Genomic DNA, 55,744 nt, shown 5'->3' on the forward strand with positions numbered 1-55,744 from the left:
ACCTGAGGTTGTGTCGGAGGCAGTATGTCGGAAGTCACGAATGACTTGATGTTCGAGCTGCTGAAACGCGTGCATCACGAAATTGGTGAGCTTCGTCAGGATGTTTCCGAGACGAAAGGGGAATTGAATGTTATTCGGGGTCATGTGGTGGCAACGCAAAGTGACATTCATAACATCTATGGCATTCTCGCCCGCTAGGATGATCGATTTGAACGCATAGAACGCCGTCTCGACCCGCGCGAACTTGCCGAAGCTCAGAGGCCTTACGAACCAAAATGAAATCAGCTGTCGTCCTCCTGCCTGGCCTCAATCGCGACCGCGACATGATTGCGGCGCTGACCAAGATTTCCGGACAGGCGCCGGCAACCGTCTGGCAGACCGAGACAGAAATCCCCGATGTCGACTTGATCGCCATCCCCGGCGGCTTCTCCTTCGGCGACTATCTGCGCTGCGGCGCCATCGCCGCGCGCATGCCGGTGATGCGGGCGGTCGCCGAAAAGGCCGCCAAGGGCGTCATGGTCATCGGCGTCTGCAACGGTTTCCAGATCCTGGTCGAGGCGGGACTGCTGCCCGGTGCGCTCATGCGCAACACCTCGCTGAAATTCGTCTGCCGGCAGGTCAAGCTCGAGATCGCCAACGCCAACACCATGTTCACCCGCCGCTACCAGCCGGGCCAGATCATCCGCTCGCCGGTGGCGCATCATGACGGCAATTACTTTGCCGACGCCGACACGCTTGCCCGTCTCGAAGGCGAAGGCCAGGTGGTGTTCCGCTATGCCGAGGGCACCAATCCGAACGGCTCGATCAACGACATCGCCGGCATCGTCAATGAACAAGGCAATGTGCTTGGCCTGATGCCGCATCCCGAGAACCTGATAGAGGCAGCGCATGGCGGCAATGACGGAAGGGCGCTGTTCGAAGGTGCCCTGGGCATTGCCGCTTGAAGTTTACAACCGCAACCTTAAGAATTGCGGTAATTCAAAATCATAGCGTGAGGGAGAGACGGTCATGAAACTCTATTCGCGGCCGTTGTCGCCCTACTCTTCGATTGTGCGGGCACTGGCCTATATCAAGGACGTGCCGCTCAAGATCATCGCGCCGCCACCGGGTTTTCCGATCCCCGAAGAGTTTCGCGCCATCTCGCCGATGAACCGGATTCCGGTTCTGATCACCGGCTCGGGCGAAACGATCGTCGAATCGGTGGTCATCGCCGAATATTTTGAGGAGCGGTTTCCCGAACCGGCGCTGTTGCCGCCCGATTCGAAGGACCGCGCGCTGGTGCGCATGTTCGCCCGCATCACCGATCTCGATGTGCTGACGCCGACGATGAAGCTTTTCGAGCTGCATTTCGTGCCGAAGCGCAACACTGCCGAGATCGACGCTCAATTCGCCCGTCTCCACCATGGGCTGGCGGCCATCGAGGCACGCATGGCGCAGGGCCCCTTCGCGCTCGGTAGCGACATCAGTTTCGCCGATGCCTGGCTGACACCGACGCGGTTCATCCTCAACAATTTCCGCGCCATGACAGGCCGCCATGACCTGCTCGACGCCTATCCCAAATTCGATGCCTATGAGCAGATCGCCTCGCAGCACCCCGCATTGTCCAGGGTGTGGGGCGAGATGACCGACGGCCTCAAGATCTTTCTGTCCGAACTTGAAATGGGTGCCGCTTGATCAAGACGAGGACGATTGCCATCGTCGCCGCGGCGGGGTTTGCGCTGGCATCGTGCCAGTCGAGCCCCAAGAGCACGCCCGTGCCGTCGGGCAAAAGTGCCGCGCTGCTCGCCATGGAACAGGTGGCGATATCGGCCCACAAATGCTGGATCGCCAGCAAGGACCCAGCCTTCAAGCAGTATCAGATGGCCAATGAGCTGAACTCGTTCAGCGGCCAGCCGCGCTTCCTTCTGGTGCCGGCCAAGCACTATGGCGGCAAACCGTTGCTGGTCGTGCAGGCGCAGGGGAATTCAAGCCATGTCGACGTCTTCGGACCGTTGATGAACGACCCGCTTGGCGCACGCATCAGCTCGGATGTCGCGCGCTGGCAGGCGGGCAATCCGGCCTGCGCAGCCACCGCCTGAGCCAGCCATGGGCCGGTTCCTGCAGACCGCAGGGTTGGTTGTTGGTCTGATTGCGCTTGCCCTGCAGTTCTCGATCACCATTCCAGCGTCGATGGAAGCGGGCCGCGGCCTGTTTGGCTCGATCGTGTTCTATTTCAGCTTCTTCACCATCCTGACCAACATTGGCGCCGTGCTGGTTCACAGCTCGCTGTTGTCATCCAACGGCCATGCGTGGCTGCCGGCCTTTGCCGGGCCACGGATGCGCGCGGGCGTCGCGGCTTCGATCACCCTGGTCTTCATTGTCTATGCCACCGTGCTGGCGCGGCTCTGGCAGCCACAGGGCCTGTTCCTGCTTTGCGACGTCCTGCTGCACTACGTGACGCCGGTGCTGTTCGTGCTGTGGTGGCTGACGTCAGGCGCCGAGGGCAAAACGAGATGGAGCGATATTTCCTGGTGGGTTGTCTATCCCATCGCCTATCTGGCCTATGCGCTGGCGCGGGCGCCGCTGGCGGGCGAGGTGCCCTACCCCTTCCTCGATATCGCCAGGAATGGCGTTGAGAGCGTCACTATAGCGGCGCTCGCCATCACCGCGCTGTTCGTGGCGATATGCGTCGTCGCCGTTTTCGTCGATCACGGTATTGGGCGCCTCAGGAGCAAAGGCACCCGATAGACCGGTCCCTATTCCCAGAGCGGCTTGATGCCCTCGCGGTGAGCGTCGCAACGCGAGATGCCGATATCCTTGAGTTGATCGTCGGTCATCTCAAGCAGCGCCAGCCGGCCGCGCAGGCGCTCCAGCAGATGGTCGATCCAGTTCGCCAGCGACCTGACCACTTGCACAAGTCGGCCGGCGAAGCCGCGCTGCCCGGACGGGGGAGCAGGCCGGCAGAGCAATTCGGTTCTGGAGTGGCGGAATGTTCCGATTGTATCCATTTTTCTTTCTGCCATAATATCAATTGCACCCTTTTTAGCGCGCTATTGATATGTATTGACTCCCGAAACGGTGCAATATAGAAAATTGTCACCATGACAAATTGGGTGCCAGATCTCACGGGTTCAGGTCCGCTGTATCAGCGCCTCGCAGACGCCATTGAAGCGGATATCGACCGGGGTGTGATCGGTGCGGGGGCAAAGCTGCCGCCACAGCGCGACCTCGCCTACGACATCGGCGCCACGGTCGGCACAGTCGGCCGGGCCTACCAATTGCTGCGTGAGCGCGGTCTTGTCAGTGGCGAGGTCGGACGGGGGACCTATGTGCTGGGAGAGAACATTGGCGTTACAAAGCCAGAGGAGCCCGACATCAGCGTCGAAGGCACGCGTTATGCCGATGCCCCCAAGGACAAGCTGCGTTTCGACAGCACGGCAGCCCCTGACATCGGCCAGGGCGCCATTGTTGCTGACGTCCTGTCACGCGCCGCGCAAGACCATCCGCATGAGATTTCGAGCTACACGCGCGATTTCCCGGATCGCTGGTACGAAGCCGGCGCCCGGTGGCTGTCACGGAACGCCTTCCGGCCAGCGGTCGATACAATCGTCCCCACTCTCGGCACTCATGCCGCGGTGATGGCCGCGATCGCGGCCCTCACCACGCCCGGCGACTATGTCGCCTTCGAGCACCTCACCTACTCGCAGATTTCCCGCAGCGCCGGCCTGATAGGCCGGCGCACCGCGCTGGTGGCCTCGGATGATGAAGGCCTTGATCCAGCGGATTTCGAACGTGTCTGCGCGCAAAAGCATCCCAAGATGATATTTCTGATGCCAACGGCGCAGAATCCGACCTTGGTGACCTTGTCGTCGGCGCGCCGTGAGGCGATCGCGCGTGTCGCCCGTGAATACAATGTCATCCTGATCGAGGATGACCTCTACGGCCATCTGACCGACGACCCGACACCACTGCTTGCCGAATTTGCGCCTGAACGCACCATCATTGCCGGTGGCCTGTCGAAATCGGTCGCGGCCGGCCTGCGTGGCGGCTGGCTCTCCTGCCCGCCTGCCTATCGCCACCGCATCCGGGTCGCCCACAAGATGATGACCGGCGGCATGCCATTCCTGTTGGCGGAGGTGAATTCCCGGCTGGTGCTTTCCGGTCAGGCCAGCGAAATCCGCAGGCGCAGCATCGCGGAGATCAGCGCCCGCATGGCCATAGTGCGCGAACGCTTGACAGGCTTCTCATTCAAATCGCACGACAAAGTGCCGTTCGTCTGGCTCACCCTGCCCGATCCCTGGCTTTCCGGCACGTTCAAGAATGCCTGCCTGGAGCATGGCGTACTGATCGACGATGAGGATGAGTTCAAGGCGGGGCGCTCGGAGCGGGTTTTCCATGGGGTGCGCTTTGGCGTTTCGCAGCCAAGGCGGCGCGAGGATATTGCCGGCGGCGTCGCGGTGATCAGGCGGCTGCTGGACGAGGGCCGCGCAGGCTACGACAGTTTTTCCTGAGCCATGCGCGGCCACCCGCCCTGCTTGCCTCGAGACGCCGCCTTCGCGAAACCGAGACTTGTCAGAACCGGACCGGATCAGCCTTCGGCCTTGAAGTTCTTGGCTTCCTTCTCGGCCTTGTCCTTGCCGTGCTTCTCAGCCAATTCCTTGGCTTGCCGGGGCGAAACGTCGGTGGTCTCCGCGATATGGAGAGCCTCCTTGTCCGAGAGGCGATTGTCGTTCTTGCCTTGCTTGGTAGCCATCGTGCTGTCTCCTGAGTGATAGGACCTAACGGCTGGGACATCATGGCGTTCCCCATTTGGCTTTTGGGGGAGCTTCAATCGCTGGTCGGGGTGCCTTTCGTGGCTCAAGGGAGGGCCTGCCACGATTTATCGCGCGCATCACCCTGTTGCTTTCTGCCTTTTTCCTTCTCCGACGGGTGTATCGGCCGCAAAGCTTGCGATAAGAGGAGACTCAAAAATCCCTGCTCCATGGACATAAATCGCCGCCCATGACCATTTCCAATTCCGTGCCGATCACCCAGGACCTCATCGCCGCGCATGGGCTGAAGCCCGATGAATATCAGCGCATTCTCGACCTCGTCGGACGTGAACCGAGCTTTACCGAACTCGGCATCTTCTCGGCGATGTGGAACGAGCACTGCTCCTACAAATCCTCGAAGAAATGGCTGCGCACCTTGCCGACCACCGGTCCGCAGGTCATCCAGGGCCCGGGCGAGAATGCCGGCGTGGTCGACATCGGTGACGGCGACTGCGTCGTCTTCAAGATGGAAAGCCACAACCACCCGTCCTTCATCGAGCCTTATCAGGGTGCGGCGACCGGCGTCGGCGGCATCTTGCGCGACGTCTTCACCATGGGCGCGCGGCCGATCGCGGCCATGAACGCGCTGCGCTTCGGTGCTCCCGACCATCCCAAGACCAGGCATCTCGTCGCCGGAGTGGTTTCCGGCGTCGGCGGCTACGGCAATGCCTTCGGCGTGCCGACGGTCGGCGGCGAGGTCAATTTCGACGCCCGCTACAACGGCAATATCCTGGTCAATGCCTTTGCCGCGGGCCTTGCCAAGACGGACGCGATCTTCCTGTCAGAGGCAAAGGGGGTCGGCCTTCCGGTCGTCTATCTCGGCGCCAAGACCGGCCGCGACGGCGTCGGCGGCGCCACCATGGCCTCGGCCGAGTTCGACGACAAGATCGACGAGAAGCGCCCGACCGTGCAGGTCGGCGATCCCTTCACCGAAAAATGCCTGCTCGAGGCCTCTCTCGAACTGATGGCCTCGGGCGCGGTCATCGCCATCCAGGACATGGGTGCGGCCGGCCTCACCTGTTCGGCGGTTGAGATGGGCGCCAAGGGCGACCTCGGCATCGAGCTCGACCTCGACAAGGTGCCGGTGCGCGAAGAGCGTATGAGCGCCTACGAGATGATGCTGTCGGAAAGCCAGGAGCGCATGCTGATGGTGCTGCGCCCCGAAAAGGAAAAGGAAGCCGAGGCGATCTTCCACAAATGGGGTCTCGACTTTGCCATCGTCGGCAAGACCACCGACGATCTGCGCTTCCGCGTGCGGCACCAGGGCGACGAGGTCGCCGACCTGCCGATCAAGGACCTTGGCGACAAGGCACCGGAATACGATCGCCCGTGGGTCGAGCCGAAGAAGCCGGCGCCGCTTGCCGCCAACGATATCCCGCAAGCCGACCTCGCCGATGCGTTGCTGAAGCTGCTTGGCGGACCGGACCTGTCTTCGCGTCGCTGGGTGTGGGAACAATACGACACGCTGATCCAGGGCAATTCGCTGCAGCTTCCGGGCGGCGATGCCGGCGTGGTGCGCGTCGACGGACATCCGACCAAGGCGCTGGCCTTCTCCTCCGACGTGACGCCGCGCTACTGCGAAGCCGATCCCTATGAGGGCGGCAAGCAGGCCGTGGCCGAATGCTGGCGCAACCTGACCGCCACCGGGGCGCTGCCGCTCGCCGCCACCGACAATCTCAATTTCGGCAATCCCGAACGGCCAGAAATCATGGGCCAGCTGGTCGGCGCGGTGAAAGGCATTGGCGACGCCTGCCGGGCGCTCGGTTTCCCGATCGTGTCGGGCAACGTCTCGCTCTACAACGAGACCAACGGCCAGGGCATCCTGCCGACACCGACCATCGGCGGCGTCGGCCTGATATCGGACTGGTCGAAGATGGCGCGGATCGGTTTCGCCGCGGAAGGCCAGATGATCCTGCTGGTGGGCGCGCCGGCTTCCTGGGGAACGCATCTTGGCCAGTCGGCGTATATGCGCGATGTCCACGGCCGCAGCGATGGCCCGCCTCCGCCGGTCGATCTCGGGCACGAGAAGCGCGTCGGCGACCATGTGCGCTCGTTGATCGCGTCCGGTATCGTCACGGCGGCGCATGACGTCTCCGACGGCGGCATCGCGGTGGCGCTGGCCGAAATGGCGATGGCGTCCGGCATCGGCGCGACCGTTCCCGGACTGGTCGGTACCGATCCGATCCCGGTCTGGTTTGGCGAAGACCAGGGCCGCTATCTCCTGACGCTGTCGATCGATCCCCATGGCGATGAATGGGACGCTATTCGCAAGCAGCAGGGCGAACTCGGCATCTTCGCGCCGTGGATCGGCTCGACGGGCGGCAACGCGCTGAAGCTCGGCGATGCCAGGGCAATCCCGGTCAGCGATCTGACCACCGCCCATGAAGGCTGGTTCCCGCGCTTCATGGACCAGGCCAGTTGACGAGAGCATGATCCCGAAAAGTGAAAACCGGTTTTCGGAAAAGATCCTGCTCAATCATAAGAAACTGGCCCTACGGGCGCTGCTTGCGGTCGTCTTTTGGCCGTCGCTGTTCTTTTTCTGGTGCCTCGGGCCGTTCGTCTTCTTCCTGCTGTCGACGACCTCGAGCGAGGTTTGCCCCAGGCTGGAAACACGCGCCGAGTTTCTCGCCGCGGCCAACGATACGCTTCCGATGCTGGTCCTGCAGAACCTCATCTATGCGGTTCCGGTTGTCTGTCTGGTGCTTTGGAACTGGCTCCTGCCGGAACCAACGCGAGCTAGGCATATCATCACCTGCATCAAGCTTTTCGCCGTCTCGGCTGTTTTGGGAGCCTTGTGGGAGTATGGCTCTTCGCTTGTCTGCGATGGCTACGGCCAGCCGTTCTTCTCGCCCGCCTGGCGGGTGACCAGCTATTTGCCGATCGCCAACCTGGCGGTCAACACCCCGCTCTACGTGCTGGTTTTCAGTCTGGGCCGCGTCTTCTCGATGCGCGAGGACGAGCCGGCGCAGGGGCCGGGTGAAACCATCTCCTGAACACCAACAGAACGAACTCCGGACGGAACCGCTTCAATCCGGATTGGAAAGGCTTTAGGCTCGCCCGACTCTTATCGCATGGGCGGCCGCGCCGCCGCCCTCCCGGAACAGGAATTTCTGCAATGGCAATGGACGCCCACGATATCGAAAAACTGATCAAGGACGGCATACCGGACGCCCGCGTGACGATCCGCGATCTCGCCGGCGATGGCGACCACTACGCGGCCGAAGTCGTGGCCGAGAGCTTTCGGGGAAAGAGCCGCGTTCAGCAGCACCAGATGGTCTATGACGCGCTGAAGGGTAATATGGGCGGCGTGCTGCACGCGCTGGCGCTGCAGACCAGCGTTCCCGACTGAGGCATTTCCACCCGACACGCTTGGCCCAAAACAGCCCCTTCTTTGCGCCATTCGGGTGATGGCATGGCTAAAGTCTTGTTTCGGGCAACCTATGGGTTTATTTGAAAGACATGCTTCGAGCCTGACTCCCACAGGCGTGAAAGGATATTCCATGAGCGGTATCAACGACTACATCGACAACGAAGTGAAGGGCAACGACGTCGTCCTTTTCATGAAGGGCACGCCCGGCTTTCCGCAATGCGGGTTTTCCGGCCAGGTCGTCCAGATCCTCGACTATATCGGCGCCGACTACAAAGGCGTGAACGTCCTGGACTCCGCCGAACTGCGCCAGGGCATCAAGGATTATTCCAACTGGCCGACGATCCCGCAGCTCTATGTCAAGGGCGAATTCGTCGGCGGCTGCGATATCATTCGCGAAATGTTCCAGGCCGGCGAGTTGCAGACCTTCCTGGTCGAGAAGGGCGTCAGCGTCAAAGGCGCCGCCTAATTCAGCCAAGGCATGTCGACACCGACATGCCTTGGGCACCGGGGCAGCCCACCTCGGCAATTTTTACATCCCGGCTCCCGGGACTAGGACGAGCCAATGCGCCGGCCCGCCGGCGCGTTTTCGTTTAGAGATCGGACTTGCCGTGGACCAGCAGAAATCAGCGCCGCAAGGGGCAAGCGCCTTGCCCATTCCGCGCTGGGAGTTCATCGCGCTCTGCGCGGCGCTGATGGCGCTCAATTCGCTGGCTATCGACATCATGCTGCCGGCGCTGCAGCAGATTGGCGCCTCGCTCGGCGTCGAGAATGAAAACCACCGGCAATATGTGATCACCGCCTACATACTGGGTTTCGGCGGTGGCCAACTGTTCTTCGGGCCGATCTCGGACCGGTTCGGACGCCGTTCGCCGCTTGTCGCCGGCCTGATCATCTATGTGGCTGCGGCCGCCGCGGCCGCCATCGCGCCCAGCTTTGAAACACTTTTGCTATGTCGTGTCGTGCAAGGCATCGGCGCGGCCGCCACGCGCGTCATCGCGGTCTCGATCGTGCGCGATACATTCGATGGCCGGCGTATGGCCGAAGTGATGTCGCTGATCTTCATGGTGTTCATGGCCATTCCGGTCGTGGCGCCGGGCATCGGCCAGTTCATCATGCTGTTCGCGACCTGGCATTGGATATTCGTCACCATGGCCGTCGGCGCCCTGATCGTGTCGGCATGGTCGCTGCTGCGCCTGCCCGAGACGCTGCATCCCGAATATCGCCGGGCACTGACGGTCTCCTCCATTGTCGGCGGCTTCCGCATCGTGCTCACCAACCGCATCGCGCTCTGCTATGCCTTCGCCAGCACGTTCATCTTCGGCGCCATGTTTGGCTTCATCGCCTCGGCGCAGCAGATCTATGTCAACGTCTTCAACGTCGGCGAGATGTTTCCCGTCATCTTCGCCGGTGTCGCGGGCGTGCTCGCCTTCTCCAATTATCTCAACTCGCGCCTCGTCGGCCGCGTCGGCATGCGCCGCCTGTCGCAAAGCGCGCTGCTGCTGTTTCTGGTGATCAGCCTGGCCTGGCTGGTGGTTTCGTTGGAAACGAAGATGCCGCTCTGGCTGTTCATCACCTTCTTTGCCGGCGCCATGCTTCCGTTTGGCTGCCTCGGCGCCAATTTCAACGCATTGGCCATGGAGCCGCTTGGCCAACTGGCCGGCACGGCGTCATCCATCCTGGGTTTCATGCAGACGTTTCTCGGCGGCATTCTCGGCACGCTGATCGGCCAGGCTTTCAACGGCACGGTGACGCCACTGGCCGCCGGGTTCTGCAGCGTCTCGGTTGCCGCGCTGCTGATGATCCTGATCGCCGAGCGCGGCAAGATGTTCCAGCCGCAGAACACACCCGTCTCAGGGCACGTCACCGACCTGCACTAGATCTGCCGCAGACGCGGCGTAGAACTTAACCTATTGCGCCCACAGCTCCCGGCGCAGCTCCTGCCAGCTGTCCTGGTCCGGCGCGACAAGCAGGCCGCCGTCGACATGCGAGGGCAGATAGGCGCTGCCGTCGATGCGCGCGGCATGGCCGCCGGCTTCCTGATGAATCAGCACGCCGGGCAGGTGATCCCAGGGCATCAGCTTGTTGTAGACGATAAAATGCGCGTGCCCGCTCGCCAGCAGCCGATATTCGTGCGCGGCGCAGCGATAAGCGAACTGCGACAGTGCCTTGGTCTGGTTGCGTGCAAGGCGTGAGCGCTCCGGTTCGTCGAGATATTGCCAGGAGACCGCGCCGGTCATCTGCGAGATCGGCACGGGTGCCGCCACATGCACTTTTTCCAGGGTGCCATGGGCATGCCTGATATGGCTGCCGGCGCCCTTGGCGGCGATGAGCCAATCCTTGCCCACCGGATCATGGATGATGCCCACGACCGTCTCGCCCCTGACCACGACCGCCAGCATGACGCCGAACAGCGGTACGCCGGATGCGAAATTGAAGGTGCCGTCCACCGGATCGATGGTGAATGCCAGTTCGGCATCACCCAAGCCATCGAGCAGCGCCGGATTCTCGGAGCAGGCCTCCTCGCCCACCATCATGGCCGAGGGATAGCGCTCGCGCAGCCTGGCGGTGATCAGCCGCTCGGCGTTGACATCCGCCTCCGTCACCAGGTCGGCTGCGGAAGTCTTCTGGCGGATATCGCCATCGCCCAATCGGCGAAAGCGCGGCATGATTTCGGCTTGGGCTGCCTCGGCCAGAATGCCGGCCAGCCAGTCGATCGCGGTATCGTCAAATGTCATCGGAAATGTCTTGCCTGATCGCGAGGGTTTCATTGAGGGCGGCGAAATCGAACAGTTTTCGGTCGAGCAAATGCGACGGCCTGGTGTTGGACAGAGCGCGGATCATCGTGTCCTTGCGGCCAGGCAAGCGCTTTTCGATGTCTTCGAGCATCGCCTTCATGGCGTTGCGCTGCAGCCCTTCCTGGCTGCCGCAGAGATCGCAAGGGATGATCGGGAACCGCATCGCGGCAGCGAATTTCTCCAGGTCAACCTCGGCGCAGTAGCTCAGCGGCCGCAACACCATGACGTCGCCGTCGTCGTTGAGCAGTTTTGGCGGCATGGCGGCAAGCCGGCCGCCATGGAACAGGTTCATGAAGAAGGTTTCGAGAATATCCTCGCGATGATGGCCGAGGACCAGGGCCGAGCAGCCCTCCTCGCGGGCGATCCTGTAGAGATGGCCGCGCCGCAGCCGCGAGCACAGCGAGCAATAGGTGCTGCCCTCCGGGAGCTTGTCGGTGACGACCGAGTAGGTGTCCCGGTATTCGATCCGGTGGGCTATGCCGTTGGCGTCGAGATAGTCGGGCAGGATGTGCTTGGGGAAATTCGGCTGACCCTGGTCGAGGTTGCAGGCCAGCAACTCGACCGACAGCATCCCGCGCCATTTGAGATCAAGCAGCATGGCAAGCAGACCGTAGGAATCCTTGCCGCCAGATAGCGCGACCAGCCAGCGCTCACCGGGCTTCACCATCGAAAAATCCTCGATCGCCTGGCGGGTCAGCCGCAGCAGCCGCTTGCGCAATTTGTTGAACTCGACCGAGGACGGCACATCAGCGAACAGCGGATGGAAACCACCGTCGGCGATGGGTTCAAGCGTTTCGATGTCTGGCAGCATGTTCATGGCGCGACGGCCCCGGAAATGTGACTTCCGCCCGGATTAACGCATCGGCCGGAAAATCGAAACGGCAAAGCGGATGCCCGAAAACAAAAAAGGCCGCCTCGAAGGCGGCCTTTTCCGATATCGCAGAAAAGCGTTCGCTTAGCGCGAGTAGAATTCGACGACCAGGTTCGGTTCCATCTGCACGGCGAACGGAACGTCGGCGAGGCCCGGGATGCGCGAGAAGGTCGCGACCATCTTATTGTGATCGGCTTCGATGTAGTCCGGCACGTCGCGCTCGGCAAGGCCGACCGACTCCAGGACGATGACCAACTGCTTCGACTTTTCGCGCACTTCGATGACATCGCCCGGCTTGCAGCGGTACGAGCCAATGTTGACGCGCTTGCCGTTGACGTTGACGTGGCCGTGGTTGACGAACTGACGGGCGGCGAAGATGGTCGGTACGAACTTGGAGCGGTAGACGACCGCGTCGAGACGCGATTCGAGCAGGCCGATCAGGTTCTCCGAGGTGTCGCCCTTGCGGCGGTCGGCCTCTTCATAGACCTTGCGGAACTGCTTTTCCGAAACGTCGCCATAGTGACCCTTCAGCTTCTGCTTGGCGCGCAGCTGCAGGCCGAAATCGGAAAGCTTGCCCTTGCGGCGCTGGCCATGCTGGCCGGGGCCGTATTCACGCTTGTTGACCGGGGACTTCGGGCGGCCCCAGATATTTTCGCCGAGACGGCGGTCGATCTTGTATTTCGCGGATTCGCGCTTGCTCATCGCATTCCCTTTTCAAAACAGCACACCCGGCACCTCATGGTCCGGATGAAGGAAACGCGCCCTCCTCTGGCCTCCGTTTTCGAGACCTGACAGGGTTTTCCCACGCAACGCGGCGGAAAACCCACGGGACACGTCAGTTCAAACAAGGCCAGAAACAGAGAGGGTGACTGACTTTGCGTATATAAAAGAAACACCGGACATCGCTGCCCGGCGTTGGCGGCTGGTTAAACCGAGATTTAACCGATGTCAAGCTTGTGAGTAGCGTGGCCAACCACAACCATGTAGCGTTTGCGACGTTGATGCGATGCCGGATGTGGCGGGAGGTTTTGCGCCAGCGGCACAGGAAGGGACTGGAGCTAGAGGAGCCCAACTACATGAAGAAGTTCTTCCTTACCCTGGCAGGCGCCGCGGTGCTTGCAGGCTCGATGGCGGTGGCGCCGGAACCGGCCATGGCGCGCCATTGGCACGGCCACAAACAGGTCTGCCGGGTCATCGTCAAAAAGAGAGTGGTGTGGCGGCATGGTCATCGCAGGGTGATCGTCGAGAGGGTACGGCGCTGCCACCGCTGGTAGGCTGTTCAACGCAACAATCCCAAGGGCCAGCAAACGTCGCTGGCCCTTTTTCATTTCCAAGATAGTCTGGCTCGAAGCGCTCAATCCTGGGATTTTTTCTCCGGCAGTCCCTTGCGCTTCGTCTCGGCGAATTCCTCGAGCTGCTTTTCATTCATCGATTCATACATGCCCTTGGAAGCGCCTTTGAGCTCGCTTTTTTTGGTCTCGCCACGTTTGGCGGAGAGTGCGGCGCCGGCGGCCTTCTGCTGGGCTTTCGAGGTGGCTGGCATAGCGGTTCTCCTTTGCTGTCAGGAGAAACGCCGCGCTTCGGCGGCGGTTCCAGCGCCAGTGGCCCATCCCGGTCCGCTCGGTGCCAGCCGGTGGCCGGCCTTGGCGATTTTCGTTGGTACCTTCCCGTGTCCGGAACCCCAGTGTAGGACGGCTGAATGAAATCCCTGACCGATCCCTCACAGGCTCTCTCCACCGGCCTGGCGAAAATCCGCACCGAATTACACGTGCCGGACGGATTTCCGGCTGACGTAGTTGCCGCGGCGGAGGCGGCGGCCAAACGCGTGCCCGACCAGCATGCCGATCGAAGGGCGATGCCCTTCGTCACGCTCGATCCGGCTGCCTCCACCGATCTCGATCAGGCGTTCTCGATCGAGGCGAGCGGTGGTGATCTTCTGCTGCATTATGCCATTGCCGACGTGGCCTGGTTCGTCGAGGACGGCGACGCGGTGGATCTCGAAGCCTGGACGCGGGGCGAGACATTTTACTTGCCGGACGGCAAGGCCGGACTCTACCCGCCGGTGATTGCCGAGGGTGCGGCAAGCCTGTTGCCGGATGGACCCCGTCCAGCTGTTATCTTCACGGTCCGGATTGCGCAGGACGGTGCAACGAAGTTGGACGGTGCGGAGCGGGCAATCATTCAAAGCCGCGCCAAGCTCGCCTACGACAGCGTGAAGGCTTCCGACGTTCCGGCCGGCTTTGCCGAAATGGCATTGCGCATGGCAATGAACGAACAGCGTCGCGGGGCTTCCCGCGTCGACCCACCCGAGCAGGAGGTGGAAAGGCTTGCCGATGGCACATACCGGCTTTCGTTCAGACCGCTGCTGCAATCCGAGCAGGACAACGCAGCACTTTCGCTGGCCGCCAACATGGCGATTGCCGATGCCATGCTTGCGCACCACACCGGCTTGTTCCGGGTGATGTCAGGGCCGGATGCTTTCAAGGTTCAAAGATTGCGCAACGCGGCACAGGCTCTCGGACTGTCCTGGCCGGCCTCCACCGGTTTGCGAGACTATCAGCGAACCCTCGATCCGACCGATCCGCGACAAGCAGCACTGATGCTGGAAATCCGCCATGCAAGCCCCGGCGCGTCTTATCAACCCTATCACGACGGCGTCGTCCCATGGCATGAGGCTATGGCTGCGACCTATGCTCATGCAACGGCACCACTCCGACGGCTTGCCGATCGCTATGTCGTGCGCTGCGCGCTGGCTATCGCCAACGGCCAGCCCGTGCCCCAGGCTGTCACCGACGCATTCGCCAGATTGCCGAAAGCTATGGGACGTGCGGATAGCCGCGCTTCGCAGATCAACCACGCAGCCATCGACCTTGCCGAGGCAATAATGCTCAGGGGACGCGAGGGGGAGATTTTCAAAGCCGTCGTCACCGACTTCGTCGACCATGGCGTGCGCGTTCAGCTTGCCGACATGCCTGTCGTCGCCACCGTAAAGGCCTCCGGCCTAAGACAGGGCGACGGTCTGACGCTAAGGCTGGTCCTGGCCGATCCGGATCAACGCAGCATCGTCTTCGAACCTGTTTGAGTGGCGGGCATCTCCGCCACTGTCTAAGTGCACGGTCAGCCCAAAGCCCTGCATAAGGCGGCTGACGGCGAAGTCCGCCTTGCCCGAGGTGAAGACCGCGATATCGGGCTCGCCTTGCGGCAGCGCCCCATCGATAGGCGGCAGCAGCGAAAGGACGCGCCGTGCGATCGCCTCGGCCGGATCGATCCAGTCGACCGGCCAGGGCGCGGTCTTGCGCATGCGATTGACCAGAAAGGGATAGTGCGTGCAGGCCAGCACAACGATATCGGTGCGCATGCCGTCACGCTCGATGAAGCATGGCGCGATCTCGGCGCGCACGGCCTCCTCGTCGACGAAGCCCTCGCGCATGTAGGCTTCGGACAGACCCGCCAGCCGGTCGCTGCCGACCAGGCGGACATGGCATTTCTGCGCCCATTTGGCGATCAGGTCGCGCGTGTACTGGCGCTTTACCGTGCCCGGGGTCGCCAACACCGAGACCAGGCCCGAGCGCGTGCGCTCGGCCGCCGGCTTGACCGCAGGCACCGTGCCGACGAAGGGATGGCAAGGAAAGGTATCGCGCAGCGCATCGATCACCAGCGTCGAGGCGGTGTTGCAGGCGATGACCGAAAGGGCCGGCGCAAAGCGGTCGAGCAGTCTGGCGAACAGCTCCAGTATATGGGTCCGCAGCGCCGGCTCTTCCCAGGCGCCAAAGGGAAAAGCGGCATCGTCGGCGACATAGATGAAGCGCCGGTCGGGCATCAGCACGCGCGCCTCGCGCAACACGGTGAGCCCGCCGACGCCGGAATCGAACATCAGGATCGGCTGGTCAGTCATTGTCGGTTCCCTTGCCGCCGAGCGGCGGCGTGTCCGCGTCGTCGCCGTTGGCGTCCGGCACCACCCGGCCAGCAGCCTCCGCCTTGCGGGCGCGCGCGGCGGCCGCGGGCAAACGCCTCGGATCATCGCCCGGCGAGCCATCGCCGCGCGGCATCGCCGGTGAGAACCGGTCTAGTGACGAGATGATGCCGCGCAACACCTTGAGCTCCGGTTCGGCGAAGCCGGCGCGCGTCAGCACGGCGCGCAGATTGTCGACCATTTTCGGCTTCTTCGGCGCCGGCCGGAAATAGCCGCGCGCTTCCAACGCGCCTTCCAGATAGGCGAACAGGCCGTGCAATTCTTCCTTGCTTGCAGGCTTCATCTCAGGCCCCGTAAAGTTGGTGCTGGTCTCGTCCTCCAGGCCCGACTTCATCCACTCATAGGACATCAGCAAGGCCGCCTGGGCGATGTTGAGCGAGGAGAAGTCGGGATCGACCGGGAAAGTGACGATCTCGTCGGCGAGGCCAACCTCGTCATTGTAAAGACCGAAGCGTTCGCGTCCGAACAGGATGCCGGTGCGTTGTCCCATTTCGTAGCGGGCACGCAGCATCCTGCCTGCTTCCACCGGGCCGCGCACGGATTTGAAGCCGTCGCGCTGCCTGGCGGTGGTGGCGAAGACGAAGTTCAGGTCGGCGAGCGCCGAGGCCAGGTCGTCAAAAACCCTGACGGCGTCGATGACGTGGTCAGCACGGCTAGCGGCGGCGCGCGCCTTCTCGCTCGGCCAGCCGTCGCGCGGGTTGACCAGGCGCAGCTCCGAAAGTCCGAAATTGGCCATGGCGCGGGCGACCATGCCGATGTTCTCGCCAAGCTGCGGCTCGACCAGAATGATCGCCGGGCCGGCGGCTGCGGGTTTAGTGGAATCTTTGGTAATGGGCATGATTGTCAATGAACTGCTGTTTGCGGCATTTCAGCGTCCCCTGCCATATTCGACCGGGAAAATGAAGCATTCGCAAATGGCAGGGGTCACGGCCTCGCATTCGTGACCGATCGTCGTTTGCGTGGCCAAAAGCGCTTTGATATACGGGCGGCATCCCCGGCCAACGCCACGCGGGCAAGGCCGTCCCATTCCCAGCAACGAGGCATTCTTTCCATGGCGAAGATCAAGGTGGCGAACCCGGTCGTCGAACTCGACGGCGACGAGATGACCCGCATCATCTGGCAGTTCATCAAGGACAAGCTGATCCACCCTTATCTCGACCTCAAGCTTGAATATTACGACCTCGGCATCGAGCACCGCGACGCCACCAACGACCAGGTGACGATCGATTCGGCCAACGCCATCAAGAAATACGGCGTCGGCGTGAAATGCGCGACCATCACCCCCGACGAGCAGCGCGTCGAGGAATTCAAGCTGAAGAAGATGTGGAAATCGCCCAACGGCACCATCCGCAACATTTTGGGCGGCACCATCTTCCGCGAGCCGATCATCATGAAGAACGTGCCGCGCCTGGTACCCGGCTGGACCAAGCCGATCATCGTCGGCCGTCACGCCTTCGGCGACCAGTATCGCGCCACCGATTTCCGCTTTCCCGGCAAGGGCAAGCTGACGATCAAATTCGTCGGCGAGGATGGCCAAGTGATCGAGCATGACGTGTACGATGCGCCCGGCGCCGGTGTCGCCATGGCCATGTACAATCTAGACGAGTCGATCCGCGAATTTGCCCGCGCGTCGCTGAACTACGGCCTGCTGCGCAATTATCCGGTCTACCTGTCGACCAAGAACACCATCCTCAAGGCCTATGACGGCCGCTTCAAGGACATATTCCAGGAGGTCTACGAGGCTGAATTCGAGGCCGAGTTCAAGTCGAAGAAGCTGTGGTACGAGCACCGCCTGATCGACGACATGGTGGCGTCGAGCCTGAAATGGTCGGGCGGCTATGTCTGGGCCTGCAAGAACTATGACGGCGACGTCCAGTCCGACACGGTGGCTCAAGGCTTTGGGTCGCTCGGCCTGATGACCTCGGTGCTGATGACGCCGGATGGCAAGACCGTCGAAGCCGAAGCCGCGCACGGCACTGTCACCCGCCATTATCGCCAGCATCAGAAGGGCGAGGAAACCTCGACCAATTCGATCGCCTCGATCTTCGCCTGGACACGGGGCCTGGCGCACCGCGCCAAGCTCGACGACAACGCCGAACTGAAGCGTTTTTCCGAGACCCTGGAAAAGGTCTGCATCCAGACCGTCGAGAGCGGTTATATGACCAAGGACCTGTCGCTTTTGATTGGTCCCGACCAGCCTTGGTTGTCGACCACCGGCTTCCTCGACAAGATCGACGAGAATTTGCAGAAGGCGATGGCGTAGGTACCCGCAGTTCCAAATGCCGAAGGTTCCGAAAGAAGCCTTCGGTTTTTAGGGCCGGCGAAAGCAAAGGGCTGACAGCTTGACAAGGCCAATCCTCTACGGCGCGGAGTACAGTGTGTATGTGCGCATCACGCGGATGGCGCTGGCGGAGAAAGGCATCGACTGCGAGCTGGTGCCGCTCGACATCTTCGCCTCCGAGGGGGTCCCGGCTTGGTATCTCGAACACCATCCGTTCGGCCGCATTCCGGCCTTCCAGCACGCCGAGTTCCGCCTGTTCGAGACCAGCGCGATCGCTCGCTATGTCGACGAGGCCTTCGATGGGCCGGCGTTGCAGCCTGCCGATGCGCGCGGCCGCGCCAGGATGGGCCAGATCATCGGCATGCTCGATGCCTATGCCTATCGGGCGATGGTCTGGGACGTCGCTGTCGAGCGGCTGGAAAAAGAAGCGCCCGACGAGGCGCTGATCGCCGACGGGCTGCGGCAAGCCGAAACAGTGCTCGGGGTGCTGACGTCGCTGAGGGCACAAGGGCCATGGCTGCTTGGCGACCAGCTGACGTTGGCCGACCTGCATGCGGCGCCGATGATCGGCTATTTCGTCAAGGTGATCGAGGGGCGCGACTTGCTGGCGCGGTTTGCGGGTATCCGGGACTGGTATGCTCGTGTCTCGCTGCGTGCAAGCTTTGCGCGCACCGACAAGGTTAGTTGACAAGGATTGAGATGGCTGCGGGGCAGCGCCCCTCCCAACCGTCGTAATAAGTCCAATCCGACGCTTACGCCGCCTCGAGAGCCGCCCTTACCGCCGCGATCGCATCGTTGGCTTTCGACGCGTCCGGTCCGCCGGCCTGGGCCATGTCGGGACGGCCGCCGCCGCCCTGCCCGCCCAATGCGGCGGAGGCGACGCGCACCAAGTCGACGGCGCTGAAGCGGTTGACGAGATCATCGGTGACGGCGACCACGACGCTCGCCTTGTTGTCCTCGCCAGCGCCAACGAACACGACGACGCCAGAGCCCAACGAAGTCTTGCCGGCGTCGGCCAGCGGCTTCAAATCCTTCGGCGAGACGCCGGAAACCGCCTTGCCGAGGAAGCCGACGCCAGCGACGATCTCGTTGGCGGCCGGCGCATCGGCAGGCGACCCGCCGCCCAGCGCCAGCTTCTTGCGCGCTTCGGCCAGGTCCTTCTCGAGCTTCTTGCGCTCTTCGAGCAGCGCTTCGACGCGCGCTGGCACATCCGCCGGCGAGATCTTCAGCGTGGCGGCGGCCGCCTTCAGCCGCCTGTCCTGCTCGTCGAGATGTTTTCGCGCGGCTTCGCCTGTCAGCGCCTCGATGCGGCGCACGCCTGCGGCGACCGCGCCGTCCGAAACGATGCGTACCAAGCCGATATCGCCGGTCGCCCTGACATGCGTGCCGCCGCAAAGCTCGACCGAATAAGGCCGGTTGGCCTTGGCGCCATGAACGCCCGTGCCCATCGAGACGACGCGCACCTCGTCACCATACTTCTCGCCGAACAGCGCCATCGCGCCCTCAGCAATGGCGTCGTCGACCGACATCAGGCGCGTGGTCACCGGGCTGTTTTGGACGACGATCTCGTTGGCCATGCGCTCGACCTCCTCGAGCTCCTGCGGAGAGATCGGCTTGTTGTGCGAGATATCGAAACGCAGGCGCTCGGGCGCGACCAGCGAGCCTTTTTGAGCGACATGGGTGCCCAGCACCTCGCGCAGCGCCTCATGGATCAGATGCGTCGCGGAATGGTTGGCGCGCAGCCTGGAACGCCGGGCATGATCAACCTTCAGTTCGACCGCGGCACCCGTCTTGACTGTGCCTGCGATCACCTTGCCGAGATGCACAAACAGACCATCGGCCTTCTTCTGCGTATCGGAAATCTCGATCGAGAACCCCTCACCCGAGATTACGCCGGTGTCGCCCATCTGGCCGCCGGATTCGCCATAGAACGGCGTCTGGTTGACGACCACGGCGATCGCATCGCCCTTGGCGGCGCTGTCAACGGTCTTGCCGTCCTTGACCAGCGCCTGGATGAGGCCCTCAGCCTGCTCGGTTTCGTAGCCGAGGAATTCGGTGGCGCCGGTTTTTTCGCGCACGGAGAACCAAACCGTCTCGGTGGCGGCCTCGCCGGACCCGGCCCAGTGCTTGCGCGCCTCCGCCTTCTGCTGCTCCATCGCATTGGTGAAGCCGGCAAGATCGACCGAAATGCTGCGCTGGCGCAGCGCGTCCTGCGTCAAGTCGAGCGGGAAGCCATAGGTGTCGTAGAGCTTGAATGCCGTCTCGCCATCCAGCATATCGCCGGCGCCGAGCTTCTCCGTCGCCTCGGAGAGCAGCCCGAGGCCGCGCACCAGCGTCTTGCGGAACCGTGTCTCCTCCAGTTTCAAGGTCTCGGTAATCATCGTTTCGCCGCGCACCAGTTCCGGATAGGCCTGGCCCATCTCGCGCACCAGCGCCGGCACCAGCTTCCACATCAACGGATCGCGGGCGCCGAGCAGCTGCGCATGGCGCATGGCGCGGCGCATGATGCGACGCAGTACATAGCCGCGGCCTTCGTTCGACGGCAGCACGCCGTCGGCGACCAGGAAGGAGGACGAGCGCAGGTGATCGGCAATGACGCGGTAGGAGGCAACCGTTTCCGCATCGGGCACGCGCCCAAGCGCGGAGGACGCAGCATCGATCAAATGACGGAACAGGTCGGTCTCGAAGATGCTCTCCACCCCCTGCAGGATGGATGCCATGCGCTCCAGGCCCATGCCGGTATCGATCGACGGGCGCGGCAGGTCGACGCGCTCCTCCTTCGTCACCTGCTCATACTGCATGAACACCAGGTTCCAGAATTCAAGGAACCGGTCGCCATCCTCCTCCGGACTGCCGGGAGGGCCGCCCCAGATGTGCTCACCACGGTCGATGAAGATTTCCGAGCACGGGCCGCAGGGTCCGGTATCGCCCATCGCCCAGAAATTGTCCGAGGTCGGGATGCGGATGATGCGATCGTCGGAGAAACCGGCGATCTTCTTCCAGAAACCGGCCGCCTCATCGTCGGTGTGGTAGACGGTGACCAGCAGCTTGTCCTTCTTCAGCCCGAATTCCTTGGTGATGAGGTTCCAGGCAAGCTCGATGGCGCGCTCCTTGAAATAATCGCCGAAGGAGAAATTGCCGAGCATCTCGAAAAAAGTCAGGTGGCGCGCGGTATAGCCGACATTGTCGAGATCGTTGTGCTTGCCGCCGGCGCGAACGCTTTTCTGGGCCGTGGTGGCACGCGAATAGGGGCGCTTCTCCAAACCGGTGAAGACGTTCTTGAACTGCACCATGCCGGCATTGGTGAACATCAACGTCGGATCGTTGCGCGGCACGAGCGGGCTCGAGGCCACGACCTCGTGGCCCTCCTTGCGGAAATAGTCGAGAAATGTCGACCGGATCTCGTTCACGCCACTCATGGATACTGCCTTTTCAAGAGAGCCGCCGGCCGGACCGGCGGGAGATGGCTCTGTGTTTTCTAGAAGATGGAGTTGGCCTTTTAGCCGTAGCTCTTGACCCTGTCCAGAAACACGGAATTGGGCCAATTCGCGCTTTGCACCGGCACTTGCGCAGGCACGCAAACGAAAACCGCCGGCGCGAAGGCCGGCGGTTTGGAACGCGGTACTACAGAACTCTGTTACTTAAGCATCGGATAATAGGCTGGATTTATGGCCAAACTCTGGCGCTGCCCTACATCGCGCCGGCTTCGTCCTCAAAACCATCGTCGCCATTGCCCTCTGAGCCACCGTTTTCGAGGAATTTTTCGGCGATCAACCCGGCATTCTGCCTGAGCGCCAGTTCGATCTCGTGCGCGGTGTCGGGATTGTCGCGCAGGAACAGTTTGGCGTTTTCGCGGCCCTGGCCGAGACGCTGCGAATTATAGGAGAACCAGGCGCCCGACTTCTCGACCACACCGGCCTTGACGCCGAGATCGACCAGTTCGCCAGTCTTGGAGACGCCCTCGCCATACATGATGTCGAACTCGACCACCTTGAAGGGCGGCGCCAGCTTGTTCTTGACCACCTTGACGCGGGTCTGGTTGCCGACCACCTCGTCGCGATCCTTGACCGAGCCGATGCGGCGGATGTCGAGACGTACCGAGGCGTAGAATTTCAGCGCGTTGCCGCCGGTCGTCGTCTCGGGCGAACCGAACATGACGCCGATCTTCATGCGGATCTGGTTGATGAAGATGACCATGGTGTTGGAGCGTGAGATCGAGGCGGTCAGCTTGCGCAGCGCCTGGCTCATCAGGCGGGCTTGCAGGCCGGGCAGCGAATCGCCCATCTCGCCCTCGATTTCGGCGCGCGGCGTCAGCGCCGCCACCGAATCGACCACCAGCACGTCGATGGCGCCGGAACGCACCAGCGTATCGCAAATTTCCAGCGCCTGCTCGCCGGTGTCGGGCTGCGAGATCAGCAGGTTTTCAAGATCGACGCCGAGCTTGCGGGCGTAGACCGGATCGAGCGCGTGCTCGGCATCGACGAAGGCGCAGATGCCGCCCTTCTTCTGGGCTTCGGCCACGGTATGCAGGGCCAGCGTCGTCTTGCCCGAGCTTTCCGGCCCGTAGATCTCGATGATACGGCCGCGCGGCAGACCGCCGACGCCGAGCGCGATGTCGAGGCCGAGCGACCCGGTCGGCACCGTTTCGATCTCGACGACCTGCTCGTTGGCGCCGAGCCGCATGATCGAGCCCTTGCCGAAAGCCCGCTCGATTTGCGACAGCGCCGCATCCAGAGCCTTTGATTTGTCCACTGCCTTATCCTCTACCAGCCGCAAAGAATTCTGAGCCATGATACATCACCCCTTGGTCGTCAATGAAGGCCGGACAATCCGTAATCCTTGTCATTTTGTACCTTTTTTGTTCTCATTTGGCAAGGGGTGACAACCAATTGAAAAACAAGCGATATCCTGATTTGTTCTTTTTTTGTCTCGCAAACCCGGGCAGAACAGGCTCCGCCCGGGCAGGAACAGGCCGCGCATTGGGCCAGACGGCTCGATCGTATCGCCCGGCCGAATCGCCATCCTGCATGCGAAGCTCTGTCGCGCACTCTAGCGCTTGTGCGGTCCCGACAACAAAGGTCATATCGCCGCCATGGTGGATTCCTTGAAGATACTGGCCGTGGGCGGTGCCCATATCGACCGGCGTGGCCAGGTGTCCGGCCCCTATGTGCCGGCCGCCTCCAATCCCGGCACGATGCGCGAGGATGTCGGCGGTGGCGTCTTCAATGCGTTGCGCAGCATGGTGCGGCGCGGCCTCTGCGCATCGCTGCTTTCGGTGCGCGGTGGCGATGCGTCAGCCGATACGGTTTCACGGGCCATCGCCGAGGCAGGCATCGCCGATCTTTCGGCGGTGTTCCTCGATCGTGCCACGCCGAGCTACACAGCGCTGATCGATCGCGAGGGCGAATTGATCGTCGGCTTTGCCGACATGGCATTGTACGACCTGGCTTTTCCCAAGCAGATCAGGCGTTCCAAGATACGCCAGGAAGTGGCCGCCGCGGATGCCATCCTGTGCGACGCCAACCTGCCGTCGGCCGCACTGGAGGGGTTGCTGTCGCTCGCCGCCGGTAAACCGGTTTTCGCCATCGCGATTTCCCCGGCCAAGGTGACGCGGCTGATACCGGTGCTCGGCGGGCTGGCCCAACTCTTCATGAACCGACGGGAGGCCGCTGTGCTGGCCGGCGTCAACGCAAGTGCCGGCGAGCGGGAAATGATCGACGGGTTGCGGAGCAGCGGCCTTGGTAGCGGCGTGGTCACGGCAGGCAGCGGCCCTGTGCTGGGTTTCGACGGTACGGGCGCCTTCTCGATCGTGCCACCTGCCCCCAGAAAAGTCGCCGATGTCACCGGCGCCGGCGACGCGCTGGCGGGCGCGACGGTCGCGGCGCTGCTGCGCGGCCTGCCGTTGCGCCAGGCCCTGCGCGAAGGCGTCGCGGCGGCAATCCTGGCCATCGAAAGCGCCAACGCGGTGCCCGAATTCACCGCGGCGAGCTTCGCGGCGGCGCTGGCCCTTGTGCCGGATGCCAGGGAAGTGGCATGAGACCGGCAAATTCATAGAGCGCAGTGGATGCGCCGCACTCCGGATTGGAGATCAGAGATGACGCCAGAAACCGCCCGCCCTTTCGTCGATATCCACGCACCGGTGGCGCAAGCCCTGGCCGCCGGGCGTCCGGTGGTGGCGCTCGAAAGCACCATCATCACCCATGGCATGCCCTATCCCGACAATGGCGCCATGGCGGCCAATGTCGAAAAGATCATCGCTGACGGCGGCGCGGTGCCGGCGACGATCGCCGTGATTGGCGGCCGCATCAAGATCGGCCTCTCCGACGGCGAGCGCGAATCGCTGGCGATGACGGGTGGCGCCATGAAGCTGTCGCGCGCCGATTTCGGCTTCGCCGTCGCGCAAGGCCGCACCGGGGGCACCACGGTCGCGGCGACCATGATCGCGGCTGACATGGTCGGGATAAAGGTATTCGCCACCGGCGGCATCGGCGGCGTGCACAAGGGCGCGGAAAAGAGTTTCGACATCTCGGCCGACCTCGATGAACTGGCGCGCACGCCGGTCATCGTCGTCTCGGCCGGCGCCAAGGCGATCCTCGACATCGAAAAGACGCTGGAAGTGCTGGAGACGCGCGGCGTGCCCGTTATCGGCCATGGCTGCGAGACGATGCCGGCCTTCTGGTCGCGGCAGTCGCCGTTCCGGGCGCCATTGACGCTGCACAAGCCGGATGACATCGCGCATTTCTATCAGACGCGCCTGGCTCTGGGTTTGGGCGGCGGCTTGCTGATTGCCAATCCGGTGCCGGAAAACCACGAAATCCCCGCTGAAGAAATGGCGGGCTACATCGAAGCCGCGCAGAAAGCGGCCGAAGACCTCAACGTCACCGGCAAAGCGGTGACACCGTTCCTGCTGGGAAAAATCCTCGAACTCACCGGCGGCCGCAGCCTGAAGACCAACATCGCGCTGGTCGAGAACAATGCAAGGCTGGCGGCTGAGATCGCCAAGGCCTTGTAGGTCACTTGCCGGCGCGCCGCCCTGCCTCATAGGCGCGGCGTGCCCAGACCGTCATTTCGTCCGGATCGTCAAAAGCGCTGTCGGGAATGCTCCAGTAGGGCATTGCCACCAGCTTGCCGTGGCGCGTGCCGGTGTAGGTCCACTGCCGGCAGCCCGCGGCTTCGAAATCCGGTGCGCTTTGCTCGTCGGCTTTCAGCAGCAATTCGCCACGCAGGACAATGGCGACGATGACGCCGTCGAAATAGATGCCCTTGCCGCCGAACAGTTTTCGGATGCTGACCGGACCGAGGCCCTCGAACAGTTCGGCGATGCGTTCATTGTCCATGCGGCGATCATGTCACCGGCATTTGGCCTTGTCATCGCCGCAACCAAAATCATGCTGACAGGTTGAGACTATCGTGTCGGAGATTTTGCCATGCCTGTGCTGCTCAAGGGGTCCTGTCGCTGCAACGCCGTGCGTTTCGAAGTGGAAAGCCACACGCCCGTGCCGTTCATGCTGTGCTACTGCTCGATCTGCCGCAAGCAGCAGGGCGGCGGCGGTTTCGCCATCAATCTCGGCGCCGACTACGGAACGCTGAACATCAGGGGCAAGAGAAACCTTGGCGTCTATCGCGCCGAGATCGAGGACGACGAGCATCCCAACTGCGAGGTCTCGACCGGCGAGCGCAATTTTTGCCGCAAATGCGGGTCAGCGCTGTGGCTCTACGACCCGACGTGGCCAGAACTGGTGCATCCCTTCGCCTCGGCGATCGACAGCGACCTGCCGAAGCCGCCCGAAAAAGTGCATCTGATGCTGAAATACAAGGCGAACTGGGTCGAACCCGATGTTGGGCCTAAGGACAAGGTGTTCGACGTCTATCCCGAGGAATCGATCGCCGACTGGCACAAGCGGACAGGCATGTGGGTGGATTAGCTTTCTTCACCCCGTTTACGGGCGAAGGAAATGCTCAGGCCGAAGCGCGCGCCTCGGCCAAGGCTTTCAGATCGGCCGGCTTCAATTCGACCGATTCGCCGCAGCCGCAGGCCGAGCTCTGGTTCGGGTTGCGGAAGGTGAAGCCGGTGCGCAGCGTCGTCTGCTCGAAATCCATCTCTGTGCCGAACAGGAAAAGGGCGGCCTCGGGCGCGACGTAGACATGGGCGCCGTCGCGTTCGATGTGGTCGTCCTTGGCGTTCGGCTCGGTCACCAGATCGACCGTGTATTCCATGCCGGCGCAGCCGCCCTTCTTGATGCCGAGGCGAATGCCATGCGCGTTATCGCGCGTGGCGACGATCTCGCGCACCCGGTCGGCGGCCTTTTCGGTCATCGTGATGACGGCAAAGCGTCCCATGTTTTTCCTTCTCCATTCCATGCAGGTTCAAGGCCTGCCGAATGATTCCTCACCTAAAATGGTGAAGTTTTACCACTGGCGCAAGTGTACTGGGCTCGGTGCTAGTACCAGCCCACCGCGACCTGCGCCTCTTCCGACATGCGGTCGGGCGTCCAGGGCGGGTCGAAAGTCATGTTGACCTCGACCCCGGACACGCCTTCGACAGCGCCGACGGCATTCTCGACCCAGCCAGGCATTTCGCCGGCCACCGGACAGCCGGGCGCGGTCAGCGTCATGTCGATCTTGACCGAGCGGTCGTCCTCGACGTCGATCTTGTAGACGAGGCCGAGCTCGTAAATATCGGCCGGAATTTCCGGGTCGTAGACCGTCTTCAGCGCCGAGACGATGTCATCGGTCAGCCGCGCCAGTTCATCAGCCGGGATGGCCGAAGCGGAAACGACGCTGTTGCCGGCGGTTTCCGGCGTAGCATCGGTGGTGGTGGTGCTCACATCTTCCATGGTCGTCACCCGAAAAACTTGCGCGCTTTTTCAAGCGCCTCGGCCAAAGCGTCGACTTCGGCCCTGGTATTATACATGCCGAACGATGCCCTGCATGTGGAGGTTACGCCAAAGCGTTTCAACAGCGGCTGGGCGCAATGGGTGCCCGCGCGGACAGCCACGCCTTGCCTGTCTATCACCATCGAGACGTCATGGGCATGAATACCTCTTAGTTCGAAGGAGATGATGGCGCCCTTGCCAGGCGCATCACCGAAGATGCGCAGCGAATTGATGGCGCGCAGGCGCTCATGGGCATAATTCTTGAGGTCTTCCTCGTGTGCCGCGATGCGCTCACGCCCGACGGTGTCCATGTAGTCGAGCGCGGCACCCAGTCCGATGGCCTGGACGATTGGCGGCGTGCCGGCCTCGAAGCGATGCGGCGGGTCGTTGTAGGTGACGATATCTTCCGTCACCTCCTCGATCATCTCGCCGCCGCCCATGAAGGGCCGCATTCCGGCGAGACTATCCTTCTTGCCGTAGAGCACGCCGATGCCCGAAGGGCCGTAGACCTTGTGGCCGGTAAAGACGAAGAAATCGCAATCGAGATCCTGCACGTCGATGGGCATGTGCACTGCGCTCTGGCTGCCGTCGACAAGCACGGGAATGCCGCGGGCGTGAGCGATCCGGACAATCTCCTTGATTGGCGTCACCGTACCCAGTGCATTCGACATCTGCGTGATGGCGACGAGCTTGGTGCGGCCGGTCAGGCGTTTTTCGAATTCCTCGATGTGGAAGACACCGAGGTCGTCGACCGGGACCCAGACCAGCTTGGCGCCCTGGCGTTCGCGGATGAAATGCCACGGCACGATGTTGGAATGGTGCTCCATGATCGACAGCACGATCTCGTCGCCCTCGCCGATATTGGGCATGCCATAGCCATAAGCAACGGTGTTGATGGCCGAGGTCGTGTTCGAGGTGAAGACGATGTTGTCGGTGCTTGGCGCGTTGAGGAAACGGCGCACCGTTTCTCGCGCCTTCTCATAGGCGTCGGTGGCGGCATTGGAGAGGAAATGCAGGCCGCGATGAACGTTGGCGTATTCCTGGCTGTAGGCGTGCTCGATGGTATCCAGCACCACCTGCGGCTTCTGCGCCGAGGCGCCGTTGTCGAGATAGACGAGCGGCTTGCCATAGACTTCGCGCGACAGAATCGGAAAGTCACGGCGGATCGTCTCGACGTCGTAGGGGGTGGTTTCGATCTTCTGGTCCATCACATTTAGCCGTGCGTCACGAACCACTCATCGAGCCGCGCTTCCAGCGCCTCGACGATCGTTTCGTCATCCAGTTCCTCGATCACCTCGGCGACGAACGCCTTGACGAGCAACCCCCGCGCGCTCTTTTCGTCGACGCCGCGCGCCATCAGGTAGAACAAATGGTCGTGGTCGATCTCGGTGACCGTCGCGCCATGGCCGCAGACGACGTCGTCGGCAAAGATCTCGAGCTCCGGCTTGGTCGAGAACTCGCCATCGTCCGACAAAAGCAGCGTGTTGCAGGCCATCTTGGCGTTGGTCTTCTGCGCATATTGATGGACATTGATGCGGCCCTGGAACACGCCCCGCGCCTTGCCGGTCACCACATTGCGGATGACTTCGGTCGATGTCGTATGCGGCACGGCATGGTCGAGCACCATGGTGACGTCGGTATGGGTGTCGCCGGCCAGAAGATTGATGCCGCGCAGCTTGAAGTCGGCGCCTTCGCCCGTCGTCTTGACCATGATTTCCTGGCGCACCAGCCTGCCGCCGGCGTTCATGACGAACAGCGTCAGTTTGGCATCCTTGCCGATATGGGCCTTGAACTGCGCCAGATGTGTCGCCGTATCCGGCTGCTCCTGGACGATCAGCCAGGTCACCTCGGCGCCCTCGCCAAGCACGAGCTGGCTGACCGAGCTCGTCAGCGCCGCGCCCTCGCCGGCTTGACGCTCGACGATGACCGCCTTGGCGCCGGTGCCAACCCGCACCGGCAGGCGCACATGGGTCTGGCCACCGGCCTGCAGGTTCTGCAGCTCGATCGGCTTTTCCAATTCGGCACCATCGGTGATATCGACAAAATAGCCGTCGGCAACGAAGGCCGTGTTCAGCGCGCCGATGGCGTCGTCGCTGCCATAGGGATCAAGCCCCGGCGCGATGCTGCCGTCGGTCAGCTTTTCGGACAGACGCTGGACGCTGACGCCGTCGACGACCGGCGCCTTGGCGCTTGATACCCCGTTCAACAGGGTCAGAACCGTCGAACCGTCGACGATTGGCGCGATGGCTTTGGCGGCGGCGGCCGGATCGAAGTCCGGCACCGCACTCAACAGCCGGCGCAGGTCGGTATAGTGCCAGGATTCGATGCGCCGCGTCGGCAGGCCGTGCTTGACCGCTTCTATGGCGTCGTCGCGCTTCAGCATCACCGCGCCGTCTCCCGGCAAAAGCGACAGCCGTTCGCCGAAGGCGTCGATCAACGCTGTCTCGGCCGGTGTCCGCTGCGGTTGTGTGTGCATATTCATCAGTCTCGCCTGTCTTTTGGAACAAAATGACTTGGCACGTTACGCGGCTTGCCCGATGACGCCGGCATAGCCGTTCGCTTCAAGATCGAGCGCCAGCGACTTGTCGCCCGACTTGATGACCTGGCCCCTGTAGAGCACATGCACGCTATCAGGCACGATGTGTTCGAGCAGGCGCTGGTAGTGGGTGATAACCAGGAACGCCCTGTCCGGCGAGCGCAGTGCGTTGACGCCATCCGAGACAATCTTCAGCGCATCGATGTCGAGGCCGGAATCGGTCTCGTCGAGCACGCACAGTTTCGGCTCCAGCAGCTTCATCTGCAGGATCTCGGCGCGCTTCTTCTCGCCGCCGGAGAAGCCGACATTGAGTGGCCGCTTCAGCATCGCCATGTCCATGTTGAGCGAGGCGGCGGCTTCCTTCACCCGCTTCAGGAATTCCGGAATCTTCAGCGGTTCCTCGCCGCGCGCCTTGCGCTGCTCGTTCATAGCCACCTTGAGGAATTCCATGGTCGCCACGCCCGGTATTTCCATCGGATATTGGAAGGCGAGGAAGATGCCGGAAGTGGCGCGTTCGGCCGGATCCATTTCGAGGATCGACTGGCCGTTGTAGAGGATGTCGCCCTCGGTCACCTCATAGTCCTCGCGGCCGGCGAGGATGTAGGAGAGCGTCGATTTGCCCGACCCGTTCGGTCCCATGATCGCGGCGACCTCGCCGGCTTTCACCGTCAGGTTCAAGCCCCGAATGATCTCGGTGCCGTCATCGACGATGCGGGCGTGCAGGTTCTTGATCTCAAGCATTTTTGTTTCCTGAATATTTATCCGGGCCGGTCAGCCCACCGAGCCTTCCAGCGAGATGCCGATCAGCTTCTGCGCCTCTACGGCAAACTCCATCGGCAGCTGCTGGATGACATCCTTGACGAAGCCGTTCACGATCAGCGCGATGGCTTCCTCTTCCGGGATGCCGCGCTGCATGACGTAGAACTTCTGGTCCTCTGATATTTTCGACGTCGTCGCTTCGTGCTCGAACTGCGCCGTCGAGTTCTTGGCTTCCATGTAAGGCACGGTGTGCGCGCCGCACTGGTCGCCGATCAGCAGCGAGTCGCAATTGGTGAAGTTGCGGGCGTTGGTCGCCTTGCGGTGCGCCGAAACCTGGCCGCGATAGGTGTTCTGCGAAAAGCCGGCGGCTATACCCTTGGAGATGATGCGGCTCGACGTGTTCTTGCCGAGATGGATCATCTTGGTGCCGCTATCGACCTGCTGGTAGCCGTTCGACACGGCGATCGAATAGAACTCGCCCGAGGAATCGTCGCCGCGCAGGATGCAACTCGGATATTTCCAGGTGATCGCCGAGCCGGTCTCGACCTGCGTCCACGAGATCTTCGAACGATGGCCACGGCAGTCGCCGCGCTTGGTGACGAAGTTGTAGATGCCGCCCTTGCCCTCGGCATCGCCGGGGTACCAGTTCTGCACCGTCGAATATTTGATCTCGGCATCGTCGAGCGCGACCAGTTCGACCACGGCGGCATGCAACTGGTTCTCGTCGCGCTGCGGCGCCGTGCAGCCCTCGAGATAGGAGACGTAGGCCCCCTCCTCGGCGATGATCAGCGTGCGCTCGAACTGGCCGGTGTTCTTCTCGTTCATACGGAAATAGGTCGACAGCTCCATCGGGCAGCGCACGCCCTTGGGCACGAAGACGAACGAGCCGTCGGTGAACACGGCCGAATTCAGCGTGGCGTAAAAATTGTCGGAGGTCGGCACGACCGAGCCGAGATATTTCTTGACCAGTTCTGGATGCTCGCGGATCGCTTCGGAGATCGAGCAGAAGATGACGCCGGCCTGCGCCAGCTCCTTCTTGAAGGTGGTGACGACAGACACGGAATCGAACACCGCGTCGACTGCGACGCGGCCCGATTTGTAGACATTGTCGCTGACTTCCTCAAGCTCCGAGGCGTCGGTCTTCTGCACGCCGGCGAGGATTTCCTGCTCCTTCAACGGAATGCCGAGCTTCTCGTAGACTTTCAAGATCTCGGGATCGACGTCGCTGAGCGAAGTCGGTCCGGGCGTGCTCTTGGGCGCCGCGTAATAGTAGATGTCCTGGAAATCGATCTTGGGATAGTTGACGCGCGCCCAGGTCGGCTCTTCGAGCGTCAGCCAGCGGCGATAGGCTTCGAGGCGCCATTCCAGCATCCAGGACGGCTCGTCCTTCTTGGCCGAAATGAAGCGGATGATGTCTTCGCTCAGGCCCTTGGGAGCCTTGTCGACAGCGATCTCGGTCTGGAATCCGTATTTGTATTGGTCGACGTCGATCTTTCGGACCCGATCGATCGTGTCCTGCACAGCAGGCATATGCGTTCTCCATCCACGCCGGGGTCAAGGCCCGACAGTTTTCAAACTATGGCACCGCCGAATGAACGCCCGAGCAGCGTCCGCGGCAGCGTAAGTTTCATATAGTGCGCCTCGACCGGAAATTCACCCGGCCAGCATGAAACGCACGGCTCTACCAGGCCGAAGCCTGATCCTTTTTCTCAAGCATCGGATTTCCCGGTCCGATGCTCCAACCGCTACGCGGCCTTCTCTCTACCCGCCCGACGCGCGGCAATGCTTGCCAGCGCGGTGCGGAACAGTTCGATATCCTCGTCGGCGGTCGCGGCACCGACCGATACGCGCAAGGCACCAAGGCTGTCGCCGTGTCCCATGGCCTTCAGCACGTGGCTCGGCCCGACCTTGCCCGACGAGCACGCGGAACCGGCGGAAAGCGCCACGCCCCCTAGATCAAAGGCGATCTGGGCGGTTTCGGCTTTGACGCCGGGAATAGCGAAGAATGTCGTGTTGGCAAGCCTTGGCGCGCCGGCTCCGAAGATTTCCACGTCCGGCACCAGCGTCTTGATTGACGTTTCGAGCTCATCGCGACGCCGACGCACGGCACCGATGGCCTTCAGCCCGGCCAGCGCTTCGCGCGCGGCGGCGCCAAAACCGGCGATGCCGGGCAAGTTCTCGGTGCCGCCACGGTGGCCCTTTTCCTGGCCGCCGCCATTGATCAGCGGCTTCGGCATCATCAGGTCGGCAGCGGCAACGATGGCGCCGGCGCCCTTGGGGCCGCCGATCTTGTGCGAGGACAGAATCACATAGTCGGCATATCCAGCCGACATATCGATGGAAACGCGGCCCGCGGCCTGAACGGCGTCGACGACAAGAATGCCGCCCGCCGCCCCGACGATCTCCGCCATGCGGTCGATCGGCTGGATGACGCCGGTTTCGTTGTTGGCGGCGTGGATCGCGACCAACGGCAAGCCATCGGCCCTATCGTGACCGCCGAGCGCAGCCGTCAAGGCGTCGAGACTGACGATGCCATCAGCGCCGACACCGATCCGCGTCACCAGCTTTGCCGGAAAGCGTCCGCCATTCAGCAGGCATGGATGGTCGGCCTCGCACACGTAGAGCCGGCTCATGCGAATGGCGCCGCGCCCCATCTGCCAGTCCGGCGTCAGCAGCGTCGAGGCGGCCTCGGTCGCACCCGAGGTGAAGACGACATGTTCGGCCTTGCCGTTGACCAGTGCCGCCACGTCGCGCCTGGCATTGTCGATCAGCCTGCGCGCGGCACGCCCCTCGGCATGGACCGACGAGGGGTTGGCTGCGTCAATCGCCGCGACCATGGCCTCGCGCGCCGCTGAAAGCAGCGGCGCACTGGCATTATAGTCGAGATAGGCGCGTATCGCGGCCATTTTCGTCCAGTTCTTCCCGTCAAAAGCCATTCCGCCGACGTATGGCGTTATTTCCTTGAAATTCCAAGGCAAGCCGTCCTATTTACGCGGCTTGCGGCGAGTGCGACCGGGCGATTGCGTTTCGGCCACCCAGTTTTGAACAATTCTAAACTAGCTTCTAGGAAGACGCCCGCCCTGCGTCAAGGTCTGTGGAAGCGGGGCCAGAGCAAGAGTTCCGGGCGCCGCGCATTTGTATATGTCACGTGGAGTATTTCATGCCTGAGGTCATTTTTACCGGTCCGGCCGGCCGCCTGGAGGGACGCTACCAGCCCTCGAAGGAAAAGAGCGCGCCGATTGCCATCGTGTTGCATCCGCACCCGCAGTTCGGCGGTACGATGAACAACAAGATCGTCTATGACCTCTTCTACATGTTCCAGAAGCGCGATTTCACCACGCTGCGCTTCAATTTCCGCGGCATCGGCCGCAGCCAGGGCGAGTTTGACCACGGCACCGGCGAGTTGTCGGACGCGGCGGCCGCACTCGACTGGGTGCAGTCGCTGCATCCGGATTCCAAGAGCTGCTGGGTGGCCGGCTATTCCTTCGGTTCGTGGATCGGCATGCAGCTCCTGATGCGCCGGCCCGAAATCGAGGGCTTCATCTCGATCGCGCCGCAGCCCAACACCTATGATTTCTCCTTCCTGGCGCCCTGCCCGTCCTCGGGCCTGATCATTCACGGCGATGCCGACAAGGTAGCGCCACCGAAGGATGTGCAAGGCCTGGTCGACAAGCTGCACACGCAAAAGGGCATCACCATCACGCAGAAGACCCTGCCCGGCGCCAACCATTTCTTCGCCAACGACGCCGATGTGCTGATCGAGGAATGCGCCGACTATCTCGATCGCCGGCTGGCCGGTGAATTGTCCGATCCGCGGCCGAAGCGGCTGCGTTAAGACACAGGCGATCCGTATCCCCGGGCCATGAGCGGGCGGGCAAGGCCCGCCTCCTCCACATAAGGCCGCCGCGGTGCGGACGGCGGCAGCGACCTATTTTGCCGTGGCAACAAGCCGGAACGATGGCTTGCGGACCGGCAATCCTGACGGTGCCGGCCTGAAGATGAAGCCGAGCCTGGCAAAGACCAGTCCGCACGCCACCGCGAAGGCGCAGCCGAGGCCGAAGCCGGCAACGGTGTCGCTCGGGTAGTGCGCGCCGACGAAGACCCTGGTCGAGGCGATGCAGGCCGTGACCACCAAGGCGATGTACCAACGCCGCGGAAACAAAAGCAGCAGGATGCCGAACACGGCGCCCATCGTCGTGGCATGGCCGGACGGAAAGCCGGCAAAGCGCGCGTCGAAGGCAAAAGGGTGCAGCGCAAGGACGCCGAAATCCGGAAAATAGAGCGGGCGAGCCCTGCCAATGGCATATTTGAGGACATTGACCGTTAGGCCGGACAGGCCAACGGCGCTCAGCACCAGGAAAGCCAGGCAGGTCCAACTGTAGACCAGCATCAGCGCGCGCCGCGAAAGGCTTCGCCAATCCGTCAGATTGGCCGCGACAAGCAGCAGCGAGGACGGGATGAGATACCAGCCGCCCAGTCCGAACTGCGTGAAGAACTCGGCAAGCCTGGCCGCGCCCGCCGACCATTGGCCATGTGCCACTCCTGCCGGCGTATCGAGACGGACAAAGACCGCGGCCGTCAGAAAGACCCAGACCAGACCCCACGCCCACCATGAGATGTTGGGATAGCGAGCGGGGCGAACGGCAAGGCGCCGTCTTGCGATCTGCAGGGTGTCGCGAAAATTGCCGAGGGATCGGCGTCCTATCCCGAGGAGCGATCTGGAAACTCGAGGGCGCGATTTCACGAGCATTGGGAACTCGACTCCATCATAGAAGTCATTGCACTATACGGTAGAGACCGAGCGACAGTTTGTCTCCCGACGAATAGTTGAGACCGTCGACTTCGGCGAGGCGGTTCGCCGACTTGCCTTGCGCGGACAGCATGCCATTCAATTTCTGCTCGTCGCCGATCGGCACCAGGCCCAAGGAGCAAGCGGGATCGGCGAGCAGATGTTCCGCCACGCCCCCGACATCGGTCAGCACCGTTTTCGTGCCGACCAGGAACACCAGGCTCGGCTCCTGATAACGCGCCGAGGCCAGCACGGTCGTGTCGCAAGGTTTGTTGGCGCGCACCGTGTCCCTGATTGCCGGGCTCAGCCAGATCGGCTTCAGGGACGGGGCGATGACGCCGAACAGCAAGGCGTAGGCGATGCCCGCACAGGCGGCGGTGGCACCGATGCGGGGCAGCGGCACCTGCAACTGCCGCGAAAACGCGAAATAGCCCGCGCCGAGTGCGGCCGCGGCCGCCGGAATGCTCCACCAGGAAAAAGTGTGCGTAAGGTAGATCGGCGCTCCGATGCAGACCGCCGCCAGGCCCAGGCTGACCACGACAAGACCGAATGCGGTCGACCACCACAACCATTGCTGCCAGCGCCTGAGCGGCGCATTGGCATCCTGCGGCTGCAATGTCAGCAGCCAGCCGATCAGCAGCGCCATGCCGGGATAGGCGGGCAGGACATAATGCGGCAGCTTGGTGGGAATGAGTTCGAAGACGAGCCAGAACGGAATGTACCAGGCGAGGCAGAAGCGCAGCCTGACATCGTCGCGCATGCGGTTAAGGGCCTGCAGGCCAGCACCTACCGCGATCAGGCCGAACGGCCACATGAACAGCGAATAGGTCAGCATGTAGAAGCCGGGCGGCAGGCCGTGCGATTCCGCGCCCGACGCGACCTTGCCGAGCATGTCCTTGCCGACCGCCTGCTGCAGGAAAGCACCGTGGCTCTTCCAGGTGATCGCGGCGAGCCAGGGCAGAGCAATCACCAAGACGAGTAGCAGGCCGCGCCCAACCCTGAGCTTCGACAGCCAACGCCCGTCGCGCTCGAAGGCAAACAGCACGGCGATGGTCAGCGCCGACAGCAGCGGCGCGATCGGTCCCTTGATCAGGATCGCGGCGCCTTGCGCGATCCAGAAGATCCACCAGAGATGGCCGGCGACCGCTTCCTTGCGGCGCGATGCGAGATAAATCTGCGCCAGCGCGCCTTGCGCCGCAACGCAGCAGGCCAGCAGCATCGCATCGGTCTTGGCGTCGCGGCCCTCGAAAGCCGTGGCGAAGATCGCGGCCATCACCAGGCCGGCCGCGAGGCCGGCATTGGCACCGAAAAGATTGGTCCCAGTCCAGGCGATCGCCAGCACGGCAAGGGCAATGCCAAGTGCCGAAACGGTGCGATAGACCCAGATCGGTGCCTCGGCACCCTGCCCGCTCAGCGCCACGGCCGCCGATTGCAGCCAGTAGATGCCGATCGGCTTCTGGTAGCGCGAGGTCTCCTGGAAGCGGATGTCGACATAGTCGCCGCTCTCGACCATCTGCTTGGAGGCCTGGACGAAGCGGGGCTCGTCACGGTCGACCGGCGGCATGGATGCCAAGCCTGAAGCCGTCATCACCAGGCTGAACAGGAAGAGGAAGATGTAGTTCCTGTTCAACGCCATTTTTTGCGTCTCTCCGATCATTTCTTTTTGGGCGGTTGCTCAATCGACCTTGGTCATCGCCGCCTTGCGCTCATTGGCGATCAGCCAGAGATTTCTGATATAGATGAACATGCCCATGGCCTGCCCGGCGATGAACACCGGATCCTGGCGCTGGATGGCATAAATCAGAAGCAGGCCACCGCCGAACAGGGAGAAGAACCAGAAGGCCACCGGCACGACGCTGCGCTTGGCCTTTTCCGAGGCGAGCCACTGCACGACGAAGCGCATGGTGAAGAAGAACTGGGCGACGAAGCCGAGCAGGATCCACGCATCGAACTGCTTGATGAAAACCTGATGAAGCCAGGTTCCCAATTCCTGAAGCACATTAAACACGCTTGATTTCCTCTATTTTTGGCATTCTGCGGCGCCTGCGGCGCAACCACCAGACACCGCAGAGATCGAGCACACCCTGCAGGCCGCGATCGAAAATGCCGTAATTCGATTTGCCGTGCCGGCGCGAGCGGTCGACGACGTCGCAATGCACGACGCGATACCCCTCCTGGATGACCAGGGCCGGAACGAAGCGATGGGTGCCGTCGAAGAACGGCAGTTTGCGCAGGACATCGGTATGAACCGCCTTCAGGCCACAGCCGGTGTCGCGCGTCTCGTCATGCAGGATGGCGTTTCGCAGCCAGTTGGCGAAACGCGACGCCAATTGTTTGACCTTGCTGTCGCGGCGCTTGAGGCGCTGCCCTTGCGCGGCGCCGAAATCGGGCCCGGCCTGGCGCAGCGCATCGACCAGCACCGGAATGTACTGCGGATCGTTCTGGCCGTCGCCGTCGATGGTCGCGACGATGCCGCCGCGCGCCGCCCAGGCGCCCGAACGCACCGAAAGGCTCTGGCCGGCGGACTTCCGATGCCGCAATTCGCGCAGCGGAAACGGGCGTCGCGCCGCCTGTTCGGCGAGCACGGCAGCCGTCTCGTCGGTCGAGCCGTCATTGACGATGATCAACTCGAAGTCGCGGCCGGCCATCGCCGCCTCGATCTCGTCGATCAGCAGTGGCAGGTTTGCCGCCTCGTTCCTGCAAGGAATGACAATGGATATCAATGCGTCCGGCATGTCGCGTCGGGGCTCTGTCGTCGGATATGGCATTTTATGGATGCCGTGCGGTGCCGCTTGAGGTCGTGGACTGTTAGAACCTTGTGGCGCGGCGCCTCATTACGCCAGCCGAAACGATGAAGCAAGCATTGCGGCCGGACCGCCGCTGGCACCATCCGCGCGGCCGCAAAACCGGAATCCACTTTTGCTGATCGCCAACTCTTGGTTGGCGCGCGATCCGGCGCAAAACCGGAATCCACTTTTGCTGATCGCGCTTGGGTGCTAAACGCGCGCGTTCACATATGCCCGCCACGGACCGCGGCGTACGCTTCGGGAAAGAAAACATGCCTGCCTTCAAATCCGATTTCCTGCGCACGATGAGCGAGCGCGGTTTCATCCACCAGACCTCGGATGATGCCGGTCTCGACACTATTTTCGCCAAGGAAACGGTGACGGCCTATATCGGCTTCGACGCCACGGCCAAGAGCCTGCATGCCGGCTCGCTGATCCAGATCATGATGCTGCATTGGCTGCAGCAGACTGGCCACCGGCCGATCGCGCTGATGGGCGGCGGCACGTCGATGATCGGCGACCCCTCCTTCAAGGACGAGGCGCGCAAGCTTTTGACGCCTGCGGATATCGACGCCAATCTCGCCGGTATCCGCCGCAACTTCATGCCCTACCTCAAATTCGGCGGCGGTCCGAACGACGCGGTCATGATCAACAATGCCGACTGGCTGATGGAGATCAACTACGTCAATTTCCTACGCGATGTCGGGCGGCACTTTTCCGTCAACCGCATGCTTGCTTTCGATTCCGTCAAATTGCGGCTTGATCGCGAGCAATCGCTGTCGTTCCTCGAATTCAACTACATGATCCTGCAGGCCTATGATTTCGTCGAACTCTACAAGCGCCTCGGCTGCCGCCTGCAGATGGGCGGCTCCGACCAATGGGGCAACATCATCAACGGCATCGATCTCGGCCGCCGCATGGAGGATGCGCAACTCTACGCACTGACCACGCCGCTGCTCACCACCTCGTCCGGCGCCAAGATGGGCAAGTCGGCCTCGGGCGCGGTCTGGCTCGATCCGGAGATGCTGAGCCCCTACGAATTCTGGCAGTACTGGCGCAACACCGAGGATGCCGACGTTGCCCGGTTCCTGAAACTCTACACCACGCTGCCTTTGGAAGAGGTCGCACGGCTCGAGCGGCTGGGCGGTTCCGAGATCAACGAGGCAAAGAAGATCCTCGCTACCGAGATCACCGCTCATCTGCATGGCCGCGCGGCCGCCGAACAGGCCAGCGAGACGGCGCGCAAGACCTTCGAGGAAGGCGCGCTCGCCGACACGTTGCCGACCGTCGAGACGGACAAGGCCGCGCTCGAAGCCGGCGTCGGCATCCTGTCGCTGTTGGTCAGCGCGGGGTTGGCTTCATCCAATGGCGAGGCACGGCGGCATATCCAGGGCGGCGCCGTGCGCCTGAACGACCAGCCGGTAAGCGACGACCGTCGACTGGTCACGCTTCAGGATTTGAGTCCGGAAAACGTCGTAAAGCTTTCATTGGGCAAGAAAAAACACATCCTGGTGAGACCGGCCTGAGTACCCCTCACCGGTATTCGAAGATCGACCTGAATATCCCCGGCGCGATCACCGACAGCGGGTTGACGTCGAGCACCGGCTTGTTGGCATTGCCCCTGAGCCGGAAGGTGACGCCGATCAGGCCGCGGTCGCGGCCATTGCCCAGAAGCGCGCCGACGATGGGCAGTTCGCCGAAAATGCGGTTGAGGCCGTAGGCCGGCATGAAGGTGCCGGTCATGTCCATATTGTTGTTCTGGTCGTAGAGGATGCCCTGGAACGTCGTGCCGATGCGCGGGCCACGCAGCACGCCCTTGGTCAGCTTCAGATAGCCGCTGCCCTTGTCGATCTCGGCGTAACCACGTTCGAATTTCACCCGCGACGTGTCGAGCTTGCCCTTCACCGCCTGGTTGAGGCTGCGGCTGTCCCCGGCCGGCGTGGTCGAGACGATGGAGGCGAGCTTGGGTTCGTTGACGACGAAGAAATTGCTGGTGTCGACCTTGCCCTTCATCGGTCCGTCGCTGGCCCCCGTCAGCGCCAGCGCGATCGACCCACCTTCCATGTGCTCATAGATGTTGAGGAACCGCAGGATCGCGCCGGCGTCCGCCGACTGCACGTTGAGCGAGCGCCTGCCGCCGCCGGTGGTGTTGCTGATGGCGATGGCTGCGCCGGAATTCGCCGTCGCGCTGACCTTCAGTCCGTTGACCCTTGAACCAGCGGCACTGTAGTCGAGCTTCAGGTTGGACAGTTGCTCATCGTGGAAGCCGGTCAGCTGATCGACATCGGCGCTGACGGAAATGTTGTCTGTTCCCGTCGTCTTGGTTGCGGTATCCACATCGGACGTGAACTGCTTGATGAGCGAACGAGCGTCGAGCGCGTTGCCAGTGATGTCGACCGCATAGCCCTTGCCTGATCGCTTCACCGAAACCGCCACGTCGTCGCCCCTGTTCAAGGTGACCTTGCCGAACTTGGCCGAAGACAAGGCGCCGTTGACCAGCACGATGCTGCCGTCGACGGAGAACGTCTTGCCGTCGAGCTCGAAATCGGACAGCGTCGTGGTGTCGCCGGACTTGGTCATGACGAATGTGGCGCTGGCGGGAACCCCCGCCCCCTTGCTCCAGCCGGCCCAGGGAATGTCCAACCTGGCATTGGTGAGGTCGGCCGACACATTCTGGTTGCCGCTGCCGCTCTTGTCGATCGCGACCTTTACCGTTCCGGCAAGCAGCGGCGTCAGGCCGGGCATGGCGGCGGCGCGGATCTTGTCGTCGAGTACCAGGGCTACCTTGCGGCTGCGCTCCGGCCCGTCATCCGCCAGCGGCTCGACGAGATCGAGTTCGGCCGGAATGCCGTTCAGCGATGCCTTGGCCGAAATGACAGCCTTTTGCGGGTCGACGGTGATCGAGCCATCGGCATCGGTCACCGCCTGTCCTTCGAACGGCTTGGCCAAGGACAGGCCGGTGTAGTCGAGAGACACCAGCCAATCGAGCTTCGCGGTGTCGACGCCCGACTGCAGCGGAATGTCCGCCTTGACATGGCCGGTGACGCCGCCGGAAAGGTCCTCGGGCAGAATGCCGACATGGCGCATGGCATTGATCGGCTCGTAGGATGCAAGTTCGGCGACGGCTGACGCATCGCCGGCAACGTCGATATCGAGAGCGCCGATGACCGGCGGGCGGTTGGCTGCCTTGACGGCCAATGTCCCGTTGCTGGCCGCCACCACGCGGCCACTGGGCATGAAGACGGTGCCCGACGACAACGAAATATCGACGTCGTTGCCGTGGAATCCGACGACGCCCACCGCGTCGCGTATCGGCGGAATGCGGCCGGCCGTGTCGAAACGCGCCCCCTCGATCTGGAAGCGGCCAAAGACCTCGTCGGCTGAAAGCGGCACGCCATTGCCGAGGCGGTCCGGCACCACCTGGAACTGGAGATTGGCGTCGACCACACGGCCGCCGAACAGGTTGTCCAGACACCAGAGCCGCGCATTGCGCGCCGAAAACCACGGCCACAGCTGTTTGACATGCGAGACCGGCATGTCATGGATGTTGAGCGCCAGATTGATCCCGGGAGCCTTGCCATCGACGAATTGCATCGCCGCGGTGCCAAGCACCTCGCCGGAACCGGCGGATCGAACCGCGATCTGCTCGGCCACCAGTTTACGGCTTTGCGGCTGGTAGACGCCGGCGATCCGCGCCAGGAAGATCAACGCGGGCTCAGGCGATTCCGATGGCGCCAAGGTCGAACCGTCGCTGGTCAGGTCGTAACGGTAGGAGGGTTCCTCGCCCGCCACCCCGGTTGCCGGTTTTGGCCCGATCGAGCCGCCGAAATCGAATGAAGACCGGCCGGTTTTCAGCAGCAGCCTGTCCACCTGGATCTTGTTGGAGCCGTGGACCAGCGTCGCATTGACATCGGCATCCGCCGGCAGCAGCCCGCGCGTGCCAAGATCCAGCACCGACCCGGTGGACGAAAGGGCGGCCATCAAGCGTGATGCGGTGGCACCTGAGCCTTCCGATCCGGTCAGCTTCAACGCGACGGCACCAAGCTTGCCGGAGCCGGCAGCAGTATCACCGGCATCCGCCAGATTGATGCTGGCATCCAGGCTTATCACCCGATGCGCGGCGATATCGCGGGTGGCGGAGGCGGCAACGGTGACTGTCCTGCCGTCGACATCCGCCTCGGAGGTAAACTCCATGCCGCCCGGCCCCGACTGAACGACGGTGGCGTCGGCGATCTTGACCAGTTTGATCGATCCGGCGTCGGGCAGCACGAACTCGACATTGCTGAGATCGATGCGGCGCATCGAATCCTCCCGCACGGCGTCGAGCGCGCGATGGATGTTGCCGAACACCGCGTCCGATAGTTTTTCCGGATCGACGAGGCCGTTCTCGTTGCGCAGCGACGCGGTCCAGTCGCCGCCGGACGGCATCGCCGCCATGACGATGCGGGCATCGGAGATCCTGGCGCTGGTCAACCGCACCTCACCCCATAGCAGCGGCACGAGACGCACGCCAAAGCGCACACGACCGGCATCCGCCATCGGTTTGCCGTCTGATGTCTTCAGGCTGACATCGCTCACCTGGAGGGCGACGAAGCTCGAACTGTCGAGCGTGATGCGGGCTGGCCCGACCGCGACATCGACGTCGACGCCCGCCAGCCTCTCTATGGCGCTCTCCGCCTCGACGCGCAGCCTGTCCGACCCGATGCCGGAAAGGCCGATGAGATAGATGGCGACCGCGGCCAGCAGCATGAATGCGACCACGCCGGCAAACACGCGCGAAAGGATGCGAAAGCCGCGGCCGATCGCCGCCTGGCCGAGAGGCGGGACGCGGCACGCGGACGGCAAGGCTCCCAGGTCGGTGATTTCGTCCCGCCTGAACCGGATCTTCTCGTGCTGCGGTTGGTCCTGATCCACGCAATCTTCCGTTGTACAAACTCGCTCGTGGACGAATCCCCGCTCGACACTATATCGGTGTGGCTTCGCGCGTAACCTTAAACAAGGGCATCGATATGGCTGACCTGGAAGTAGGCGATCCCGCGCCGCAATTCGATCTGCCGCGGGACGGCGGCGGATCGCTCAGCCTGGCCGCATCCGCCGGCAAGCCGGTCGTGCTCTATTTCTATCCGCAGGACGACACGACAAGCTGCACGCAAGAGGCGATCAGCTTCTCACAGCTGAAGCCGGAATTCGAGAAGGCCGGCGCCGTCGTCATTGGCCTGTCGCCCGACAGCGCCAAGAAACACGACAAGTTCAAGTCGAAATACGATCTCACCATCGATCTTGCCGCCGACGAGGAGCGCAAGGTGATCGAGGCCTACCATCTATGGGTCGAGAAATCGATGTATGGCCGCAAATACATGGGCGTCGAACGCGCGACGTTCCTGATCGGCCGTGACGGGCGGATCGCCAGGATTTGGCGCAAGGTCCGGGTCAAGGGGCATGCCGAGGCCGTGCTGGAAGCTGTTCGCGAGCTTTGAGCGTCGCCGAAGCCCACCAAAGCAATCGACAATTATGGTCGCTACTCGTCAGGTGCCTCGGCCTTCGGCTGCCGCCCAGTCCTCCAGGATTTCGAAACATGGCTCACATGATCGGCGAGAGCGGCGAGATGACCACGCGGGCCGCGCGCGCCCATCATCGATGACAGCGTGACTGATTGCGTGGCGAAGCGCCGCTTGAAATCCTCGCCGCCGCAGAGAAAATCAATTGTGCCAAGGCCGCGGTCGAACGACCACTGGATATAGTCCATCATCAGTACCATACCCGGCGAGCCGCGCTCATATTCGGGATCGTAGGTGGTGACGAAAGCCATCATCGTGCCGTGCTGCTCGAAATTGATCGAGACGGCGACGATTGTGTCGTCAAGCTCCAGCACGAAGATGCGCAACAGCCCGAGGTCGGCAAGCACCGAAATAAGCGCGGAGAGAACTGGCGAGCCCTTATCGAATAGATCCGAGGCGCGACCATGCCGGGCGAGCCAGAGGCGCTTCAACGTCGCGACCCGCTCGAGCACCGGGTCGCGCGGGTCCTCCGCATCCAGGAGCCGGAAACGCAATGCACCGCTCTCTTCCATGGACTTGCGGCCACGACGATAGTTCTGCCGGCCCTTCTTGGACAACGTCTCGAACCATTCCGCCCCACGTTGCCAGGGACCCGCAACACGATAGCTGATTTCAGTGCGGTGGTTGCGCCGAAGCGCCTTGCCATGGGCCGGTCCCAACAGGGCATGAACACCGGCATCCGGCAGCAGACGGTTGAGATAGATCAGGTCGAAGCCGCCCTGGTCAAAAACATACTGCCAAAGGCCGGAGATCGCTCGCGGGTCGCTGTCGGGTGCAACCAGCGCGTCGCCATAGTCACTGTGATCCTTCGCCGCCCATTCGAGCACGCGGATGCCGGAGCGCCTGAAGGTCGCGAGCGCTATCACGCCATCGAGCCGGTCACCGTTCCAGGCAAGCCCGATCCTGAGCGCGCGCCGCTCCTGATGCGGGGTGGTGCGCCACCAGGCCGCAATCCAGTTCGGATGCTGGAAGACAAGCCCGCCAGCCCGCTGCCAGAGCGCACTCCAGGCCGGTGCGATCTCGGCCAGGCGCACCGCCGATGTCACGACTTCGAAGGTGCGTGTCCGCGGGATCGCGAGCACAACGGGAGCGTTCATGGCCGTGTTCCTTCCGATGACCGCGCGGTCCCTGGCCGTGGCTTTCCTGGCCGCATGCGCCTGGCGATATGCCCCCACATCCGCTTCAACGGCATGACGTAGAGCCCGGCGAGCGACTGGTAGTCACGCACATCGCGGTCGACCAGCCCGAACTTGAAGTCCTCGTCGGGCTTCGGCACACACAATGTTCCGAAGAGCCGATCCCAGAACGAGAAGAGCAGCCCGAAATTCTTGTCGTAGTGGCGCGGATCGACGCTGTGATGCAACTGGTGCCAATGGGGACACAGGATCAAATTGTTGAGCGGGCCGAACGAGATCTTGAAATGCGTGTGCCTGACGAAATCCATCATCAGTATGTTACGCATGACATAGACGTTGACGCCAAAGACGGTCAGTTCGACAAGGTTCAGCGAAATCAGCGACCAGATGCCGAAGCACAGCCCCACGATGAGGCCGTCCCAGGCTCGGTTCATCAACTCGTCCAGCGGATGGACCCTGTCTTTGGTGATCCCGACCATCACCTCGGCCGAGTGATGCACCTTGTGCAGTTCCCAAAGCAGCGGGTAGCGATGCTGGGCGACGTGATAGAGATAATAGGAGATGTCGTAGGCCAGCAGCATGCTGACGGTGAAGATCAGCACCGTCACCGGCCCTGCCGGCCCCTCGATCAGAGGCGGCTGAAACTGGAACAGTGTCGAAAACAGCCAGTTGGTCCCGTAGCCCACCGCCGTGACGAAAACGATTCCGGCGGGGAGCATCAGGAAAGGCATCAGGGCCTTCTTCGTCACCCAGAACAGCAGGTCGGCCTTCGCCGAGGGATGGGTGATGACCTCATGCGGGATGACGAACTCGAAAAACTCCTTCCAGCTCTTCTCCTCGACCGTGCGCCAATAGGCCACGAGCGCGCTGACAAGGGCAGTCAGCAGCAAAAGCCCGGTCGCCAGCAGACTGGTGGCCGAAATCTTGTCGAGGATCTTGCCAATCAGATCGTTCAGCATCCCTACCGCCACGGTGAATCCGAAGTACCAGCACGCCTTTACTCGAAAAACGTCAACTAAATGCAATCGAAGACAGTTAAGAAACCCAAGCCTTGCTCTGCGGGCGACAGGCCACTGCTGGCGGAGCATTGGTGCTCATCGCAACGATTTCGCGACATGGCGGCCGCACCCCGGCGGCTTTCATGCAACCTCTTGCCCGCGCTGCGTGCGTTCGGCGCGGCGCAGTGGACAAGGCAAGCCTTTGTTAACCCTAATAATGTGTAATCAAGCTGTCGTGGTGTCGTAACGAAAGCTTGGTCCCGTGAACGTAACCGGTCAGTCCGCAGTGTTCGGCAGGCGCAAGGAACCCCATACGGTCATCATCGCCCGGGGCAACGAGATCAGGCACTTCACGATACGGCCCTGGCTCGCGGCATTCATCGGTTCGGGACTCGCCGCCATTGCCATCGGTTATCTCCTGGCCACATCCTATCTTGTGCTGCGCGACGACCTGATCGGCGCCACCACCGCGCGCCAGGCGCGGATGCAGCAGGCTTACGAGGACCGCATTTCGGCGCTTCGCGCCCAGGTAGACCGCATCACCAGCAGGCAGTTGCTCGACCAGCAATTGATGGAAACCAAGGTCAGCGAACTGCTTCAGCGCCAGACACAGCTCAGCCAGCGGCATGGCCGTCTCGGCCCGCTGTTCGAACGTGCCGAGAACGACGTCGGAACGGTGCCCGCGGAAGATCCGGCCGCGACCGCCAAGCCGGACAAGCGCGCCGAGGTGACCGGCAGCATCAACCAGCCCGCGCAGACCTACGCGGTCGCCGGCCTGGGCGCCGACCTCGGCAGTGCCGACACGAGGCCCTTCTCCTTGTGGTCGACCCGCGCCGATCCGCTGCCCAGCGATTCAGCCGCCGATCGTGCCGACAAGCTGTTCGTTTCGATCAACCAGTCGCTGAAATCCATCGAGAATGATCAGCTCAGCCGCATCAGCACGCTCGCGGACAATGCCTACAAAAGCGCGGATGCCATCCAGCAGGCGCTGCAGGCGGCCGGACTGCCGGTCGACAGCGATTTCGGCAAGAACGAAAGCGATGTCGGCGGACCGTTGATCCCGCTCGACTCCTCGATGATCTTCGACAGCAAGGTCAAGGAACTGGACGAGGCGCTGGACACGCTCGATCAGCTGAAAAAGGAAGCGCGCCGGCTGCCGCTCGCCAATCCCGCCCCTGGCCACTCCGTCACCAGCCCGTTCGGCGTGCGTACCGATCCCCTTCTCGGCACGGCCGCGCTGCATTCGGGAATGGACTTCAGGGCGCCCATCGGCATGGCCGCCAAGGTCACCGCGCCCGGCATCGTGACCAAGGCCGGCTGGAACGGCGGTTATGGCCGCATGGTGGAAGTCGATCACGGCAACGGCTTTGCGACCCGTTACGGGCATCTGAGCGAAATCGACGTGACCGTCGGCGAGAAGCTGGACGCCGGCGCCATCATCGGCAAGACCGGCAGCAGCGGCCGCTCGACCGGCCCGCATCTGCATTATGAAGTGCGGCACAATGGCGAGGCGATCGATCCGCTGCGCTTCCTGACCGTCGGCAGGAAAGTCGCGCAATATCTCTAGCAAGGGCAACCGCTCGCCTGCGGGCTGAATCCGGAGCCGCCGGCCGGGGCGCGCCTCTCCCCTCGCCAAGCAATCTCCCGCACGGCGTCAAACTGCTGACGGCCATCCGCCCAACGGCAGGACCGCAAACCGTCGCTTCTTAGTCTCATCCCTAATCCACACCGAAGGTGAGAAGCCGTGGGATCGGCAACTCGGTCCGCGCGCCGGATTATTTTTGAATTCCATTTGACTGAATAAATATTTGATGCGAACCTCACGTCAAGCAAGGGGCGCAAGGCATGGCATTGCGAGGGACCAACCAGGAGTTCGGGCGGCCGTACAACCGGCGCATCGTGCTGGAGTCCATCCGCCGTCATGGCCCGATCGCCCGAGGCGACATCGCCAGGCATGTCGGGCTCACCGTCCAGACCGTGTCGACCATCGTTCGCGAGCTGGAGGAACAGGGCTACATCCTGTCCGTGCGCGAAGAGCCGAAGGGCCGTGGCCTGCCACCAGCGACACTGCGCATCAACCCGGAAGGCGGCTATGCCGTCGGCATCCACCTGACGCCGCTTGGAATAGACGCCGCACTGATCAATCTCAGCGGCGACGTCATCGAGAGTTCACGTCGCGAAGCGCCCAACGCGGCGCCCGATCATGCGTTCGAACAGATTGGCGCCATGGTCCGCGACCTGACGGGCAAGCGGCCCGGCGGCCGCGTCATCGGCATCGGCATGGCCCTTCCCGGCCCGTTCGACGTGGACTCCATGAGCTTTGTCGGCCCGACCACGATGACCGGCTGGAAACATGTGGCGCTGCGTGAGCGGCTGACGGCCGCGACGGGATTGCCGGCGTTCTTCGAGAGCGACATGGCCGCCGCCGCGATGGGCGAGCGGCTCTATGGCATCGGTGCCCGCCATTCCGACTATTATTATCTCTATTTCGGCGTTGGGCTTGGTGGCGCCATGATGCATGACGGCAGCGTTCTGCGCGGCGCCTGGGGCAATGCGGGCGAGATCGGCCATATTCCCGTGGTCCCCGAAGGCGAGCTTTGCCCCTGCGGCAACCGAGGCTGCCTCGAGCGCTACCTCTCGCTCGAAGCGCGGGGCCGCCGGGCCGGCAATGACGCCGATTGGGTGGCGCAGGTCGGCCCGATCTTCCGCAACACCATCGCCATCATCGAAAACCTCTTCGACCCAGAGACGGTCGTGCTCGGCGGCCTGGCGGCATCGGAGTTGCTCGAACGCCTGGCAGATGCGGCCGAACCGCTGCACAATTCGGTCTCGGCCCGCGCGGACCGCAAGACGGCGCGCGTCGTCGTCGCCAGCGGCGGCCAGCATGCCGTGCTGCGCGGCGCGGCGGCACTCGCCGTTTCCGGGGTGTTGTCGCCACGCTTCGGCCAAATGTTCGCCGCCGAACGCGAGCGCGGCCGCGACATCCTTTCGACCGGGGAGATTGCAGCATGAGCGAACCCCTGCTGGTGCTCGACAACGTGACCAAGAACTATGGCGCGATCGAAGCGCTGAAGGGGATCAGCTTTTCCATCGGCAAGGGCGAGGTGGTGGCGTTGCTCGGCGACAATGGCGCCGGCAAGTCGACGCTGGTCAAGATCATTGCGGGCGGTCTCGAACCGACCTCCGGCCGCATGCTGTTCGAGGGCAAGGAGTTCCTGGCCCGGTCGCCGGCGGAAGCCAAGGCGGCGGGTATCGAGACCGTCTACCAGGACCTGTCGCTCTGCACCAATGTCGACGTGGTGGCCAATTTCTTCATGGGCCGCGAGATCACCAGGAAGGTGCTTGGCATTCCAGTGCTCGATGAGCGTGCCATGGAAGCCGTTGTCGGGAAAGCGCTGGCCAGCGCCGGTACCCGCATTCCTTCACTGCGCACCAATGTCGAGCATCTCTCGGGCGGCCAGCGGCAGGCCATCGAACTCAACCGCTTCGTGCACTGGGGCGGCAAGCTGGTGCTGCTCGACGAACCGTTCGCCGCACTTGGCGTCGAGCAGACGCGGCGCGGCCTCGACATGATCCGCCAGGTGGCGAGCCAGGGCATCGGCGTCGTCATCATCACCCATATCATGCAGCAGGCTTTTCAGGTCGCCGACCGGATCGTGGTGATCCGGCAAGGCGTCGTGGCGGGCGATGTCGCACGCAACAAGACAAGTCCCGACGCGGTGATCAACATGATCACCGGGGAGACGCTTGCCGGTGCCGGACCGGCGGGCTGAGGGATAAAGAGGGGTCCGGCTTAACAGGGAGCCAACGACATGAAGCGAATACTTCTTGCTGTCTTCGGTATCCTGGCACTGGCTTTTGCCACACTCACGCCGGCATTCGCGCAGTCCAAGGGTATTGTCTACTACATGGTGCCGACACTGCTCGACGAGTTCCAGACCGGCTCGGTGAGCGCGCTGGAGCTGTTCTTGAAACAGACCGGCTACGACATGAAGACGCTGAACGCCGACAACAAGACCGACGCCCAGCAGTCACAGATGAACGACGTCATCGCGCTGAAGCCGGTGGCTATCATCCTGGCCGCCGTCGATTTCAATGCGCTGAAACCATCGATCGAGGCAGCGCGCGCCGCCGGCATTCCGGTGGTCGAGTTCGACCGCCAGATCACGTCGACGCCGTCCGACTTCACGTCGGTCGCGGGTACCGTCGAGATCGGCTACGTCGCCGCCGACCAGGCCGAAAAACTTCTGAAAGCCAAGAACGGCTCGGTGAAGGGCAAGGTCCTGCAGGTGCTTGGCGATCCCGGCGATCCCTACACGCTCGACATCCAGAAGGGTTTTGAAGAAAAGATGAAGGCGTTCCCGGACGTCAAGATCATCTCTCTGCCTGCCATGCAATGGGAAGCCAGCAACGCCGGCACCATCGTTGCCGACCAGATGCTGGCCAATCCCGACATCGACCTGATCTTCAGCCATGCCGCGCACCTGTCGGTCGCCGCCGTCGCTTCGCTCGAGGCCGCCGGCAAGAAGCCTGGCGACGTCATGCTGATGAGTTCGAACGGCGCGCCGGTCGGTCTCGACCTGATCCGCAAGGGCTGGCTCAACGTCGAGGTCGAGCAGCCGCTTTACGCACAGGCCGCGGCCGTCGCCATGTTCATGGACAAGGTCGTCAAGAAGGAGGAGATCAAGCCCGGCGAATACGATGTGCTTGGCCTGAAGTCGACCGTCACCAAGGAAGCCTGGGGCCCGAACATCAAGATCCCGGGCGCCGCAATCACCAAGGAGAATGTCGACAATCCGGCCTTCTGGGGCAACCAGAAGCCGCCGACCGATACGGTCAAGCCGGTCGAATAGACAGATGGCCCAACCGCTCCGGGCCATACCCGGCCCGGAGCCCTTCCCTGTCCGTATCGAATGAGACGCAGGCAATGTTCTGCGGCCTTGATTACGCACGCCAACCGGATCGACATATGAACCCTCGCACACGCAACGCCCTGGAGTTCGTCCTCGACAACCTCGTCTGGTTCATGCTGCTCCTTGTCCTGGTCGTCTTCTCGCTGTTCATCCCGAACTATTTCCAGCTCGGCATCTTCGCCAACATCATCGAGGCGTCGAGCGTGCTCGGCGTGATGTCGATCGGCCTGGCGCTGGTCATCATTGCCGGTCACATGGACCTGTCGGTCGAATCCGTCGCCGCGCTCAGCGCCATGGCGGTGGGCATCCTGTTTTGTTCCTCGGGCATCGGCCTCGGCGTCCAGTTGCACCCGGAATGGCTGATGGTTCCGGTGTCGCTGCTGCTGGCGCTGGCCGTCGGCGGCCTCATCGGCGCCTTCAACGGCTATCTTGTGGTCAAGGTCAAGATGAGCGCCTTCATCATCACGCTCGCCTCCTACATCTGGGTGCGCGGCCTGGTGCTGGTCATTTCGGGCGGCCGCTCGGCTCAGGATCTGGCACCTGCCATCCGCTGGTTCGGCATCCAACGCCTGATCGGCCTGCCGCTGACCGCCTGGATCGCGGTGGCCTGTTTCGTGGTGTTCTCGCTGATCATGGCCAAGACGCCGTTCGGCAGGCACCTCGTGATGATCGGCGGCAATGAAACCGCAACCTTCCGCGCCGGCATCCGGGTGAACCGCAACCTGATCATCGCCTTCGTGCTCGCCGGCGCCATAGCAGGGCTCGCCGGCTGGCTGCTGGCGATCCGCACCTCGGGTGCCACGGCCAATCTGGGCGTTGGCCTTCTGTTCAACGCCTTTGCCGCGGTCGTCATCGGCGGCGTCAGCCTGAAGGGTGGTGTCGGCACCTTGCCGGGCGTCTATGCCGGCGTGCTCCTGCTCTCTGCCATCAACACGGCGATCAACCTGATGGGCCTGCCCGCCAACTTCACCCAGGTCATCCACGGCCTGCTGGTTCTGGCAGCGGTGTTGCTCGACGCATTCAAGCAAACCATTCGCCAAAGACTGGCGTGAGAGGGGGATTGGCGTGAGGCGGGGATTTGGCATGACAGGACGGCTCGCATGACAGGACGACTGGAAGACAAGGTGGCGTTGATCGTCGGCGGCGCGCGCGGCATCGGCAAGGGCATCGCATTGCGCTTCGCCGAAGAAGGCGCAAGGCTGGTGCTGGCCGATACGGAGGAGGAGGCCGGGCAAGCAAGTGCGGATGAACTCGGCGTCCCCTTCATCCGCACCGACGTCTCGCAAATGAGAGACGCCGAGGCCGCGGTGGCGATGGCGCTTAAACACCACGGCCGCCTCGACATTATCGTCCAAAATGCCGGCATCTATCCCTGGCAGTTGATCGAGAACACCAGTGCCGACGACTGGGACCGCGTCATGGCCGTCAACCTGCGCGGCACTTTCAATGCCAGCCGCGCGGCCTTGATACCGATGAAGGCGCAGCGCTTTGGCCGCATGCTCTACACCTCCTCCATCACCGGCCCGCATGTCACCAGCCCTGGCCATGGCCATTATTCGGCGACGAAAGCGGGCATCAACGGCTTCATTCGCGCTGCGGCGCTGGAGTTCTCCGGCTACGGCATCACCGTCAACGGCGTCGAGCCCGGCAACATCCTTACCGAAGCCATCCAGCAGCATCGCGGCGCCGCCTATATCAAGAACATGGAAGATTCGATCCCACTGGGCCGGCTCGGCAGCCCGCGCGACGTGGCCAACGCCTTCCTGTTCCTCGCCTCGGACGACGCCAGCTACATCACCGGCACCACCATTGTCGTCGATGGCGGGCAATTGCTGCCCGAGGGCAAGGATTTCCGGATGGTGCCGCCGTGAGCGGGGGCAGCCATACGCCACGAACCGTGCCTGCTGAATTACCGATTTGGCTCGAGCGCTTCGGCGAATTCCTCCAGGCGTCCGGCCGGCTTCAGCCCTTACGGATGGCTGAGGGCAGGCAAGGCTTTCGTCTTGCCGGACAATCTGGCTCCTAAGGTCAGGCTATTCGGGAACCATCCCACGAACGCCTTCATCGCCGTATTGGACCTGGGGAGGACGGCAATGCGCGCCAACAGTGCGGCCGCATGGATGCGAGTGGCAAATTGCCGGCTCCACGCTCTTGAATAGCGGTTGCCGACGGCGAGGCGCGCCGTCCGGTCCCATTGTTCGAACCTTGCCAATTCGCCAGCGAGAAGCCAGCTGGACTGCAGGGCCATGGAGATGCCTTCGGCGATGATGGGATGAGACTCGCCGGCGATGTTGCCGACCCGAAATATGTCGTCCGCAAATCGTGGGCGCATCCCCGGACGTATGGGACCGGCGGCAAGCCATTCACCTTCGAGGCTGGCGTCGCCGACCGTGGAAACCACCGCCGGGCACGATGCCAGTATGTGCGCGTGAACGGCTTGGGCTGCTGACGTTGCACCGCCCTTTTTGCGCAGCCTGGCCAACACGTCGCGGCGTATGCAGCACGACAGCGATATCCTGTCCTGATCCGCCCACACCATGCCACCATAGCCGCCCGGAAACACCAGGAGCGGCATGAGGTCTCGAGCGAGCGAAGCTCCCCTGAAATGGGCCTTGAAGCCAAACAGATCGGAAGCCGCGCTGCTCTTTGGGAGGTTGGTCGGCAACCTGCCGTGGCCCCAGGAGCCATGCGCCGCAATCACCACCTGCCCGCTAAGACTTGTCTGACCGTCCTTGTTGGCGATCCGGACGATGGCACGATCGCCATTGCTGGCGATCTCCACCGCGCGCCACGGCTGAAAAACGTCGGCTCCGGCGTTGCGCGCCGTGTCCAAGAGGATGCCGTCCAGAACGTCCCGTCCAAGCGCCCGCCCGAAAGCATCTCCGGCGGCGCGCGGCATGCCTGCTTGTATGCAGGGGCCCGACGCGAACAACGCAACCCGCTTGACCTCCGGTCCTGCCTTGGCGCGAACCGCCACGCCCGCCTCCAAACGGTCCAACAGCTCCAGATTGACCGCCGAGATGAATTCGCCGCAGACCTTGCGGCGTGGAAACTCGCCTGCTTCGATTATGGCCACGGAACGACCCTGGCCGCGCAAGGCCAAGGCTGCCGACGAGCCGCTTGGGCCGGCACCTATGACGATGGCATCGTACATCGCGCAAATCCTTCCTTGGGGAAAACGCGGAAGGCGTGGGTAAACGGGCCAATCCTGCGTTCTTCACACTGCTGCGCGGAACCGAGAGGCCACAAACCGGAAAGTTCCTTGCCAGCGAAACCTGCGCGGACGCTTGCCGCCGCATCGTGCATGGTGACCTGGTTTGCACCGACAAGGCGCAGGAGCGAACATGCTTTCAAGGCGATAACGTTTCGGCTTGGCTCGGCGGCGAGGAACACCGGTGCCAAACGGCGCAGGGCTTCGAACAGGATCTTTAAGGCGGCGTCGGAAAAATGGTGCAGGAACAGATTGGCCGAGACAACGTCGTACGCGTCACCCCCGGGTTTTGCGATCCAGTCGAAGACATTGTCGGTGACGGTTTCAACCCGCCAGCCCAGTGCCGCGAAATCGGCGCGCCGCCGGTCGGTGATGAGGTCAACCTGGTCGAGCATGACCAGCTCCACGTCGATCCACTTCCTGGCGAGGCGCCTTGCAACCGAGAGCATGAATGCACCGTCGCCGGACCCGACTTCCAAGATTCTGATCGAACCCTCGCGCACGCTTGCCTTCAGGAGGCTGGACATGATCGCATGTTGAAACATCAGCGAATTTATCCAAATCAAGTCACGCCGGGAGCCAATCGCCTTGGGATCGTCGGGAGGCAAATGATCGAGCAGTTCCGGCTGGATATGACGGCTGTCGAGACCCGTGGCCATGTCAGGCACTGCCGGCAGTGTGGAACATCATCGTCTCAGCCGTGAGGCCGGGGCCGAATGCGATTGCACAGCCCACGTCATCATCCGTGAACCCGCGAAGCATCCGCTCCAGCACGAACATCACGGTGGCGGAGGACATGTTTCCGTTTTCGCGAAGCACGTCGCGCGACGGCAACAGCGCATCGGGAGGAAGATCCAGCGCGCGCTCCACGGCGTCGAGAATGGAACGCCCACCCGGGTGAACAGCCCAAAGGTCGACGTTGGCGGCGGTCCTGTTTCCCAGGATGGCGCCGACGCCCTTGCCAAGCGCATTCTGGATTGCAGCAGGAACCTGCCCCGACAGAACCATGTCGAACCCGTCGTCGTGCACGCTCCAGCTCATCAGGTCGCGGGCGTCGGCATCCACGATCGCGTGAAAACTGTCCAGGCCGATGCCGAACGGGCGGGCGGTCACCGACGCGGCCGCGCAGCCATCGCCCCAGAGGGAGAAAGATAGCAGTTTTTCGAGATCAGCCGTCTCCTTGAGATGGAGCGTACAGAGTTCGATGCAGACGATCACAACGTGGGCCGCAGGTTCCGACAGGACGATGTGCCGCGCCAGTTTGAGCGCATTGATTGCCGCATAACATCCCATGAAGCCGATGATCGTGCGCTCCACGGTGGTGGGCAGATTGCACCGGGCGATTATTTCCAGATCGATGCCGGGGGCGGAGAAGCCCGTACACGTGGTGACAATCAGATGCGTGACACCCTTCCTGTCTTCGCCCTCCAGGAGCCGCTCCAATGCTCGCTCGGCCAGCGCGGGCGCGGCCGTGGCAAACATTTCCATGCGTTTGGCCGTACCTGGAAACGCACCGCGCTTGAAAACACCCGCCAGGTCGACGCTCAGACCCTCAGGATCACTGGCGGGTGCGAAGCAGGAATAGCGATGTTCGATGCCGCCCTTGTCGGCCATGCGATCGAAAATTGCGCGGCGGCGGGGATCTGCCAGCTGGGAGCCCGCAAATTGAAGGAAGAATTCGTGGACACCATGATCAGGGACGGCCGTGGCAATTCGGTTGATGAAAGCTTGAACGGGCATTTTCCTTGACCTGCAGCCGCAAATCCGTGGTCGCGAACCGAGAGGCACAGTTGCCTTCGGCGGGAGCTGTGGCCCCCACGGCAATGGCTATCTCTATCGAGGTGAACGCTGGGAGGCCCAAAAGATTTCCCGAAAATGCCGCTCACCCGTGAAAAAGCAATGCACACCTCAGGAGGGAGAACAGGTGAGCTGTGCGCGGAACCGTTGTCGACGCGGCGATTCGTGCGCCCGCAAACCGGAAAACCTCAACTGGTGGAAAGATATGGTGGGCGATGACGGGCTCGAACCGCCGACATCTTCGGTGTAAACGAAGCGCTCTACCAACTGAGCTAATCGCCCGCTCCGGGCCGGACCTTTAAGCG

General features: G+C 62.7%; 56 protein-coding genes and 1 tRNA gene (1 of these 57 cut by a window edge). 28 read left to right on the forward strand and 29 right to left on the reverse strand.

Annotation, left to right across the window (positions count from 1 at the left end):
• The 6 genes from purS to O7A60_RS15560 form a co-directional block, all read left to right on the forward strand.
• Positions 1–6 carry the end of a phosphoribosylformylglycinamidine synthase subunit PurS gene (purS, locus tag O7A60_RS15535; protein ID WP_013895864.1) on the forward strand. It extends 237 nt beyond the left edge of the window, so only the last 6 of its 243 coding nucleotides appear in the window; the start codon falls outside the window, past its left edge; its stop codon occupies positions 4–6.
• An 18-nt stretch (positions 7–24) separates the two neighbouring features.
• Positions 25–198 (forward strand): hypothetical protein, encoded by a 174-nt coding sequence (locus O7A60_RS15540; RefSeq protein ID WP_337107054.1) that lies wholly within the window; start codon positions 25–27, stop codon positions 196–198.
• A gap of 77 nt (positions 199–275) precedes the next feature.
• Entirely contained in the window at positions 276–944 is a 669-nt protein-coding gene (gene purQ / locus O7A60_RS15545; RefSeq protein ID WP_337107055.1) for a phosphoribosylformylglycinamidine synthase subunit PurQ, read from the forward strand.
• A 64-nt stretch (positions 945–1,008) separates the two neighbouring features.
• A complete protein-coding gene (locus O7A60_RS15550; protein ID WP_337107056.1) occupies positions 1,009–1,674 on the forward strand; it encodes a glutathione S-transferase family protein in 666 nt (221 codons plus the stop codon).
• Positions 1,671–2,078 (forward strand): hypothetical protein, encoded by a 408-nt coding sequence (locus O7A60_RS15555; RefSeq protein WP_337107057.1) that lies wholly within the window; start codon positions 1,671–1,673, stop codon positions 2,076–2,078. The genes O7A60_RS15550 and O7A60_RS15555 overlap by 4 nt, the downstream gene beginning before the upstream one ends.
• A gap of 7 nt (positions 2,079–2,085) precedes the next feature.
• The gene (locus tag O7A60_RS15560; RefSeq protein WP_337107058.1) at positions 2,086–2,727 is read left to right on the forward strand and encodes a Pr6Pr family membrane protein; all 642 of its coding nucleotides are present in this window, start codon (positions 2,086–2,088) and stop codon (positions 2,725–2,727) included.
• Positions 2,728–2,735: 8 nt separating this feature from the next.
• On the opposite strand, the gene O7A60_RS15565 is transcribed toward O7A60_RS15560, so the two are convergent.
• Complete coding sequence (locus O7A60_RS15565) at positions 2,736–2,987, reverse strand: DUF1127 domain-containing protein (protein ID WP_337107059.1); 252 nt, start codon at positions 2,985–2,987, stop codon at positions 2,736–2,738.
• 93 nt (positions 2,988–3,080) lie between these two features.
• Here O7A60_RS15565 and O7A60_RS15570 point away from each other — a divergent pair, with 93 nt between their 5' ends.
• Entirely contained in the window at positions 3,081–4,490 is a 1,410-nt protein-coding gene (locus tag O7A60_RS15570) for an aminotransferase-like domain-containing protein (RefSeq protein ID WP_337107060.1), read from the forward strand.
• A gap of 77 nt (positions 4,491–4,567) precedes the next feature.
• Here the strand turns inward: O7A60_RS15570 and O7A60_RS15575 are convergent, their stop codons facing one another.
• Positions 4,568–4,732, reverse strand: coding sequence for a hypothetical protein (locus O7A60_RS15575; protein ID WP_167531216.1), 165 nt, complete (start codon positions 4,730–4,732; stop codon positions 4,568–4,570).
• Positions 4,733–4,980: 248 nt separating this feature from the next.
• Between O7A60_RS15575 and purL the strand changes: the two genes are divergently transcribed.
• The 5 genes from purL (at position 4,981) to O7A60_RS15600 (ending at position 10,037) form a co-directional block, all read left to right on the forward strand.
• Positions 4,981–7,212 (forward strand): phosphoribosylformylglycinamidine synthase subunit PurL, encoded by a 2,232-nt coding sequence (gene purL, locus O7A60_RS15580; protein WP_337107061.1) that lies wholly within the window; start codon positions 4,981–4,983, stop codon positions 7,210–7,212.
• A 7-nt stretch (positions 7,213–7,219) separates the two neighbouring features.
• Complete coding sequence (locus tag O7A60_RS15585; protein ID WP_337107062.1) at positions 7,220–7,783, forward strand: hypothetical protein; 564 nt, start codon at positions 7,220–7,222, stop codon at positions 7,781–7,783.
• A 122-nt stretch (positions 7,784–7,905) separates the two neighbouring features.
• Positions 7,906–8,139: a BolA/IbaG family iron-sulfur metabolism protein gene (locus tag O7A60_RS15590; protein WP_015318146.1), complete on the forward strand. Its 234-nt coding sequence runs from the start codon at positions 7,906–7,908 to the stop codon at positions 8,137–8,139.
• 151 nt (positions 8,140–8,290) lie between these two features.
• The gene (grxD, locus tag O7A60_RS15595; protein ID WP_013895877.1) at positions 8,291–8,626 is read left to right on the forward strand and encodes a Grx4 family monothiol glutaredoxin; all 336 of its coding nucleotides are present in this window, start codon (positions 8,291–8,293) and stop codon (positions 8,624–8,626) included.
• 142 nt (positions 8,627–8,768) lie between these two features.
• Positions 8,769–10,037: a multidrug effflux MFS transporter gene (locus tag O7A60_RS15600; RefSeq protein ID WP_337107063.1), complete on the forward strand. Its 1,269-nt coding sequence runs from the start codon at positions 8,769–8,771 to the stop codon at positions 10,035–10,037.
• 30 nt (positions 10,038–10,067) lie between these two features.
• Here the strand turns inward: O7A60_RS15600 and O7A60_RS15605 are convergent, their stop codons facing one another.
• From O7A60_RS15605 to rpsD, 3 genes are all read right to left on the reverse strand, one after another.
• Complete coding sequence (locus tag O7A60_RS15605) at positions 10,068–10,895, reverse strand: inositol monophosphatase family protein (protein WP_337107064.1); 828 nt, start codon at positions 10,893–10,895, stop codon at positions 10,068–10,070.
• A complete protein-coding gene (ttcA, locus tag O7A60_RS15610; protein WP_337107065.1) occupies positions 10,885–11,772 on the reverse strand; it encodes a tRNA 2-thiocytidine(32) synthetase TtcA in 888 nt (295 codons plus the stop codon). The genes O7A60_RS15605 and ttcA overlap by 11 nt, the downstream gene beginning before the upstream one ends.
• A gap of 138 nt (positions 11,773–11,910) precedes the next feature.
• Positions 11,911–12,528 carry a 30S ribosomal protein S4 gene (gene rpsD / locus O7A60_RS15615; RefSeq protein ID WP_027028657.1) on the reverse strand — a complete coding sequence of 206 codons (618 nt, stop codon included), beginning with the start codon at positions 12,526–12,528 and terminating at the stop codon, positions 11,911–11,913.
• 374 nt (positions 12,529–12,902) lie between these two features.
• On the opposite strand from rpsD, the gene O7A60_RS15620 reads away from it, so the two are divergent.
• Positions 12,903–13,100, forward strand: coding sequence for a hypothetical protein (locus tag O7A60_RS15620; RefSeq protein ID WP_140506376.1), 198 nt, complete (start codon positions 12,903–12,905; stop codon positions 13,098–13,100).
• Between the two features lie 80 nt (positions 13,101–13,180).
• On the opposite strand, the gene O7A60_RS15625 is transcribed toward O7A60_RS15620, so the two are convergent.
• The gene (locus tag O7A60_RS15625; protein ID WP_027143670.1) at positions 13,181–13,369 is read right to left on the reverse strand and encodes a DUF3008 family protein; all 189 of its coding nucleotides are present in this window, start codon (positions 13,367–13,369) and stop codon (positions 13,181–13,183) included.
• Between the two features lie 156 nt (positions 13,370–13,525).
• On the opposite strand from O7A60_RS15625, the gene O7A60_RS15630 reads away from it, so the two are divergent.
• A complete protein-coding gene (locus O7A60_RS15630) occupies positions 13,526–14,908 on the forward strand; it encodes an RNB domain-containing ribonuclease (protein ID WP_337107066.1) in 1,383 nt (460 codons plus the stop codon).
• Here the strand turns inward: O7A60_RS15630 and murI are convergent.
• Both murI and O7A60_RS15640 read right to left on the reverse strand, forming a co-directional pair.
• Positions 14,852–15,721: a glutamate racemase gene (gene murI, locus O7A60_RS15635; RefSeq protein ID WP_337107067.1), complete on the reverse strand. Its 870-nt coding sequence runs from the start codon at positions 15,719–15,721 to the stop codon at positions 14,852–14,854. The two genes, O7A60_RS15630 and murI, sit on opposite strands and share 57 nt — an antisense overlap.
• Positions 15,714–16,637 carry an RNA methyltransferase gene (locus O7A60_RS15640; RefSeq protein ID WP_337107068.1) on the reverse strand — a complete coding sequence of 308 codons (924 nt, stop codon included), beginning with the start codon at positions 16,635–16,637 and terminating at the stop codon, positions 15,714–15,716. The genes murI and O7A60_RS15640 overlap by 8 nt, the downstream gene beginning before the upstream one ends.
• A 213-nt stretch (positions 16,638–16,850) precedes the next feature.
• Between O7A60_RS15640 and O7A60_RS15645 the strand changes: the two genes are divergently transcribed.
• Both O7A60_RS15645 and O7A60_RS15650 read left to right on the forward strand, forming a co-directional pair.
• Positions 16,851–18,062 carry an NADP-dependent isocitrate dehydrogenase gene (locus tag O7A60_RS15645; protein ID WP_337107069.1) on the forward strand — a complete coding sequence of 404 codons (1,212 nt, stop codon included), beginning with the start codon at positions 16,851–16,853 and terminating at the stop codon, positions 18,060–18,062.
• Positions 18,063–18,141: 79 nt separating this feature from the next.
• Positions 18,142–18,768, forward strand: coding sequence for a glutathione S-transferase family protein (locus tag O7A60_RS15650; RefSeq protein WP_337107070.1), 627 nt, complete (start codon positions 18,142–18,144; stop codon positions 18,766–18,768).
• A 64-nt stretch (positions 18,769–18,832) separates the two neighbouring features.
• Here the strand turns inward: O7A60_RS15650 and alaS are convergent, their stop codons facing one another.
• Positions 18,833–21,499, reverse strand: coding sequence for an alanine--tRNA ligase (gene alaS, locus O7A60_RS15655; protein ID WP_337107071.1), 2,667 nt, complete (start codon positions 21,497–21,499; stop codon positions 18,833–18,835).
• Positions 21,500–21,770: 271 nt separating this feature from the next.
• Positions 21,771–22,871, reverse strand: coding sequence for a recombinase RecA (gene recA, locus O7A60_RS15660; RefSeq protein WP_337107072.1), 1,101 nt, complete (start codon positions 22,869–22,871; stop codon positions 21,771–21,773).
• A 301-nt stretch (positions 22,872–23,172) separates the two neighbouring features.
• Here recA and O7A60_RS15665 point away from each other — a divergent pair, with 301 nt between their 5' ends.
• Positions 23,173–24,117, forward strand: coding sequence for a carbohydrate kinase family protein (locus tag O7A60_RS15665; protein ID WP_337107073.1), 945 nt, complete (start codon positions 23,173–23,175; stop codon positions 24,115–24,117).
• Between the two features lie 57 nt (positions 24,118–24,174).
• Positions 24,175–25,092 carry a pseudouridine-5'-phosphate glycosidase gene (locus tag O7A60_RS15670; RefSeq protein WP_337107074.1) on the forward strand — a complete coding sequence of 306 codons (918 nt, stop codon included), beginning with the start codon at positions 24,175–24,177 and terminating at the stop codon, positions 25,090–25,092.
• A 1-nt stretch (position 25,093) separates the two neighbouring features.
• Here the strand turns inward: O7A60_RS15670 and O7A60_RS15675 are convergent, their stop codons facing one another.
• Positions 25,094–25,417, reverse strand: a complete 324-nt coding sequence (locus O7A60_RS15675) for a TfoX/Sxy family protein (RefSeq protein ID WP_027143662.1) — start codon at positions 25,415–25,417, stop codon at positions 25,094–25,096.
• A 90-nt stretch (positions 25,418–25,507) separates the two neighbouring features.
• Here O7A60_RS15675 and O7A60_RS15680 point away from each other — a divergent pair, with 90 nt between their 5' ends.
• Entirely contained in the window at positions 25,508–26,005 is a 498-nt protein-coding gene (locus O7A60_RS15680) for a GFA family protein (RefSeq protein ID WP_337107075.1), read from the forward strand.
• 34 nt (positions 26,006–26,039) lie between these two features.
• Here the strand turns inward: O7A60_RS15680 and sufA are convergent, their stop codons facing one another.
• The 7 genes from sufA to O7A60_RS15715 form a co-directional block, all read right to left on the reverse strand.
• Positions 26,040–26,420 (reverse strand): Fe-S cluster assembly scaffold SufA, encoded by a 381-nt coding sequence (sufA, locus tag O7A60_RS15685; RefSeq protein ID WP_027143660.1) that lies wholly within the window; start codon positions 26,418–26,420, stop codon positions 26,040–26,042.
• 101 nt (positions 26,421–26,521) lie between these two features.
• Complete coding sequence (locus O7A60_RS15690; protein WP_337107076.1) at positions 26,522–26,917, reverse strand: SUF system Fe-S cluster assembly protein; 396 nt, start codon at positions 26,915–26,917, stop codon at positions 26,522–26,524.
• A gap of 5 nt (positions 26,918–26,922) precedes the next feature.
• Positions 26,923–28,164, reverse strand: coding sequence for a cysteine desulfurase (locus O7A60_RS15695; protein ID WP_337107077.1), 1,242 nt, complete (start codon positions 28,162–28,164; stop codon positions 26,923–26,925).
• Between the two features lie 5 nt (positions 28,165–28,169).
• Complete coding sequence (gene sufD / locus O7A60_RS15700) at positions 28,170–29,438, reverse strand: Fe-S cluster assembly protein SufD (RefSeq protein ID WP_337107078.1); 1,269 nt, start codon at positions 29,436–29,438, stop codon at positions 28,170–28,172.
• A 39-nt stretch (positions 29,439–29,477) separates the two neighbouring features.
• A complete protein-coding gene (gene sufC, locus O7A60_RS15705; protein ID WP_337107079.1) occupies positions 29,478–30,233 on the reverse strand; it encodes a Fe-S cluster assembly ATPase SufC in 756 nt (251 codons plus the stop codon).
• A 30-nt stretch (positions 30,234–30,263) separates the two neighbouring features.
• Entirely contained in the window at positions 30,264–31,781 is a 1,518-nt protein-coding gene (gene sufB, locus O7A60_RS15710) for a Fe-S cluster assembly protein SufB (RefSeq protein WP_027143655.1), read from the reverse strand.
• Between the two features lie 215 nt (positions 31,782–31,996).
• Positions 31,997–33,157, reverse strand: coding sequence for a cysteine desulfurase family protein (locus O7A60_RS15715; protein WP_337107080.1), 1,161 nt, complete (start codon positions 33,155–33,157; stop codon positions 31,997–31,999).
• 254 nt (positions 33,158–33,411) lie between these two features.
• On the opposite strand from O7A60_RS15715, the gene O7A60_RS15720 reads away from it, so the two are divergent.
• Positions 33,412–34,086, forward strand: coding sequence for an alpha/beta hydrolase (locus O7A60_RS15720; protein WP_027028091.1), 675 nt, complete (start codon positions 33,412–33,414; stop codon positions 34,084–34,086).
• A gap of 93 nt (positions 34,087–34,179) precedes the next feature.
• On the opposite strand, the gene O7A60_RS15725 is transcribed toward O7A60_RS15720, so the two are convergent.
• From O7A60_RS15725 to O7A60_RS15740, 4 genes are read right to left on the reverse strand one after another with little or no spacing between them, the layout of a single operon-like run.
• Positions 34,180–35,001, reverse strand: coding sequence for a phosphatase PAP2 family protein (locus O7A60_RS15725; RefSeq protein WP_337107081.1), 822 nt, complete (start codon positions 34,999–35,001; stop codon positions 34,180–34,182).
• A 25-nt stretch (positions 35,002–35,026) separates the two neighbouring features.
• A complete protein-coding gene (locus O7A60_RS15730; RefSeq protein WP_337107082.1) occupies positions 35,027–36,676 on the reverse strand; it encodes an ArnT family glycosyltransferase in 1,650 nt (549 codons plus the stop codon).
• Between the two features lie 39 nt (positions 36,677–36,715).
• Entirely contained in the window at positions 36,716–37,048 is a 333-nt protein-coding gene (locus O7A60_RS15735) for a lipid-A-disaccharide synthase N-terminal domain-containing protein (RefSeq protein WP_010909058.1), read from the reverse strand.
• A complete protein-coding gene (locus O7A60_RS15740; protein ID WP_337107083.1) occupies positions 37,041–37,775 on the reverse strand; it encodes a glycosyltransferase family 2 protein in 735 nt (244 codons plus the stop codon). Before O7A60_RS15740 ends, O7A60_RS15735 begins: the two co-directional genes overlap by 8 nt.
• Positions 37,776–38,098: 323 nt before the next feature.
• Between O7A60_RS15740 and tyrS the strand changes: the two genes are divergently transcribed.
• Positions 38,099–39,352, forward strand: coding sequence for a tyrosine--tRNA ligase (tyrS, locus tag O7A60_RS15745; protein ID WP_337107084.1), 1,254 nt, complete (start codon positions 38,099–38,101; stop codon positions 39,350–39,352).
• Between the two features lie 7 nt (positions 39,353–39,359).
• Here tyrS and O7A60_RS15750 read toward each other — a convergent pair whose 3' ends face one another.
• Positions 39,360–42,740, reverse strand: coding sequence for a hypothetical protein (locus tag O7A60_RS15750; protein ID WP_337107085.1), 3,381 nt, complete (start codon positions 42,738–42,740; stop codon positions 39,360–39,362).
• 95 nt (positions 42,741–42,835) lie between these two features.
• Here O7A60_RS15750 and O7A60_RS15755 point away from each other — a divergent pair, with 95 nt between their 5' ends.
• The gene (locus O7A60_RS15755) at positions 42,836–43,303 is read left to right on the forward strand and encodes a peroxiredoxin (RefSeq protein ID WP_140506416.1); all 468 of its coding nucleotides are present in this window, start codon (positions 42,836–42,838) and stop codon (positions 43,301–43,303) included.
• 41 nt (positions 43,304–43,344) lie between these two features.
• Here O7A60_RS15755 and O7A60_RS15760 read toward each other — a convergent pair whose 3' ends face one another.
• A complete protein-coding gene (locus O7A60_RS15760) occupies positions 43,345–44,481 on the reverse strand; it encodes a GNAT family N-acetyltransferase (RefSeq protein ID WP_337107086.1) in 1,137 nt (378 codons plus the stop codon).
• Complete coding sequence (locus O7A60_RS15765; RefSeq protein ID WP_337107087.1) at positions 44,478–45,479, reverse strand: sterol desaturase family protein; 1,002 nt, start codon at positions 45,477–45,479, stop codon at positions 44,478–44,480. The genes O7A60_RS15760 and O7A60_RS15765 overlap by 4 nt, the downstream gene beginning before the upstream one ends.
• A 301-nt stretch (positions 45,480–45,780) precedes the next feature.
• Between O7A60_RS15765 and O7A60_RS15770 the strand changes: the two genes are divergently transcribed.
• The 6 genes from O7A60_RS15770 (at position 45,781) to O7A60_RS15795 (ending at position 52,302) form a co-directional block, all read left to right on the forward strand.
• Positions 45,781–47,085 carry a M23 family metallopeptidase gene (locus tag O7A60_RS15770; RefSeq protein ID WP_337107088.1) on the forward strand — a complete coding sequence of 435 codons (1,305 nt, stop codon included), beginning with the start codon at positions 45,781–45,783 and terminating at the stop codon, positions 47,083–47,085.
• A 278-nt stretch (positions 47,086–47,363) separates the two neighbouring features.
• Positions 47,364–48,530: an ROK family transcriptional regulator gene (locus O7A60_RS15775; RefSeq protein WP_337107089.1), complete on the forward strand. Its 1,167-nt coding sequence runs from the start codon at positions 47,364–47,366 to the stop codon at positions 48,528–48,530.
• Positions 48,527–49,291 carry an ATP-binding cassette domain-containing protein gene (locus tag O7A60_RS15780; protein WP_135864119.1) on the forward strand — a complete coding sequence of 255 codons (765 nt, stop codon included), beginning with the start codon at positions 48,527–48,529 and terminating at the stop codon, positions 49,289–49,291. Before O7A60_RS15775 ends, O7A60_RS15780 begins: the two co-directional genes overlap by 4 nt.
• 39 nt (positions 49,292–49,330) lie before the next feature.
• Positions 49,331–50,371, forward strand: coding sequence for a sugar ABC transporter substrate-binding protein (locus O7A60_RS15785; protein ID WP_337107090.1), 1,041 nt, complete (start codon positions 49,331–49,333; stop codon positions 50,369–50,371).
• Positions 50,372–50,487: 116 nt separating this feature from the next.
• The gene (locus tag O7A60_RS15790) at positions 50,488–51,483 is read left to right on the forward strand and encodes an ABC transporter permease (RefSeq protein WP_337107091.1); all 996 of its coding nucleotides are present in this window, start codon (positions 50,488–50,490) and stop codon (positions 51,481–51,483) included.
• 48 nt (positions 51,484–51,531) lie between these two features.
• Positions 51,532–52,302, forward strand: coding sequence for an SDR family NAD(P)-dependent oxidoreductase (locus O7A60_RS15795; protein ID WP_337107092.1), 771 nt, complete (start codon positions 51,532–51,534; stop codon positions 52,300–52,302).
• Between the two features lie 98 nt (positions 52,303–52,400).
• Here the strand turns inward: O7A60_RS15795 and O7A60_RS15800 are convergent, their stop codons facing one another.
• From O7A60_RS15800 to O7A60_RS15815, 4 genes are all read right to left on the reverse strand, one after another.
• Positions 52,401–53,585, reverse strand: coding sequence for an NAD(P)/FAD-dependent oxidoreductase (locus O7A60_RS15800; protein WP_337107093.1), 1,185 nt, complete (start codon positions 53,583–53,585; stop codon positions 52,401–52,403).
• The gene (locus O7A60_RS15805; protein ID WP_337107094.1) at positions 53,564–54,301 is read right to left on the reverse strand and encodes a methyltransferase domain-containing protein; all 738 of its coding nucleotides are present in this window, start codon (positions 54,299–54,301) and stop codon (positions 53,564–53,566) included. Before O7A60_RS15805 ends, O7A60_RS15800 begins: the two co-directional genes overlap by 22 nt.
• Position 54,302: 1 nt before the next feature.
• Positions 54,303–55,382, reverse strand: a complete 1,080-nt coding sequence (locus O7A60_RS15810) for a type III polyketide synthase (protein WP_337107095.1) — start codon at positions 55,380–55,382, stop codon at positions 54,303–54,305.
• 263 nt (positions 55,383–55,645) lie between these two features.
• Positions 55,646–55,721 (reverse strand) — tRNA-Val (locus O7A60_RS15815).
• Positions 55,722–55,744: the final 23 nt, after the last annotated feature.

It is taken from the genome of Mesorhizobium salmacidum (SeqCode) (assembly GCF_037179605.1).
Classification (GTDB): domain Bacteria; phylum Pseudomonadota; class Alphaproteobacteria; order Rhizobiales; family Rhizobiaceae; genus Mesorhizobium; species Mesorhizobium salmacidum.

Bases quoted from the DNA above. Each gene is read 5' to 3' on its own strand.
- O7A60_RS15540 (WP_337107054.1), top strand. From the start codon at position 25: ATGTCGGAAGTCACGAATGACTTGATGTTCGAGCTGCTGAAACGCGTG.
- purQ (WP_337107055.1), top strand. From the start codon at position 276: ATGAAATCAGCTGTCGTCCTCCTGCCTGGCCTCAATCGCGACCGCGAC.
- O7A60_RS15550 (WP_337107056.1), top strand. From the start codon at position 1,009: ATGAAACTCTATTCGCGGCCGTTGTCGCCCTACTCTTCGATTGTGCGG.
- O7A60_RS15560 (WP_337107058.1), top strand. From the start codon at position 2,086: ATGGGCCGGTTCCTGCAGACCGCAGGGTTGGTTGTTGGTCTGATTGCG.
- O7A60_RS15565 (WP_337107059.1), bottom strand. From the start codon at position 2,987: ATGGATACAATCGGAACATTCCGCCACTCCAGAACCGAATTGCTCTGC.
- O7A60_RS15570 (WP_337107060.1), top strand. From the start codon at position 3,081: ATGACAAATTGGGTGCCAGATCTCACGGGTTCAGGTCCGCTGTATCAG.
- O7A60_RS15575 (WP_167531216.1), bottom strand. From the start codon at position 4,732: ATGGCTACCAAGCAAGGCAAGAACGACAATCGCCTCTCGGACAAGGAG.
- purL (WP_337107061.1), top strand. From the start codon at position 4,981: ATGACCATTTCCAATTCCGTGCCGATCACCCAGGACCTCATCGCCGCG.
- O7A60_RS15585 (WP_337107062.1), top strand. From the start codon at position 7,220: ATGATCCCGAAAAGTGAAAACCGGTTTTCGGAAAAGATCCTGCTCAAT.
- O7A60_RS15590 (WP_015318146.1), top strand. From the start codon at position 7,906: ATGGCAATGGACGCCCACGATATCGAAAAACTGATCAAGGACGGCATA.
- grxD (WP_013895877.1), top strand. From the start codon at position 8,291: ATGAGCGGTATCAACGACTACATCGACAACGAAGTGAAGGGCAACGAC.
- O7A60_RS15605 (WP_337107064.1), bottom strand. From the start codon at position 10,895: ATGACATTTGACGATACCGCGATCGACTGGCTGGCCGGCATTCTGGCC.
- ttcA (WP_337107065.1), bottom strand. From the start codon at position 11,772: ATGAACATGCTGCCAGACATCGAAACGCTTGAACCCATCGCCGACGGT.
- rpsD (WP_027028657.1), bottom strand. From the start codon at position 12,528: ATGAGCAAGCGCGAATCCGCGAAATACAAGATCGACCGCCGTCTCGGC.
- O7A60_RS15620 (WP_140506376.1), top strand. From the start codon at position 12,903: ATGAAGAAGTTCTTCCTTACCCTGGCAGGCGCCGCGGTGCTTGCAGGC.
- O7A60_RS15625 (WP_027143670.1), bottom strand. From the start codon at position 13,369: ATGCCAGCCACCTCGAAAGCCCAGCAGAAGGCCGCCGGCGCCGCACTC.
- O7A60_RS15630 (WP_337107066.1), top strand. From the start codon at position 13,526: ATGAAATCCCTGACCGATCCCTCACAGGCTCTCTCCACCGGCCTGGCG.
- murI (WP_337107067.1), bottom strand. From the start codon at position 15,721: ATGACTGACCAGCCGATCCTGATGTTCGATTCCGGCGTCGGCGGGCTC.
- O7A60_RS15640 (WP_337107068.1), bottom strand. From the start codon at position 16,637: ATGCCCATTACCAAAGATTCCACTAAACCCGCAGCCGCCGGCCCGGCG.
- O7A60_RS15645 (WP_337107069.1), top strand. From the start codon at position 16,851: ATGGCGAAGATCAAGGTGGCGAACCCGGTCGTCGAACTCGACGGCGAC.
- alaS (WP_337107071.1), bottom strand. From the start codon at position 21,499: ATGAGTGGCGTGAACGAGATCCGGTCGACATTTCTCGACTATTTCCGC.
- recA (WP_337107072.1), bottom strand. From the start codon at position 22,871: ATGGCTCAGAATTCTTTGCGGCTGGTAGAGGATAAGGCAGTGGACAAA.
- O7A60_RS15665 (WP_337107073.1), top strand. From the start codon at position 23,173: ATGGTGGATTCCTTGAAGATACTGGCCGTGGGCGGTGCCCATATCGAC.
- O7A60_RS15670 (WP_337107074.1), top strand. From the start codon at position 24,175: ATGACGCCAGAAACCGCCCGCCCTTTCGTCGATATCCACGCACCGGTG.
- O7A60_RS15675 (WP_027143662.1), bottom strand. From the start codon at position 25,417: ATGGACAATGAACGCATCGCCGAACTGTTCGAGGGCCTCGGTCCGGTC.
- O7A60_RS15680 (WP_337107075.1), top strand. From the start codon at position 25,508: ATGCCTGTGCTGCTCAAGGGGTCCTGTCGCTGCAACGCCGTGCGTTTC.
- sufA (WP_027143660.1), bottom strand. From the start codon at position 26,420: ATGGGACGCTTTGCCGTCATCACGATGACCGAAAAGGCCGCCGACCGG.
- O7A60_RS15690 (WP_337107076.1), bottom strand. From the start codon at position 26,917: ATGGAAGATGTGAGCACCACCACCACCGATGCTACGCCGGAAACCGCC.
- O7A60_RS15695 (WP_337107077.1), bottom strand. From the start codon at position 28,164: ATGGACCAGAAGATCGAAACCACCCCCTACGACGTCGAGACGATCCGC.
- sufD (WP_337107078.1), bottom strand. From the start codon at position 29,438: ATGAATATGCACACACAACCGCAGCGGACACCGGCCGAGACAGCGTTG.
- sufC (WP_337107079.1), bottom strand. From the start codon at position 30,233: ATGCTTGAGATCAAGAACCTGCACGCCCGCATCGTCGATGACGGCACC.
- sufB (WP_027143655.1), bottom strand. From the start codon at position 31,781: ATGCCTGCTGTGCAGGACACGATCGATCGGGTCCGAAAGATCGACGTC.
- O7A60_RS15715 (WP_337107080.1), bottom strand. From the start codon at position 33,157: ATGGCCGCGATACGCGCCTATCTCGACTATAATGCCAGTGCGCCGCTG.
- O7A60_RS15720 (WP_027028091.1), top strand. From the start codon at position 33,412: ATGCCTGAGGTCATTTTTACCGGTCCGGCCGGCCGCCTGGAGGGACGC.
- O7A60_RS15725 (WP_337107081.1), bottom strand. From the start codon at position 35,001: ATGCTCGTGAAATCGCGCCCTCGAGTTTCCAGATCGCTCCTCGGGATA.
- O7A60_RS15730 (WP_337107082.1), bottom strand. From the start codon at position 36,676: ATGGCGTTGAACAGGAACTACATCTTCCTCTTCCTGTTCAGCCTGGTG.
- O7A60_RS15740 (WP_337107083.1), bottom strand. From the start codon at position 37,775: ATGCCGGACGCATTGATATCCATTGTCATTCCTTGCAGGAACGAGGCG.
- tyrS (WP_337107084.1), top strand. From the start codon at position 38,099: ATGCCTGCCTTCAAATCCGATTTCCTGCGCACGATGAGCGAGCGCGGT.
- O7A60_RS15755 (WP_140506416.1), top strand. From the start codon at position 42,836: ATGGCTGACCTGGAAGTAGGCGATCCCGCGCCGCAATTCGATCTGCCG.
- O7A60_RS15760 (WP_337107086.1), bottom strand. From the start codon at position 44,481: ATGAACGCTCCCGTTGTGCTCGCGATCCCGCGGACACGCACCTTCGAA.
- O7A60_RS15765 (WP_337107087.1), bottom strand. From the start codon at position 45,479: ATGCTGAACGATCTGATTGGCAAGATCCTCGACAAGATTTCGGCCACC.
- O7A60_RS15775 (WP_337107089.1), top strand. From the start codon at position 47,364: ATGGCATTGCGAGGGACCAACCAGGAGTTCGGGCGGCCGTACAACCGG.
- O7A60_RS15780 (WP_135864119.1), top strand. From the start codon at position 48,527: ATGAGCGAACCCCTGCTGGTGCTCGACAACGTGACCAAGAACTATGGC.
- O7A60_RS15785 (WP_337107090.1), top strand. From the start codon at position 49,331: ATGAAGCGAATACTTCTTGCTGTCTTCGGTATCCTGGCACTGGCTTTT.
- O7A60_RS15790 (WP_337107091.1), top strand. From the start codon at position 50,488: ATGAACCCTCGCACACGCAACGCCCTGGAGTTCGTCCTCGACAACCTC.
- O7A60_RS15795 (WP_337107092.1), top strand. From the start codon at position 51,532: ATGACAGGACGACTGGAAGACAAGGTGGCGTTGATCGTCGGCGGCGCG.
- O7A60_RS15800 (WP_337107093.1), bottom strand. From the start codon at position 53,585: ATGTACGATGCCATCGTCATAGGTGCCGGCCCAAGCGGCTCGTCGGCA.
- O7A60_RS15805 (WP_337107094.1), bottom strand. From the start codon at position 54,301: ATGGCCACGGGTCTCGACAGCCGTCATATCCAGCCGGAACTGCTCGAT.
- O7A60_RS15810 (WP_337107095.1), bottom strand. From the start codon at position 55,382: ATGCCCGTTCAAGCTTTCATCAACCGAATTGCCACGGCCGTCCCTGAT.